Consider the following 54940-nt stretch of genomic DNA (forward strand, 5'->3'; position numbering starts at 1 on the left):
AAACGGGTCGCGGGACAACCCCCCCCCCACGGGCGGGGGGGGAGCGGTCTTCCCCCGCGATAGCTACCTCAAGGCTTACGCTTGCGCGGCCCGGTATTGAAGGTTGGCACCTTGCGCACCGGCTTGGCCGCAGGCGCTGCTGCCGGCGTATCACCACTGTCCATCCAGCGGCCCAAGGTACGCTTGCCGCTGTTCTCTTTGGGCTTCTTCGGTTTCTTCGGCTTTTTCAGCACCTGCCCGCTGGCATCGGTCATCGGTACCTTGTGATCCGGAATGAAGTCCGGCTCCTCATGGCGCGGCAGGGTCTTGCGGGTCAGAGTTTCAATCGCCGACAACAGTTGCACTTCGTCGGCACACACCAGCGAGATCGCCTCGCCACTGTTGCCTTTACGGCCGGTGCGGCCAATGCGGTGGATGTAGTCTTCAGCCACGATCGGCAGGTCGAAGTTGACCACCAGCGGCAGGTCGTCAATGTCCAGGCCGCGCGCGGCAACGTCGGTGGCCACAAGGATCTGGATTTCACGCGCCTTGAAACTGTCCAGGGCACGCTGGCGAGTCGCCTGGGGTTTGTCGCCGTGGATACCGTCAGCGTTCACACCCTGGCCACGCAGGCGCTCGACCAGTTGATCGACACCGTTACGCGTTTTGGCGAACACCAGCACTTGCTTCCAGCGCTGCTTGCGCAACAAATGGCTGAACAATTCCGGCTTGCGCTTCTTGTCCACCGGCACGATCCACTGCTTGACCGTGCTGGCGGTAACGTTGCGCGGGCTGACTTCGATGCTCAGCGGGTCATTCAGGGTCTGCCCGGCCAGCTGGCGGATCTCGTCGGAAAAGGTCGCCGAGAACAGCAAGGTCTGGCGCCGGACCGGCAAGGCGGCGTACACCGCGCGCAGCTCTTCGGCAAAACCGAGGTCGAGCATGCGGTCGGCTTCATCAAGCACCAACGCCTGCAGCTGATTGAACTTCACCGCATTCTGGCGGAACAGGTCGAGCAAGCGCCCCGGCGTTGCCACCAGCAGGTCGATGCCCTTGCGCAGCTTCATCATCTGCGGGTTGATGCTGACGCCACCGTAGACCGCGTAAGTGCTCAACGGCAGGTGTTCGGCGTACTCGCGGATGTTGTTGTGAACCTGTTCGGCCAGCTCGCGGGTGGGCACCAGCACCAGGGCGCGCACCGAGTTGCTGGCGACCTTGGCGCCTTCGAGGGTCAGGCGCTGCAGCAGCGGCAGGGCGAAACCTGCGGTCTTGCCGGTACCGGTCTGGGCCGCGGCCATCAGGTCACGCCCGGCCAGCACGGCAGGAATGGCCTGGGCCTGGACCGGCGTCGGGGTGTTGTAGTCCAGGCGCTCAAGCGCGCGCAGCAAGGGTTCAATCAGGCCGAGTTTGGCGAATGTCATGGCAGTACCGTCAGGGGAATTCAGCAATGGCGGCAGTTTACCTTGTTCCGCCCGCCCCTTCCTGACAAACCGCTGTTACTTGCACAGCTCGCCGTCGACCTGCGCTTGCGGTTTGCTGACTGCAGTCGCCGGCTTGCGCCACTGTGGCAGACCGATCAGCACCACCGCACCGATGATCACCGCCATGGCCACGCATTCTTCAAAACCGATCTGCTCACCGGCAAACAGGATGCCCAGCAACACGGCGACGGCCGGGTTGACGTAGGCGTAGCTGGTGGCTGCCGCCGGACGCACGTGCTTGAGCAGGTACATATAGGCGCTGAAGGCCAGGATCGAACCGAAGAACACCAGGTAAGCCAATGCGCCCCAACCAGCAGCCGTGGGCATCTGGGTCATGCGCTCGCCACTCAGGGCACTGGCCAGCAACAACGCAGCACCGCCGACCAGCATCTCGGCGGCACTCGCCATAGGCCCTTGGGGCAGCGGCAGGCTTTTGCTCCAGACCGAGCCAAATGCCCAGGAGGCGGCGGCAAACAGGATCAAGGCGGCGCCCATCGGGCTGGCCTGCAGGTTGGAACCCAGGTTGAGCATGGCAATACCGACCAGCCCGAGGACGATCCCGGCCCATTCCAGGCGAGTGTTGCGATGCCCCCAGAACAAGCCGAATACCAGAGTGAACAACGGCACCGTGGCCACCGCCAACGCCGCCACCCCGGAAGCTACGCCCGCGTGTTCAGCTAGCGTCACGCCACCGTTGCCGCAACTGAGCAACAACACACCAATCGCACCTGCTGCGCGCCATTGTGGCCAAGTCGGCGCCGGCACACCGCGCCAGCGCAGGAAGCCGTACAGCAACGTCCCGGCGATCACAAAGCGCACGCCTGCCATCAACAACGGCGGCCAGGATTCGACACCGATGCGGATCACCAGATAAGTCGAGCCCCACACCAGGTACAACGCGAGGAAGGCGCCGATTAAAACCAACGGAAAGCGACGAGGGGCAGGCATGGGGGGCTCGAATTCTGATTGTCGGGGGGTTAGTTTAGAAAGGCGTGCGCGCAAACATAAGTTACAAAACCTGTTTAAACGAACCGTACACTTTGGAAAAAACGGTTATTAGCGCCTTTAACCTTTGATTCAACACACGCCTCAGGAAGCCCATGGACAAGTACGATCGAATGCTCCTCAGCGCCTTGCTGGAAAACGGCCGCGCCTCGTTTGCAGAGCTCGCGCGCAAGGTCAACTTGTCTGCCCCGGCGGTCGCCGAACGGGTTGCCAAGCTTGAGGCCAGCGGCGTGATCACCGGCTATCAGGCCAAGGTCGATCTGGAGAAGATCGGGTTGCCGATCCAGTGCATGATTGAACTGCGCCTGGCCAGCCACGGTAATCAGCAAACCTATGAAGAGCTCTCGCAGATTCCGCAATTGACCGAGTGTCACCGGGTCACCGGCGACCCTTGCGTGATCATGCAGGCTGCCGTGGCCTCGATGCCGGAGCTGGAGGCGTTGATCAATCGCGTCGCCCAGTTCGGCTTCAGCAAGACCTCGATCATCCTCTCCAGCGCAGTGGAGCGGCGCTTGCCGCTGGGCCACCTGGAACACAACGGCAAGAAAGCCTAGCGGTAGGTCTTCAGTGCCTCGGCAATCTTCGCCGCCGGGACTTTCTGCAAGCTGCAGAACAACTGGTGGGACACCGCATTGACGCCCTGCTCGCGCAACTGCCCGGCCAGGTGCTGGGCCAGGTTGGCAGCCATTTCCGCATCGGCCATGGCCCGGTGAGCGGTGCCGGTGTCCGGCAGACCAGCCCAGCGCGTCAGGGTGCCCAGCTTGTGGTTGGGGGCCGCCGGCATCAGGCGCCGGGCCAACAGCATCGAACAGGCGAAGCGCTGGCTGCGGCTGCGACCGATCTGCGCCAGCTCGTAATCCCAGAATTTCTGGTCGAACGAGGCGTTGTGCGCCAGCATCGGTGTGTCGCCAACAAACTCGGCGACTTCGCTCATCACCCGGGCAACAGGTGGAGCGCTACGCAGCATGGCCGTGGTGATGCCGGTCAGCGAAGCAACGAAGGCCGGGACCGGCAAACCTGCGTTCATCAGGCTCTGGTAGCGGTCGACAATGCGCCCCCGTTCGAGCATGACCACCGCCACCTCAGTGGCGCGGCAATTGGCACCGGGCGAAATGCCGGTGGTTTCAAAGTCGATGACAGCAATACGTTCCAAAACAAAACCTCAGTAAAACCTAGTGCCTGAGCAACAGGCTGCCCTCGATGGGCACATAGCGGCTGGCAGCGCGAATCAGCGAGTTGGCGGTAAGGCCCGGGACACCATAGGCAATGGCTTCAATACCGTGGCGACTGATGACTCGCTCAAGCAGCAGATCGAAATCACCGTCACCGGACGCAAGCACCACTTCGTCGACCCGTGCGGCGGCGTCGATCACGTCGAGGGTGATACCCACATCCCAATCGCCCTTGGCCGAGCCGTCGCTGCGTTGAATGTAGGGCTTGAGTTTGACCGTGAAGCCGAGGTTGCGCAGGATCTGCTGAAACTGCTGCTGCTTGCTGTCGCCGCGGTCGATGGCATAGGCCACCGCCTCGACAATCTGCCCATGCTGGCTGATGTCGGCCCACAGCGCCGCATAATTGAAGTGACAGCCATAGGCCTGGCGCACGGTGTAGTAGAGGTTTTGCACATCGGCGAATACCGCGATCTTCTTCACCGTTCTTCCTCGTGGCGCCGTGGCGCTATTACCGGCCGCCGCACACCGGGGCCGTTTCGGCGCCCAGTATGCCAGCCTGGAGGCGATGCAGGTAAGCGCACTCAGACGAAGCTGTCATCGCCGTCGAAGAAGCCGCCATCATCGCTGCCGTAATCGCTGTCCATGAAGCCGCCCTGATCGTTGCCGTAGCCGCCGTTGTCAGCGGTCAAGCGCTGCTCGTCATTGCTCCCCCAGCCACCGCTGTCGCTGGCCGGAGCCGGCTCTTCCTTGATCACCTCAACCACCTCTTCGGGCTGTGAATGCTGATTGAACAGGCTGCTGATGCCCTGAGCCAGCATGACCCCGCCGGCCACACCGGCAGCCGTTTGCAATGCACCGCCGAGGAAACTGCTGGCACCGCTACGGGCCGGTGCCTGAGCAGGCGCGGCGTTGAAGCCCTGCTGCGGAGCAACGCCGGGTTGATTGAACCCGCGGGATGGCTCGCGCCAGCCGCCACCGCCCGATGCGGAGCCAGATGCTTGCGACTGAAGCGGCTGAGGATCACGCGTGCCGCTACCGAAGATGCTCGACAGAAAGCCCCCGCTATTGCTCGGCGTGGTGGCTGCCACTTGTGCCTTGGCCTGTTTCAAATCCGCCTGCAGTTGCTTGTTCTGCTCATCCAGACGCTTGAGCGCGGCTTCCTGAACCAGGATCGCCTGCGCCATGTAGTAAGGCGCCGCCGGTTGCTGCTGCAGATGCTCGGCAATGCGCGCCTGGGCCTGGGCGTCGCGGGGAACTGCCGGGTCTTCAGCCTGCCTGAGTCGGCCGAACAGGCCATCGATCAGGGTTTGTTCTTCACTGTTCATGGGCAACCTCACACAAGAGCCGGGGAATTCAGGTTCACTGAAAATGGGGTGCCAAGGCCGTGGATTCAACACAAGGCGTGATGAAACTTTCTTCAGCTTAGGGGCTGGCTGGGCTAAAGTTACGCCCTGCTTTTTTCACTACGATATCGACCGATGAATCCGCTCAGTGTTCTGCGTGACTCCCTGTATTTCTTCCGCCGCCACCTGCTGAGCATCGCCCAGCTGTGCCTGCCGCTGGTGGTGCTCGAAGCACTCTGCACCCAGCTGCTCTACCAGCAACTGGGCAAGGATGCCTCACAGGCCTATGGCATGCTCGCCAGCCTGTTGTTCTACCCACTGTACAGTGCCGCGCTGATTCTTTACCTCGACACCCGCAGCAACGGCTACACGCCACTCAAGCGCAACCTCCTGGCCATGGCCCTGCGCCTGTGGCCGTCGTTCGCGTTGATGGTGATGCTCAGCTCGCTGTTGATCATGGCCGGCGCCGCGCTGTTCATCATTCCGGGAATCTGGGTGATGGTCCACCTGGTGTTTGCCGAGTACCTGCTGGTGCTGCGCGGCCTGCCGCCGATTGGCGCCATGCGCGAGAGTTTCCAGATGACCACGGGTAATTTCTGGAAGATCTTCACCTGCATCCTCGGCGTCCTCGCCCCCTTGTGGTTGATCGACGGCCTGAGCCAGATGCTGATCCCGGAACCTTCGTCGCTGGCGCAACTGGCTATTGATAGCGGCAACAGCTTCCTGCAGCTGTTCAGTACGGTGGTGATGTTCCGCCTGTTCATGCTGGTCAGCGAGCAGGCTACCGAGCCGCCAGCGTCCTGAGTTGATCTGCCGGGTGACTACTTGCGCGGCTTGGCCCGCGCCGTGGCTTCAGCCACCAATGGGTCATCCGGCCAGTAGTGTTTGGGGTAGCGCCCCTTCAGATCCTTCTTCACCTCGGCATAGGTACTGCGCCAGAAGTTGGCCAGGTCCTGGGTCACCTGCACCGGACGCCGGGCGGGCGAAAGCAGATGTAGCAGGACTTGCTGGCGCCCCTGGGCAATGCGCGGGGTTTCGGCCAGGCCGAACAGCTCCTGCAAACGCACGGCGAGGATCGGTGGCGTTTCGCTGTAATCCACGCGGATGTTCGACCCCGACGGCACGCTCAGGTGCATAGGTGCCCATTCATCCAGGCGCTGCGGCAGCGGCCAGGGCAGCAGATTGCGCAGTATCGACGACAGATCGAGCTGGGCAAAATGACTGAGGCGCGTGACCTTGCCCAGATACGGCTGCAGCCACTGCGGCAAGCTAGCCAATAGTGTCTCATCACTCAGGTCGGGCCATTCACTGCTGTTGCCTGCGTCAAGATCAAGCTGGCGCAGCAGGGCCACACGCGCCTGCCACTGGCGTAGCTCAGGGGTCCATGACAGCAGCTCCAGGCCCTTGCGCCGCACCAGCTCCAGCAATGCCCGGGCGCGGGCCTCTTCATCCAGGCCGGTCAAGGGTTCGCGACTGAGCACCAGCTCGCCAACCTTGCGCTGGCGCTCGGCACGCAAGACGTTCTCGCGCTCGTCCCAATCCAGCAGGTCGACAGTGCTCACCTGCTCGGCCAGCACCCCATCGAACAAGGCCGGATCGAACTCAGTGGCGATGTAGATACGCTCTTCGCGCTGGCCCTGGCGACTGCCCAGGTCAGCGATCACCAGCCAGGGGCACTTCATCAGCGCATCGGGCTCGCCAAACAATGCTGCGCGACCATTAGCCAGGCGGTACTCGGCGCCGCCAGCACGCCGCTGCTGGGCGACGCGATCCGGATAGGCCAGGGCCAACAGCGCTCCCAGCCAGCGAGAATGCTCAGGATCAGCCACCGCAGTGCGGGCTTTGCCACGCAGATAACCACGATACTGCCGGGCCAGTTGCCGGGCACGTTGCACCCCACCCTGCCCACCTTTGTTCACGCGGGTTTCACCGCTGAGCAAGGTCAGGCGGCTGTGCAGGTCCGCTCCGCCGCCACGCAAGATATCGCGCTCACCCAGTAGCGCCGCGACGTCACAGGCCATGTCGGCCAAGCCCAGGTCCTGCCCCCGCAACAACAAATGGGCGATGCGCGGCTGCGCCGGCAACTCGGCCATGGCCTGGCCGTGTTCGCTCAAACTGTCCTGACCACCCGCCTTGAAAGCCCCCAGGCGCTGCAACAGATCCAGAGCCTGTGCATAAGCGGCGACAGGCGGCTGGTCAAGCCAGCACAGCTGATCCGCAGTGACGCCCCAGCGCGCCAGTTGCAAGGCCAACCCGGCGAGGTCGGCCTGAAGAATTTCGGCGCTGCCATAGGCGGCCAGCTGGTCATGCTGAGCCTCGGACCACAACCGGTAGCACACCCCTGGTTCAAGACGCCCGGCACGCCCCGCGCGCTGGGTGGCGCTGGCGCGCGAAATACGCTGGGTGTCGAGCCGGGTCATGCCGCTGCCCGGATCGAAGCGCGGCACTCGCGCCAATCCAGCATCGATCACCACGCGCACGCCATCAATGGTCAGGCTGGTCTCGGCGATGTTGGTTGCCAGCACGACCTTGCGTTTGCCGGGTGGCGCGGCATCAATCGCGGCACGCTGGGCATTGAGCTCAAGCTCGCCATGCAGTGGGCACAGCAGAATGTCCTGGCGCTCACCCAGCGCCTCCTGCAGCGACTGGTGCACCCGACGGATTTCGGCCTGACCGGGCAGAAACACCAGCAGGCTGCCCGACTCATCGGCGATGGCCTGCAAGACGCAATCGACCACCCGCGGCTCAATGAACTCGCCTTGCTGGAATGGTCTGCCCCAGCGCACCTCGACCGGGTACATGCGCCCTTCGCTGCTGATCACCGGCGCGTCATCGAGCAAGCTCGACAGGCGTTCACCTTCGAGGGTCGCCGACATCAGCAGAATCTTCAACGGCGGCTCATCCCGCAGCAGCTCACGACCATTGAGGCTCAGCGCGAGGGCGAGGTCCGCGTCGAGACTGCGCTCGTGAAACTCGTCGAAAATCAGCAGACCGACCCCGTCCAGGGCCGGGTCGGCCTGCAGGCGGCGAGTGAGGATGCCTTCGGTGACTACTTCAATCCGGGTATTAGGGCCAACCTTGCTGTCCAGCCGAATCCGGTAGCCGACCGTTTGCCCGACCTGCTCGCCCAACTCACTGGCCAGCCGCTCGGCTGCCGCACGCGCCGCAAGGCGGCGCGGTTCAAGCATGAGAATGGTCTGGCCGGCCAGCCACGGCTCATCCAGCAACGCCAATGGCACACGGGTGGTCTTGCCGGCGCCAGGTGGTGCCTCCAGCACGGCTTCATGGCGCAGAACCAAGGCTTCACGCAAGGCTGGCAGTACGGCATCGATCGGTAACGAAATCATGGTAGCCCTCAAACAATGCGCCGAGTATAACGGCGAACCGAGCCCGGCTTATCATGGTCTTAGCTGTAGATACCGGCTCTTTGCCTGTATCTTTGTGGCCCTCACTCCGGAGATTTCCATGCGTATTCCCTCCCGCGTCATCGGCGGCGTCCTGGTCGCCACCCTGCTGACTCAATTGACGGCCTGCGGCACCATTTTTTTCCCTGACCGGCGCGGTCAGATCGAAGGCAAGATCGACCCGGTGGTCGCTGCCCTCGACGCCATTGGCATCCTGTTCTACGTGCTCCCCGGCCTGATCGCATTCGGCGTCGACTTCGCCACTGGCGCCATCTACCTGCCAGGCGGTACCACGGCTCAGGTCTCACCAGAAAAACTCAATCAGGCCATCAGTGCTGACGGCAAGGTCGACAACAGCAAGCTGCAGGCTATCCTCGAAAGCGAACTGGGCCAGCGCCTGCCGCTCAACGATCCGCGCCTGATCCAGCACAAGGGCAGCGTCGAGCAACTGGCGATGTACGGCCTCACGCCCGCCGCCTGAACACCAATAGGACGCCCCCGGCAGCATGACTCCTTCGGCTGAACATCAACGTCTGCTGCGCCTGGCCACCCGCGCTTCGCTGGCGGTGGCCAGTATCCTGATCCTGACCAAGGCCGTGGCCTGGTGGCTCAGCGGCTCGGTGAGCCTGCTGGCCGGTCTGACCGACTCGGCGCTCGACGGCGTCGCCTCGTTCCTCAACCTGCTGGCGGTGCATTACGCCTTGCGCCCGGCCGACGACGATCACCGCTATGGGCATGGCAAAGCCGAGGCCATGGCCGGTATAGCCCAGGCGTTGTTCATCGCGGTCAGTGCCGTGCTGATCGGCGTACAGGCTGTAGAGCGCCTGCAGAATCCCCAACCGCTGGGCGACACCGCCATCGGCATCGCGGTGATGTTGCTGTCACTGGCGCTGACGGTGGCCTTGCTGATGCTGCAGGCCCGGGTGATTCGCGTCACCGGTTCCACCGCGGTGCGTGCCGACTCGCTGCATTACCGTTCCGACCTGTTGCTCAACGGCAGCATCCTGATTGCCCTGGTACTGGCGCGCCTGGGCTGGCCGCAACTGGATGCCTTCTTTGGTCTTGGCATCGCCCTGTACATCCTCTGGAGTGCGCTGCAGATCGCCCGGGAAAGCACCTCGATCCTGATGGACGAGGAACTGCCCGGTGATATCAGCGAGCAGATGCTGAGCCTGGCCTGTAGCGTGCCCGGTGTGCGTGGCGCCCATGATCTGCGCACACGGGTCTCGGGGAGTCACTGGTTCGTGCAACTGCACCTGGAGCTACCGGGCGAGTTGCCGCTGACCCAGGCCCATGCCCTCTGCGACCAGGCGTCAGCGGCGATACGTGGCAAGTATCCGAAGGCAGAAGTGCTGGTGCATGCCGACCCGGTGACCTGAACTCGGTGGGAGCGAGCTTGCCCCGCGATGGCGTCCTGTCAGTCACATTGCATCGCGGGGCAAGCCCGCTCCCACTGGATTCAGTTGACGCTGTATCCCCGGCCATTCAGGCAGGCGCCCTGCGCCCGCCGGTAGTTGTCCATCACCTGCGCAGCTGGCGCATAGCGCGCCGAGGCCGGGTCGAAGCCGGTCTGCTGTACCGCCCAGCGATGGCATTCATAGCGGTCACGGTCGAGTTGCTGCGGACTCTGCCCGGAAGCCGGGTAGATCATCAGCTCATAGGGCGGTGCAACCACCACATAACGCGGGCCTTGCGGACGGTACCAATAGCCATCGGAGTAGAAATACTCGCGTCCGTCGTACGGAACACGCCAGTACGGATCATTAATACGATCGGTGATGTGCCCGGGGCGGTAGCCATCATGGCGCCGGGGGATGTCCTGGTAATAACCGGTGCGCGGCGTCTGGGTCTGGCGCACTTCATCGGGGCGCGACTGCAGCGGCGACCCACCCTGCCCTTCGGCCAACGCCAGCAGGCTGATACTGCTGCACAATAAACCAACACCGGCCAGGCGCCAGATCCACGACTTCATGCGATTTCTCTCGGAGCGTTGAATGACCCCAGGTTATCGGCCTCACAAGAAAAAATTACAGGCAATAAAAAAGGGAGACCCTGGGGTCTCCCTTTGAGAATTTTGTCCGTGCTCGACGCTTGTGACGTCGGCTCACCTCACGCTGTCTTGTGAACAGTGTGTAGCCCGGGGGCCGAGCACAACCCTGTTGGGTTGCTGGCCGCAGCTGCCCTGATAAGGCCAGCTGCACTGGACTGATGTCCGGGCAGTGATTCTGGGTGTAAGCATAGGGCTAGAGCGGCGCAAGAGGATTGCGAAGATTGCTCAATCAAATAGCACTTGCGCAATTTTTACCTAAAGATTGATAATTCGACGCAATCGAAACAGAAAAGGCATGTTCCATGAGCAAACTGGACCGCTACGACCTGAGCATTCTTGCCGAATTGCAGCGCGACGCGCGCATCTCCAACCAGGAACTGGCCGAACGCATCGGCCTGTCGCCCTCGCCCTGCTCGCGCCGGGTCAAGCAACTAGAAGACGACGGCTACATCGCCCGCCAAGTGGCCCTGCTCGACCGCAAGAAGCTGGGCTTGAGCCTCACGGCCTACGTATTGATCGGTATGGACCGCCACACCCCGGAACGTTTCGAAGCGTTCGAAACCGCGATCCGCAACCTGCCGCAGGTGCTTGAGTGCAGCCTGGTTACCGGGATGGATGCTGACTATCAGCTCAAGGTGGTGGTCCCGGACATGGACCACTATCAGAAACTGCTGCTAGGCCACCTGACCCGCATCGACGGGGTGACCAGCGTACGCTCCAGCTTCGTGCTCAACCAGGTACTGGCCAGCACCGAACTACCGTTGACGCACCTGCGTTAGTCAGACCGGCACACGCGGCGTATAATTGCGCGCCTCAACCTGCCGGAGAGTATCGATGGATCCTGCGTTGTTCGAAGAATGGATGATGACCATCCTGGTCACCATCCTGATTGGTTTCATGGGTTTTATCGTCTGGGACCTGGCGAAGAAATCCAAAGCCGGCAAGTTCGGCACCTTCATTCTGTTTTTCGTGCTGGGCCTGGGCATTCTCGCCTTCATCATCAAAAGCGTGGTGATCGGCTATATCGAAGGCGTTTAACGCCTGGCCGGAACTTCCCGCCACTGCCCCTGATCCAGACCGTCCAAGGTCCAGTCGCCGATCCGCACCCGTACCAGGCGCAGGGTCGGCAGACCGACGGCGGCGGTCATGCGCCGCACCTGACGGTTGCGCCCTTCCTTGATCACCAGTTCCAGCCAACTGGTCGGCACGCTCTTGCGGAAGCGTACCGGCGGGTTGCGCGGCCACAACTGCGGCTCTTCAAGCTGCCTGGCCTGGGCAGGCAAGGTAGGCCCGTCATTGAGCTCGACGCCGTCGCGCAAACGCTGCAGCTGTTCTGCTGTTGGCTCACCCTCGACCTGCACCCAATAGGTTTTCGCCAGTTTGTGCTTCGGATCGGCAATCCGCGCCTGCAGCTGGCCGTCATTGGTCAGCAGCAGCAAGCCTTCGCTGTCGCGGTCCAGACGCCCGGCCGGATAGACACCGGGAACATCGATAAAATCTTTGAGGGTCGCGCGCCCTTCACCATCGCTGAACTGGGTCAGTACGTCAAAGGGCTTGTTGAACAGGATCAACCGCGGCTCGGCCGGCGGCGCCTTGGCTTGGCGACGCGGGCCTGCGGGTTTGGCCGCGCCAGGGCGCGGCTTGGAACGTGGGGGTAACGGCATGGGGCCTCAGCGGAACGGCGGCTCGTCGAAACTGCGCAGTTTACGCGAGTGCAGCGAATGCAGCTCGGTGCGCAGCAGGTCGAGTGCGGCGATACCGATTTTAAGGTGCTGGCTGACCGCCCGGTTGTAGAAGGCGTTGGCCGCACCCGGCAGCTTGATCTCGCTGTGCAGTGGCTTGTCCGAAACACAGAGCAAGGTGCCATAGGGGACGCGCAAGCGATAACCCTGGGCGGCGATAGTGCCGCTTTCCATGTCCACTGCCACCGCCCGTGAGAGGTTGATCAGCGGACGTTCCTGGGCCCAGCGCAGCTCCCAGTTACGGTCATCGTAAGTCAACACGGTGCCGGTACGCAGACGCTTTTTCAGCTCGTCGCCGCGCTCGCCGGTCACTTGCGCCGCCGCTTCCTGCAACGCCATCTGCACCTCGGCCAGGGCCGGAATCGGAATATGCGGCGGTACAACCCGATCAAGAATGCCGTCGCGGCGCATGTAAGCATGCGCCAGCACGTAATCGCCGATGGTCTGCGACTGACGCAGGCCGCCGCAGTGACCGATCATCAGCCAACAATGCGGACGCAACACCGCCAGGTGATCGGTGATGTTCTTGGCGTTGGAGGGGCCGACGCCAATGTTGACCAGGGTGATGCCATCGCCATCGGCGGCGATCAGGTGATAGGCCGGCATCTGGTAGCGGTGCCAGACCACGCTCGCCACCAGGGACTGGGCTTCGCCATTGTCCATGCTCTTTTCGATGATCACATTGCCCGGCAAGACCATACGCACAAAGCGCGGGTCATCGCGCAACTGCTCCAGGCCATGGCTGACGAACTGATCCACGTAGCGGTGGTAGTTGGTCAGCAGGATCCACGGCTGCACATGGCGCCAGTCACTGCCGGTGTAATGCACCAGACGGCGCAGGGAGAAGTCCACCCGCGCCGCATCGAACAGCGCCAGCGGCAACGGATCGACGTTGGCCCAGTCATAAAGGCCATCGGCGATACCATCGGTGGCGGCCGACAGGTCGGTGCTGGGGAATACCCGCGCCAGCGCGGCGGCGGTGATGCCGCTACCGGCCAGCTCGTCGCCCTGCTCGACCACATAGGGGTAAGGAATATTCTGCTGGCTGACACCCACCTCAACGGTGACGGTGAAGTCGCGCATCAGTGGCCGCAGTTGCTCCAGCAGATAACCGCGGAAGGCGGCGGGATGGGTAACCGTGACGCTGTAAGTGCCTGGCAGCTGGACCTTGGCATAGGCGCGGGTAATGGCCGGCACTTCACCGTGATACTGGTAGGTCAGGCGCAGTTCCGGGTAACGAAACAGTGCGCGCTCTTCGGCATTGGGCTCGGTGCGGTCCTTGAGATAACGCTTGAGCGCCTGGCTCAGGGCCGCAGTGGATTCTTCGTGCAGGGCCGCCAAACGATCGACGGCCTGCTCGGCGGTTGCTACGACAACGAAGGCTTCATCAGTACGGCTCACAATGTACTTCCTGTCTGACATGCATGTGCCCATCTTGCCTATATATTCCGGCAAAGGCACGCACGTTAGAGCGGCCAGTTCGGCGTCGACCGTGCCACCAGTTCGCCAACATCAATTCCCCGTGGCAGCACCCCGTAGACCCTGCCACTGCCGCCCAGGCGGCTGCCGATAAAGGCGTCGCTGACCGTGGCGTTACCCGCCTCGAGCAACAGCTTGGCCTGTAGGCCCAAGGCGATGTCTTCAGTCAGTTGACGGGCGCGATACTGAATGTCGCCGGTATCGGCAAATGCCGCTTTGAGGTTGCCGATGTGCGCAGCCAGACGCGGGTCGCCATGACCGTCGCCAAGCTCATCGAACAGCACATCGAGCACCCCTGGCTCTTTGGACAAGGCCCGCAACACGTCCAGGCACTGGACGTTACCCGACCCTTCCCAGGTGGAGTTGACCGGTGCCTCGCGATACAAGCGCGGCAGGATGCTGTCTTCGACATACCCGGCGCCGCCCATGCACTCGGCGGCTTCGTTGATCATGGCCGGTGCCCGCTTGCAGATCCAGTACTTGCCCACCGCCGTGATCAGGCGCGAAAAGCGCACTTGCTGCGGGTCATCCGGCTGATCCAGTGCATGCCCCATGCGCAGGCTCAGGGCCAACGCTGCTTCGCTTTCCAGCGCCAGGTCAGCCAGGACGTTCTGCATCAAAGGTTGCTCGGCCAGCAAGCGCCCGCCCACCTGGCGGTGAGCGCAATGGTGAGCCGCCTGGGTCAGGGCCTGACGCATCAGGGCGCTGGAGCCGACCATGCAGTCGAAGCGGGTCATGGCCACCATTTCAATGATGGTCGGCACGCCGCGGCCTTCCTCGCCAATCATCCAGGCCAGGGCGCCACGGAATTCCACCTCGCTGGACGCGTTGGAGCAATTGCCGAGTTTGTTCTTCAGGCGCTGAATGTAGAACTGGTTACGGCTGTCATCCGGGCGATGGCGCGGCAGCAGGAAGCAACTCAAACCCTTGTCGGTCTGAGCCAGGGTCAGGAAAGCGTCGCACATCGGCGCCGAGCAGAACCATTTGTGCCCAACCAGCTCATAGGCTTGCCCCGGTCCCGGCGCCCCCACCGGATAAGCCCGGGTGGTATTGGCACGAACATCGGTACCGCCCTGCTTTTCGGTCATGGCCATGCCCAAGGTTACCCCGGCCTTGTGCCGGTCACCGATGTTGCGCGGGTCATACTCGGTGGCCAGGACCTTGGGCAGCCAGTATTGCGCCAGTTCCGGCTGCAACTTCAGCGCCGGCACTGCGGCGAAGGTCATCGTCAGCGGGCATCCGCTGCCGGCTTCCGCTTGAGTATGCAGATAGGTCATCGAAGCCCGGGCGACATGCGCGCCCTCGCGAGGGTCGGTCCACGGCAGCGACGGCAGGCCATGCTCGATAGCTGTACGCATCAGCTCGTGGTAGGCCGGATGAAACTCCACCAGATCGATACGGTGACCGTAACGGTCATGACTGCTGAATTGCGGTTTGTTCTGGTTGGCCAGAAACCCGGCGGCCATCAACGGCCCACCCGCCAGTGCCCCATATGCATCAATCCGCGCCTCGGCCCAGCCCGCCCCGTAGCGCCGCGACCATTGCTGCAACGGCAGGTCAATGCGATAGAGGTTGACCCCATCCAGCGAGGGTGGCTGATTGGTGACTTCGTGGGTTTCAGCGTACTGGTGCAGGTTCATCAGGGGGCTCCTGGATCTGGACGTGACTGATATTTCAGTGAATCACGCCCCACCCCCCGGTCAAAGTGACAAATACGCCTAACTAGCCGCGATTTAGCCCTTGCCTGGACAGTGCCTGAGGCTGGCTCAGCGCAAGGCTCAAGCCCAGCTCGAAACGGCTCCCCAGCCCGGGGTTGGACTCGTGTTGCAGGCGTGCACCGATCAGTTCCGCGAGCTGCCGGCAGATCGCCAGACCAATGCCCAGGCCGCCGTACTGGCGACTCATCGAGCCATCGACCTGGAAGAAACGCTGATACAGCCCAGGCTCGGCCAAACGGTCGAAACCGATACCGCTGTCGTTGACGCTGATGGTCAGTCCGAGTACGTCCGGCGCTTGCAAGCGTCCGCGAACTTGCAGGGTGACGCCCCCCTGGTGAGTGAACTTGATCCCGTTGTCGAGCAGGTAACTGATGCACAGAGCCAGTTTATGCCGGTCGCCAACCAGCAATTCGGGCAAATCCGCCGGTGTGTCCAGATTCAAGTACAGCCCTTTGCACAATGCGGCGGCGGTGTACTTGGCGCGCAGTTCCTGCAACAGGCTGCGCAGACCGAACGGCGCGTTTTGCGCACTGAGGCGGCCGGCCTGCAGCTCGGTGAGGATCAAAATATTGTCGACCATGCCCATCATGTCCTGGGCAGCAGAACTGGCCGTGTGCTGATACTGGGCCAGCTCGTGGCCCATGGGCACGGTCTGCATCAACTCCAGCGAACCAATCACGCCGTTCATCGGTGTGCGCAGTTCGTGCGTCACCGTGGCGAGGAACTCGTCTTTCAAGCGGTTGCTGTTGGCCAACTGCTGGTTGATCACTTCCAGTGCCCGACCCGTTTCACGCAGGGCCTGGGCCTGTTGGTCGCGCATGCTGTTGATCCGGTCCGCCAGGGCCAGCGACAGCAAGCAGACCTCAAGAGCGGAACCGATCTGGCTGGCGTACATGGTCAGGAACACATTCGGCAGATAGCCCAGCACCATCAGTGTATTGACCAGACCGCCGAGCAGGAATGCGGTCCAGGCAATGATGAAGTAACGCGCCACACGCAAGCCGCGCCACCAGGCGTAGACCCCTGCCGCGAAAATCGTCACGGTGAACAACAATGCCAGCGCCGTGGCCAGGCGCAAGGCAATGCCATAGCTGCTCAGCAGGGCCAGCAGCATCACCAGCCCACCGCTGACCATCAGCCCCTTGAGCAGGCCATCGAAGACGCGACTGTGCTGGGCCATCTGCAGGAAGCTACGGGCGAACTGGCAGCCGAACAATCCGGAGGCGCCGATGAACAGTGGCGTGGCGGCATTCGCCCACCAGGGACTGTCCGGCCAGAAGTAAGCGACACCTGCGCCGTTGACCGACACCTGATAGAGACCGAACGAGGCGATATAGAGAATGTAATAGAGGTAACTGGTGTCGCGGACACTGAGGTAGATGAACAGGTTGTAGACCAGCATTCCCAGCAGCACGCCGTAGATCAGGCCGAGTACATACAGGCGGGTCGGCTGTGCTTCCAGGTAGGCCTGGGTAGACCACAAGGTCAGCGGCGCCTGGACCGAACCCTGGCTGTGCAGGCGCAGGTACGCGGTGGTGGCCTGCCCCGGAGTGAAGGGCAAGTCGAACAGGTAATTGTTCTGTTCGATCTGGCGACTGGCATACGGCAGTGCATCACCGGTGCGCTGGGCCAGGCGGAAACTACCGGTGCTGTCGGGCAGGTAAAGTTCCAGATGATCCAGCGGCGGGTAGGCCAGCTCCAGCAACCAGCTGCGCGGCGCGGACGAAGGCGGTGCGGTATAGCGCAGGTCGAGCCTGATCCAGAACACCGAGGTTGAATAACCGGCATTGAGCACGTCGGCGTGATGCGTTCGGAAGTGCTCACTGAACGAGGGGGCACTCACCTGCGCGATGCTGGCATTGCCATCGCGGTCCTCGAACACCTGCATCACCCGCCCCAAGGGCAGACTGCGCGTCGAGTCGTCGAAATCGACCGCTGCGGCCAGCAGTGGCAACCAGCCCAGCACAACAATCAGCAAATAGCGCATACAGCCCCAGCATGGTCTGTCCCGGTCGTGTCGCGGTGGCCTCCTGTCCGTTTGAGGCGACGCGATCCGGCAGTAACCGTTATCGGTTGTTCGAGCACTCTAGCATAGCTTTTCACGGCCATAAGACGCTACGTAAAATTTTAAACGAAAGGCTCTAGAACGGCACTTTCAGCGATACTAAAAATAATTTCCTGACCGTTCGATCAAAAAAATCATGACGCGGGGGCAGACCCGACAAAAGCGTTTGGTGGTAAGCTCGCGCACCATGAATACCTACAGCTCCCGCCCCGTTGTCCTCTGTCTCTCCGGCCACGACCCCAGTGGCGGCGCCGGCTTGCAGGCAGATATCGAAGCCCTGATCGCTCAAGGTTGCCACGCCGCTCCCGCCGTGACCGCCCTGACCGTGCAGGATACCGTCAATGTCACTGACTTCCGCGTGCTCGACCGCGAGTGGGTGCTGGCCCAGGCCAACGCCGTCCTGGCCGACTCCACGGTCGCAGCCGTCAAGCTGGGCATGCTCGGCTCGCTGGACATGGTCGACACCGTTGTCGAACTGCTCAGTGCCCACCCTCACCTGCCGCTGGTCTGCGACCCGGTGCTGCGTGCGGGCGGCGGTGGCCGTCTGGGCAAGGATGAAGTCGGCTACGCCATGCGCGAACGACTGTTGCCCCTTGCCACCATTGCCACCCCGAACCTCCCCGAAGCCCGCATCCTCGCCGAACTGCCTGAGGGCACTGCGGATGAATGCGCAGAAAAACTGCTGCCCTTCGTCAGACACCTGCTGATCACCGGCGGTCACGGTGACGAGCACGAAATCCACAACCGCCTGTACAGCCGCGATGGTCAGCGCCACACCTGGACCTGCCAGCGCCTGCCCGGCAGCTACCATGGCTCGGGCTGCACCCTGGCCAGCGCCCTGGCCGGTCGCCTGGCCCTCGGCGAAGATCTGCAAAGCGCTGTGCGCTCGGCGCTGGATTACACCTGGCGAACCCTGCGCGATGCCGAACAACTGGGCAAAGGCCAATATGTGCCGCGTCGCCTGCCCCTGGATTTCTGCTCCTGAACCGAGGCCCCGAGATGAAGCTACGCGGTCTGTATGCCATCACCGACAGCCAACTGTTGGAAGGCAAGTTCCTGCCCTACGTGGAAGCGGCCCTTGAGGGCGGCGTGACCCTGCTGCAATACCGCGACAAGAGCCAGGACCAATCCCGTCGCCTGCGCGAGGCCGAAGCCCTGGCCGAGCTTTGCGCACGCTACAAGACCCAACTGATCATCAACGACGATGCCGAGCTGGCCGCACGTCTGGGTGTCGGCGTACACCTGGGCCAGACAGATGGTCCGCTGACTCCGGCGCGCACCCTGCTGGGCCGCGAGGCGATCATCGGCTCTACCTGCCACGCCCAGCTGGAACTGGCCGAACAGGCCGCCCGTGAAGGCGCCAGCTACGTTGCCTTCGGCCGTTTCTTCAATTCCGTGACCAAGCCGGGCGCTCCAGCCGCCGATACCGCATTGCTGGACCAGGCCCGTGCCCGTCTGAAATTGCCGATCTGCGTGATCGGTGGCATCACCCTCGACAACGCCGCCCCGCTGGTCGCCCACGGCGCCGACCTGCTGGCGGTGATTCATGGCCTGTTCGGCGCCGACAGCACGCAAGAAGTCACCCGTCGTGCCCGCGCCTTCAACGCCTTGTTCGCATCTGCCTGATTGAGAGAGCCCATCATGTCTCGTTCCGAAACCCTGTTTGCCAACGCCCAAAAACACATCCCCGGGGGCGTCAACTCGCCGGTGCGGGCGTTCAAGAGCGTTGGCGGCACGCCGCTGTTCTTCAAGCATGCCGAAGGTGCCTACGTCACCGACGAAGACGACAAGCGCTACGTCGATTACGTTGGCTCCTGGGGCCCGATGATCCTCGGTCATAGCCACCCGGACGTGCTCGACTCGGTGCGCAAGCAGCTGGAACACGGCCTGTCCTACGGTGCGCCAACCGCCATGGAAACCGAGATGGCCGACCTGGTCTGCTCGATCGTGCCGTCGATGGAAATGGTGCGCATGGTCAGCTCCGGCACCGAAGCGACCATGAGCGCCATTCGCCTGGCCCGTGGTTTCACTGGCCGCGACAGCATCATCAAGTTTGAAGGCTGCTACCACGGCCACTCCGACAGCCTGCTGGTCAAGGCCGGCTCCGGCCTGCTGACCCAGGGCGTGCCAAGCTCCGCCGGGGTACCAGCGGCCTTTGCCAAACACACCCTGACCCTGCCCTTCAACGACATCGACGCCGTTGAAAAAATGCTCGCTGATGTAGGCCAGGAAGTGGCGTGCATCATCGTCGAGCCGGTGGCCGGCAACATGAACTGTGTACCACCGGCGCCAGGCTTCCTCGAAGGTCTGCGCTCGCTGTGTGACAAACACGGTGTGGTCTTGATTTTCGACGAAGTGATGACCGGCTTCCGCGTTGCCCTGGGCGGCGCACAAGCGCACTACGGCGTAACGCCGGACCTGTCGACCTTCGGCAAGATTGTCGGTGGCGGCATGCCAGTGGGCTGCTTCGGCGGCAAGCGCAAGATCATGGAACAGATTGCGCCGCTGGGCCCGGTCTACCAGGCCGGCACCCTGTCGGGCAACCCGCTGGCCATGGCCGCAGGCCTGACCACCCTGAAGCTGATCAGCCGTCCGGGCTTCCATGCCGAACTCAGCGACTACACCAGCCGCCTGCTCGACGGCCTGCAGCAGCGCGCCGATGCCGCCGGTATTCCGTTCGTCACCACCCAGGCGGGCGGTATGTTCGGCCTGTACTTCAGCGGTGCTGACGACATTGTCACCTTTGACGATGTGATGGCCAGCGATGCCGATCGCTTCAAGCGCTTCTTCCACCTGATGCTCGAAGGCGGTGTGTACCTGGCGCCAAGCGCCTTCGAGGCCGGTTTCACCTCGATCGCCCACGGCGAAGCTGAGCTGAAGATCACCCTGGATGCCGCCGAGCGGGCGTTCGCCAAGCTCAAGAACTAAGCGGTGGGAGCGGGCTTGCCCCGCGAGGCGATGTGGCTGACACAGCGCAATCGCGGGGCAAACCCGCTCCCAGCGAGGGTTCCTCAGCAGAAAATCGAGTAAAGACTTTGTAAGGTAGGCGCTGCTTATCCCATAATGTGCCACCAGACACTTTGGCCGCAGCTTTGCAGAGGTAAGTCGATCCCCATGAACCGCACCGGCCGCGCCCTCGCCCTGGGCTGCCTGTTGCTTCTTCAGCCCCTGCTGGCCTTGGCAGGCGGTAACTCGTTGCTGATTCCAGCAACGGGCCGCTGCACCCTCAATTCCCAGCCCGAAGACCTGCCCCAAGCCTTGGCGAGCTGCCAGCAGGCTGCGCAGGGTGGCGATGCACAAGCCCAATACGAGCTAGGCGAGTTCTATTACGAGGGCACCAACACCCCCCGCGACCTCAAGCAAGCCCTGAGCTATTTCGAGCAAGCCTCGCTGCAAGGCCACGCCCAGGCCCAGTACCGCCTGGGGACCATGTTCTTCAAGGGTGAAGGCGTTGCGGCCAACAATGTACAAGCGTACATCGTGCTGAAAATGGCGGCGGTCAACGGTGCCGAAGAAGCCCTGGACCTGGCCGACGAAGTCTCGGAGCAAATGCCCCGTGAGGATCTGGAAGTGGCGACCCAGGTACTGGGACAGATCTTTCGCAAGTACCTGCTGGAACTGCAGACGGCCGAGGGGCGCACGCCCTTTTCACCACTCCCCTGAAGCCTGGGCTTACTTTTCCGGCATTGGCATCGGAAACGGCATCACATTGCTGACGCCACGGGCCTCGCTGATTTTCGGCGTACCCAAACGCTCGACCTCATCGATGCGCACAATCGAGTGCATCGGCACAAAGCTGCGCACCACGCCTTCAAATTGAGCCTTGAGCTTTTCCTCACTCGGATCGACCACCACCTGGGTGCGCTCGCCGAAGACAAATTCTTCAATTTCCAGAAAGCCCCACAGATCACTCTGGTAGATCTGCTTGGCATACATCTCGAATACCTGGCCCTGGTTGAGAAAGATCACTTTGTAGATAGGCGCTTCGCGTTTGGTCATTTTGGGCGGGGACAATCACGGGTGGTAAAGAAGGCGCAAACTATAACATAGGCACCGGGCCGACAACGCTAGGATCCAAGGCCCCGCCCCCTTATAATGTGCGGTTCTTCGAATCACCAGATGATCTCTCATGGCCAAGAAGCTTTACATCGAAACCCACGGTTGCCAGATGAACGAGTACGACAGCTCGCGCATGGTCGACCTGCTGGGCGAACATCAAGCCCTTGAGGTCACGGCCCGCGCCGAAGACGCCGACGTCATCCTGCTCAACACTTGCTCGATCCGCGAGCGCGCCCAGGACCGGGTGTACTCCCAGCTGGGTCGCTGGCGCGAACTGAAAGACCAGAAGCCGGACATGGTCATCGCCGTCGGCGGTTGCGTGGCCAGCCAGGAAGGCGAATCTATCCGCAAGCGCGCACCTTATGTCGACGTGGTTTTTGGCCCGCAGACCCTGCATCGCCTACCGGAAATGATCGATGCCGCCCGCACCACGCGCCTGCCCCAGGTCGACGTGTCGTTCCCGGAAATCGAAAAATTCGACCACCTGCCCGAGCCACGCATCGACGGGCCGACGGCCTATGTCTCGGTCATGGAAGGGTGCAGCAAGTACTGCTCCTTCTGCGTAGTGCCCTACACCCGCGGTGAAGAAGTCAGCCGGCCGTTCGACGACGTACTGTCTGAAGTCATTCACCTGGCCGAAAACGGCGTGCGTGAGGTCACCCTGCTGGGGCAGAACGTCAATGGCTACCGCGGCCAGACCCACGACGGCCGCCTTGCCGACCTGGCAGAGCTGATCCGCGTGGTCGCCGCTATCGATGGCATCGACCGCATCCGCTACACCACCTCGCATCCGCTGGAGTTTTCCGACAGCCTGATCCGCGCCCATGCAGAGGTACCGGAGCTGGTCAAACACCTGCACCTGCCCGTGCAATCGGGCTCCGACCGCGTGCTGGCCGCCATGAAGCGCAACCACACGGTGCTCGAGTACAAGTCCAAGCTGCGCAAGCTCAAGGCGGCCGTGCCAGGGATCTGCATCAGTTCGGACTTCATCATCGGCTTCCCCGGTGAAACCGAGAAAGACTTCGAACAGACCATGAAGCTGGTGGCTGATGTCGGCTTCGATTTCTCCTACTCCTTCGTCTACAGCCAGCGTCCGGGCACCCCGGCCTCCGACCTGCCCGACGACACCCCGGAAGAGGTTAAAAAAGAGCGGCTCAAGCTTCTGCAGCATCGCCTCGACACCCAGGGGTTCGAGATCAGCCGACAAATGGTCGGCACGATCCAGCGCATCCTCGTCACCGACTACTCGCGCCGCGATCCCGGCCAGTTGCAGGGGCGCACCGAGAATAACCGTATCGTCAACTTCCGCTGCGACAATCCGAAGCTGATCGGCCAGTTCGTCGACATCCATATCGACGACGCCCGCCCGCATTCGCTGTTCGGTTCGCTGGCGCATTGACCTGTCCAGCCGGGCCGCAATACTGGCCCGGCGACCCTTGATCGTTTCAGCGCTTTCGCCCTGCAGCGGCTAGGGTTATCCTTGAGTCCATCTCCATTGCCGTCGGGCGGCTGAAAAACGACCTTGAACGCACCCATAGAACCTCATCGTTTCATCCTCGAACCCTTCGAGGCCCACCGCTTCGCCAATCTGTGCGGGCAGTTCGACGAGCATTTGCGCTTGATCGAGCAACGCCTGGCCATCGAAATCCGCAACCGCGGCAATCAGTTCGAACTGATCGGCGAGCCCAAGCACACCACTTCTGCCGAGCAACTGCTGCGCCGTCTCTATCGCGAGACCAAGGCCACCGAGCTGTCGCCGGAAATGGTCCACCTGTTCCTGCAGGAATCTGCGGTCCAGGAGCTGGAGAACCCGGCGGTCAACGAAGTCAGTGTTTCCCTGCGCACGCGCAAGGGCATGATTCGTCCCCGTGGCTTGAACCAGCAGCGCTACGTGAAGGAAATCCTCGCCAACGACATCAACTTCGGCATCGGTCCGGCCGGTACCGGCAAGACCTACCTGGCGGTAGCCTGTGCCGTGGATGCGCTGGAGCGTGAACAGGTGCGGCGCATCCTGCTGGTGCGCCCCGCCGTCGAAGCTGGCGAGAAGCTCGGCTTCCTGCCCGGCGACCTGGCACAGAAGATCGACCCGTACCTGCGTCCGCTGTACGACGCGCTGTACGAGATGCTCGGCTTTGAGCACGTGGCCAAACTGATCGAACGCCAGGTCATCGAGATCGCCCCGCTCGCCTACATGCGTGGCCGCACCCTGAACAACAGCTTCATCATCCTCGATGAGAGCCAGAACACCACCGTCGAACAGATGAAAATGTTCCTGACCCGTATCGGTTTCGGCTCCACCGCGGTGATCACCGGCGACATCACCCAGGTCGACCTGCCACGCGGCACCAAGTCGGGGCTCGCGCATGTGATCGAAGTACTCAAGGGTGTTCCGGGCATCAGCTTTACCCACTTCCAGCCCAAAGACGTGGTTCGCCACCCCTTGGTGCAACGTATCGTCGAAGCCTACGAGCGCTTTGAGAGTCACCAGAATGACATCAGCGAAGGCAACAAACGCGATGCTTGAGCTCGATCTACAGCTGGCAAGTGATGCGCCACACCCGACCGAAGAACAGTTCCGCCAATGGTGTGAGCTGGCCTTGCGCCAGCGCACAGCCGACTCGGAAATGACTATCCGTCTGGTGGATGAAGCCGAAGGTCGTGAACTCAATCACACCTGGCGGCACAAGGACTACGCCACCAACGTCCTGTCCTTCCCGGCCGACGTGCCTGACGAGCTGCTCGATATCCCGCTGCTCGGCGACCTGGTGATCTGCATTGCCGTGGTCGAGCGCGAAGCCGTCGAACAGGGCAAGTCCCTGGAAGCCCACTGGGCGCACCTGGTGATCCACGGCTGCCTGCACCTGCTGGGCTACGACCACATCGACGACGATGAGGCCGAGGAAATGGAAGCCCTGGAACGAGAATTGCTGGCAGAACTGGGTCATCCGGACCCGTACGCCGACGACGAACACGACGCACCCCACACTGATATCTGCAAGGATCACGAGTAACCGCCATGAGCGAAGATCGATCGAGCAACGGGCAAAAGTCCTGGCTGGGCAAACTGACCCAGGCTTTTGCCCATGAGCCGAAAAACCGTCAGGAGCTGCTTGAGCTCCTGCGCGAAGCCCATCAGAACAAACTGCTCGACAGCGAGGCATTGACCATCGTTGAAGGCGCCATCCAGGTCGCCGACCTGCAAGTGCGTGACATCATGGTCCCGCGCTCGCAGATGATCAGCATCAAGGCCACCCAGTCGCCGCGCGAGTTCCTGCCGGCGGTGATCGACGCGGCGCACTCGCGCTACCCGGTGGTCGGCGAAAGCCATGACGATGTCCTTGGCGTGTTGCTGGCCAAAGACTTGCTGCCGCTGATCCTCAAGGAGAATGGCGACAGCTTCAACATCAAGGACCTGCTGCGCCCGGCCACTTTCGTGCCCGAGTCCAAGCGCCTGAACGTGCTGCTGCGCGAGTTTCGCGCCAACCATAACCACATGGCCATCGTCATCGACGAGTACGGCGGCGTGGCGGGCCTGGTGACCATCGAAGACGTGCTCGAACAGATCGTCGGCGACATCGAAGACGAACACGACGTCGAAGAAGACAGCTACATCAAGCCGCTGCCCAGTGGTGACTTCCTGATCAAGGCCCTGACGCCGATCGAGAACTTCAACGAGTTCTTCGACAGCCAGTTCTCCGACGACGAGTTCGACACCGTGGGCGGCCTGGTCATGAGCGCTTTCGGCCACCTGCCCAAACGTAACGAGACCACCGAAATCGGCCCGTACCGCTTCCGCATTCTCAATGCCGACAGCCGCCGGATCCACTTGCTGCGACTGACACCTATCACCCGTTAAGGACAACCATGCGCTGGATCACCCGCCCCGGCTGGCCCGGTAACCTGCTGGCCGTGGCGGCCGGTGCGATCACCACCCTGGCCCTGGCGCCGTTCGACATCTGGCCGCTGGCATTGCTCGCGGCGGGGCTGTTCTACCTCGGCCTGCGTGAGCTGAGCCCACGCCAGGCCCTGGGTCGCGGCTGGTGCTTCGGCTTCGGCCTGTACGCCGCCGGTACCAGCTGGATCTACGTCAGCATCAACACCTACGGTGGCGCTACACCGCTACTGGCCACCGGCCTGCTGGTGGCCTTCTTCGCTGCCATCGCCTGGTTCTTTGCCCTGCCCGCGTGGATCTGGGCGCGCTGGCTACGGCGCAACGAGGCGCCCCTGGCCGATGCCCTGTGCTTTGCCGCCTTGTGGGTGGGTCAAGAAGCCTTCCGTGGCTGGTTCCTCACCGGCTTCCCCTGGCTCTATTCCGGTTACAGCCAGCTCGACGGCCCCTTGTCCGGCCTCGCGCCAGTCGGTGGCATGTGGCTGATTTCCTTCTGCCTGGCGTTGTGCGCGGCCCTGCTGTGCAACCTGCCTCGCCTGCGCGCACGCAAGTCCTTCTTCGCTGTGGCCATCATCCTGTTGCTCGCCCCCTGGGCCGTGGGTCTTGCCCTGAAGGACCACGCCTGGACCGAGCCTGCGGGCAAGCCCCTGACCGTTGCCGCCCTGCAAGGTAACGTCGAGCAGGAACTGAAGTGGAACCCCGAGCACGTCAATGCTCAGCTGGCCCTGTACCGGGACATGAGCTTCAGCTCCAAGCCGGTCGACCTGCTGGTCTGGCCGGAAACCGCCGTACCGATCCTCAAGGAACAGGCCGAAGGTTACCTGAACATGATGGGCAGCTTCGCCGCCGACCGTCATTCGGCGCTGATTACCGGCGTTCCCGTGCGTGAAGTGGTGCACCAGCAACGCCGTTACTACAACGGCATCACCGTCACCGGCGAAGGCGATGGCACCTACCTGAAACAGAAGCTGGTGCCTTTTGGTGAGTACGTCCCCTTGCAGGACATGCTCCGCGGCCTGATTGCCTTCTTCGACCTGCCGATGTCGGACTTTGCCCGCGGACCGGAAGACCAGCCACTACTGCAGGCCAAGGGCTATCAGATTGCCCCCTACATCTGCTACGAAGTGGTCTATCCGGAGTTCGCCGCGAGTCTGGCGGCCCGCAGCGACATCCTCCTGACCATTAGCAACGACACCTGGTTCGGTACTTCGATCGGCCCGCTGCAGCATCTGCAGATGGCCCAGATGCGCGCGCTGGAGGCCGGGCGCTGGATGATCCGCGCCACCAACAACGGCGTCACCGGCCTGATCGATCCCTTCGGGCGTATCACCGTGCAGATTCCGCAGTTCGAACGCGGCATCCTTTACGGTGAGGTGGTGCCGATGCAGCAGCTCACGCCGTACCTGCAATGGCGCTCCTGGCCATTGGTGATTCTCTGCGCGCTGCTGCTGGGCTGGGCCTTGCTGGCCAGCCGGATTGCCAAGACGGTTTAGTAGAACAGCCGGTAACCGAGCAGGCCGACTGCCTCATTGAGCAGTTGGCCGCTCTGCCAGATGGACTTGCTTTCTGGCAGCCAGCCACCGAATGGCCGGGCATGATCACGACCGAGAAAGCCGACCGGCGCTGGCACCACCTGAAAACCCGCCTGCTCAAAGCTCCAGCGCGAGCGCTGCATATGCCAGGCTTGAGTCACCACAACTACACGCTTGATGCCTTGGGGCAGGAGGATCTCGGCACTCATCCGGGCGTTTTCCCAGGTGGTCCTGCTGTGCTCTTCCTTCCAGCGCACACTCACGCCCAGGTCACGCTGCAGCGCATCGGCCATCAACTGCGCCTCGCTGGGTGGTGTGCCAAAGTGCAAACCGCCACTGGTCAACAGTGGCAGGCCCGATGCCTTGGCCAATTGTGCGGCATAACGCATACGCTCCATGGCCACGCCCGTGGGCTGATCCTGGAAATCCCAGGCCGGATCCCCGCGCTCGCGCCCAGCCCCGAGAATGACAATCGCGTCAGCCTGTTCAGCCAGGTGCGCCCATTGCTGTTGACTCAAGGCTGCTTCGGTTTCCAGCAAGCGCGCGGAGCGCTCGACCACAATCGGCAGGCTCATCACCCACAAACCACCAAGCCCCAAGACAAAACACAGCGCCGACAGCCGTGGCCAGGAGCGACGCAGCCACCAGGCGGCAATCAGCAACAGGAACAGCACGCCAGGCGGCAGGATCATTTGTTTGATTAAATAACGAAACGGCACGTGTCACCTCCTTGGAGGTGCGCAGCCTAAGAGGATCGGCACCTGGCAACAATAGTCAGATGCCGATCATCCTGTTTTTCGAAGGGGGGCGCACTCCGCATTGCGCCTGGAATCCGAACCGCTGCTTGCTACTTGAAGTGCAGCGTCCTGGATTTTGCCGTGGTGGTGGAGCGTGTCTTGTCCTTGAGCCAGACAACTCTGGCCGAGGGTGGCGGCTCCGCTGATAGCTGTGCGCCAGCGCATCCATGCCTGCCCTCTGGAAGGGAGTCCAGATAGGCTTTGATCACATCGAATTCAGCGCGGCTAAGGCCACGCAACTCCAATTCAGCAGGCATTTCATCGCGTAACCGAACGGAAGTCCTGGCGACATCGAGAGCAAGCCCCAGACGATCAATCAGCCGTTCGTAAAGCTCCGGTTTCGTTACTTGTAACTGCGACTCTCCCATCCGTTCACCTCATTGAAGATAAAATATCTCCCCCCAACAGTGAGCTTAGCGTTACTCGAAAAAGCAGCCGGACGCTGCGACCAACGGCCCGTAGCGCCTCAGCCGGTGCAATCAGGGTTTCCCTCGATGGACAGGGGTCATGTATGCTAGGCCGTTCACCATTTTGACACCGGATTGCCGATGTAGCGGTTTTCCCGCTGCCTGGATAAGGTCTCCCATCTCTAAGCGCAAAGTAGCCATGCACGAACTCTATCAGCCCCGCGAAATCGAAGCCGCCGCCCAGTCCTACTGGGACGAGCAAAAGTCTTTTGAAGTCAGTGAACAGCCAGGCAAGGAGTCGTACTACTGCCTATCGATGTTCCCGTACCCAAGCGGCAAGCTACATATGGGCCACGTGCGCAACTACACCATCGGTGACGTGATCGCCCGTTACCAGCGCATGCTCGGCAAGAATGTTCTGCAGCCCATGGGCTGGGACGCCTTCGGCATGCCGGCGGAAAACGCCGCGATGAAGAACAACGTCGCGCCGGCAAAGTGGACCTACGAAAACATCGACTACATGAAGACCCAGCTCAAGAGCCTGGGCCTGGCCTTCGACTGGTCGCGCGAAGTGACCACCTGCAAGCCGGATTACTACCGCTGGGAACAGTGGCTGTTCACCCGCCTGTTCGAAAAAGGCGTGATCTACCGCAAGAACGGTACCGTGAACTGGGACCCGGCCGACCAGACCGTACTGGCCAACGAGCAGGTCATCGACGGCCGTGGCTGGCGTTCGGGCGCGCTGATCGAGAAGCGCGAAATCCCGATGTACTACTTCAAGATCACCGATTATGCCGACGAGCTGCTGGAAAGCCTCGACGAGCTGCCGGGCTGGCCAGAACAGGTCAAGACCATGCAGCGCAACTGGATCGGCAAGTCGCGCGGCATGGAAGTGCAGTTCCCCTTCGATCAGGCCAGCATCGGCCACGCCGGGGCACTGAAGGTCTTCACCACCCGTCCTGACACCCTGATGGGCGCCACCTACGTGGCCGTTGCCGCCGAGCACCCGCTGGCCACTCAGGCAGCCCAGGGCAACCCCGAGCTGCAAGCATTCATCGACGAATGCAAAAGTGGCAGCGTCGCCGAAGCCGACATCGCCACCCAGGAGAAAAAAGGCCTGGCCACCTCGCTGTTCGTGGAGCACCCACTGACCGGTGAAAAGCTGCCGGTCTGGGTCGCCAACTACGTGCTGATGCACTACGGCGATGGCGCGGTAATGGCGGTTCCGGCCCACGACGAGCGCGATTTCGAGTTCGCGAAAAAGTACAACCTGCCATTCAAGGCCGTGGTGCGCACCAGCCTGGGCGATGAAGTCGCTGCCGAGTGGGATGCTGCCTGCGGTGAGCACGGTGTGCTGATCAACTCCGGCGAGTTTGACGGCCTGGACTTCCCGGGCGCCTTCGACGCCATGGAAGTGGCGCTGATCAAGAAAGAGCTGGGCAAATCCCGTACCCAGTTCCGCCTGCGCGACTGGGGCATCAGCCGCCAGCGCTACTGGGGTTGCCCGATCCCGATCATCCACTGCCCATCCTGTGGCGATGTGCCGGTACCGGAAGATCAGTTGCCGGTTAAGCTGCCTGAAGATGTGGTTCCAGATGGTGCCGGTTCGCCACTGGCGCGCATGCCCGAGTTCTACGAGTGCACCTGCCCGAAATGCGGCACCGCAGCCAAGCGCGAAACCGACACCATGGACACCTTCGTCGAGTCGTCGTGGTACTTCGCCCGTTACGCCTCGCCGAACTACGAGGGCGGCCTGGTCGATCCGAAAGCGGCCAACCACTGGCTGCCGGTAGACCAGTACATCGGTGGCATCGAACACGCCATCCTGCACCTGCTTTATGCGCGCTTCTTCCACAAGCTGATGCGTGACGAAGGCCTGGTTACCTCCAACGAGCCGTTCAAGAACCTGCTGACCCAGGGCATGGTCGTTGCCGAAACCTACTACCGCGTTGCCAGCAACGGCGGCAAAGACTGGTTCAACCCGGCCGATGTCGACATCGAGCGTGACGCCAAGGCCAAGATCATTGGTGCCCGCCTGCGCACTGACGGCTTGCCGGTCGAGATCGGTGGCACCGAGAAGATGTCCAAGTCCAAGAACAACGGCGTTGACCCGCAGGCGATGATTGATGCCTACGGTGCTGACACCTGCCGTCTGTTCATGATGTTCGCCTCGCCGCCAGACATGAGCCTGGAATGGTCGGACTCCGGCGTCGAAGGCGCCAGCCGCTTCCTGCGCCGCGTCTGGCGCCTGGCCCAGGCCCACGTGACCCAGGGCCTGCCGGGCAAGCTGGATGTCGCAACCCTGAACGATGAGCAGAAAGTGATTCGCCGTAGTATTCATGCGGCGATCAAACAGGCCAGCACCGATGTCGGTCAGTTCCACAAGTTCAACACCGCCATCGCCCAGGTGATGACCCTGATGAACGTGCTGGAAAAAGCCCCGCAAGCCAGCGAACAGGACCGCGCCCTGCTGCACGAAGGCCTGGAAACCGTCGCTCTGCTGCTGGCTCCGATCACCCCGCACATCAGCCACGAACTCTGGCACCGCCTGGGTCACCAGGATGCAGTGATCGATGCTGGCTGGCCTGCGCTGGACGAAAGCGCTCTGGTTCAGGACAGCATCGTCCTGGTCATCCAGGTCAACGGCAAGCTGCGCGGCCAGATCGAAATGCCCGCCGCCGCCAGCCGCGAGGAAGTCGAAGCCGCTGCCCGCAGTAACGAAAACGTGCTGCGTTTCACCGAAGGCCTGAGCATCCGCAAGGTCATCGTGGTACCGGGCAAGCTGGTCAACATCGTCGCCAACTGACAGGAATACCGGCCCGCATGAATGGCGGGCCGGTACACAGAATCGGCCCACAAGGGAGCTACAAGATGATCAAACGCAATTTGCTGGTAATCGGCCTGGCGGTGATGCTCAGCGCCTGCGGCTTTCAGCTGCGCGGTACGGGTAACAGCGAACTGGCGATCAAGGAACTGGACCTGAGCGCGCGCGATGCCTATGGCAAAACCGTGAACCAGTTGCGCCAGGCCCTGCAGAGCAGCGGTGTCAATGTTCACACCGGCGCACCATACAAGTTGGTCCTGACCAATGAACAAGAGTCCCAGCGTGCCGCCACCTACTCTGGCGGTTCCAGATCTGCCGAGTATGAGCTGACCACCGTGCTGAGCTACAGCATCAATGGCCTGAACGACACCAACCTGCTCAACGACAAGCTCGAAGTACGCAAGGTCTACGTCTATGACGGCAACAACATCACCGGTGCCAGTCAGCAAGCCTCGCAAACTCGCGAAGAAATGCGCCGCGACCTGGTGCAGAACATGCTGGTACGCCTGCAATTGCTGACCCCGGCTCAGCTCGACCAGCTGCAGCAGAAAGCCGACGAGCGCGCCAAGGCCGAAGCCGATGCCCTGGAAGCGGCCCGCCGCGCCCAAGACGAAACACCTCAGCAGTCGCCGCTGCAACTGCCGATCAACTGAGCCTGAACGGGGCACTTCGGTGCCCCGCCCGCCATCATGAAACTCGCCCCCGCCCAGCTCAACAAGCACCTGCAAGGCAGCCTCGCGCCGGTCTACGTGATCAGTGGCGATGATCCGCTGCTGTGCCAGGAAGCCGCCGATGCAGTACGCGCGGCTGCGCGCCTGCAAGGCTTCGACGAGCGCCAGGTGTTCAGTGCCGACGCCAACTTCGACTGGGGCACCCTGCTCCAGGCCGGTGCCAGCCTGTCATTGTTCGCCCAGCGCCGCCTGCTGGAACTGCGCCTGCCTTCCGGCAAACCGGGTGACAAGGGGGCAGCAGCGCTGATCGAGTACTGCTCGCGCCCGGCCGAAGACACCTTGCTGCTGATCAGCCTGCCCAAGCTCGACGGCAGTGCGCAGAAAACCAAATGGGGCAAAGCGCTGATCGAAGGCCAGCAGGTCCAGTTCATCCAGATCTGGCCGGTCGACACGGCGCAACTGCCACAGTGGATCAACCAGCGCCTATCCCAGGCCGGACTGTCCGCCCAGCGCGATGCGGTAGACCTGATTGCCGCCCGGGTCGAAGGCAACCTGCTGGCTGCGGCCCAGGAAATCGAGAAGCTCAAGCTGCTGGCTGAAGGCAATCAGATCACTGTCGAGACCGTGCAGGCTGCGGTGGCCGACAGTGCTCGATTTGATGTTTTCGGTCTGGTCGATGCGATCCTCAACGGCGAGGCTGCTCATGCCCTGCGTATGCTCGAGGGCCTGCGCGGCGAAGGGGTCGAGCCACCGGTGATTCTCTGGGCCCTGGCCCGTGAATTGCGGCTGTTGGCGAGCCTGGCCCAGCAATACAGCCAGGGTGTGCCACTGGACAAAGCCTTCAGCCAGGCTCGGCCACCGGTCTGGGACAAGCGCAAGCCACTGATGAGCAAAGCGCTGCAACGCCACTCGGCGCAACGCTGGAGCCAGTTGCTGCAGGATGCCCAGCGTATCGATGCGCAGATCAAGGGCCAGGCCCAGGGCTCCCCCTGGACCAGCCTGGCTCGCTTGTCGTTGTTGATGGCCGGGCAACGCCTGGCCTTGCCGGCAGAGTAACTGCAATCGCGGGGGGAACCCCCCCCCCCCCAGGGGGCAAACCCCAGCGGGAGGGGGCGTTTCCCACGGTAAGATCCGTCCCCGCCCTGGAGCCGAACCCCCTGGTCATGAGTCCCTCCCCCCCCCCCCGATACTTTCGCCCCCTATATTGTGTGCCCCCTCACAGGAACCCTGCCATGAGCAAAAAGCCCAGGCCCAACAAGGCCAAGTCAATTGTCGCCCAACCCCTGTTCCGCAGCCGCCAGGAACCAGCAGGCAAAGGCAAAGGCAGCTACCGCCGCGAAGCCTTCCAATCGAGAGATTGGGAGGCTTCTTACTTTTTGGCTGCATAAAAGCAAGAATTCGGCAGGCATGGTATGGTCGACACCTGACCTGAAATACCTGGACCTGTGCATGCCCTTTTGTCTTTCCCGTCGCTGGCAGCCTCGCCAGCTGATTGCTGCCTCCAGCCTCATCCTGCTTGTCGCCTGTGCGGAAAAACCCACCGCCGCCGATGCGCTGCCGCTGGCCCCCGCCCAGCCCGCCCCGGTCGTGACCGTGCCAAACCCCGCTGTCGACACCAGCACTGAAATCCAACCGCTGCAAACCTTTGCCCAGTGGCAAGCGGGCTTCCGTCAGCAAGCCCTGCAAGCCGGTATCAACAGCAGAACCTTCGACAGCGCGTTCCTCGGCGTCACACCCGATATGGACGTGATCAAGGCCGACCGCAGCCAACCAGAGTTCACCCGGCCGGTCTGGGAGTACCTGGACGGCGCACTGTCACCGTTGCGCGTACGCAACGGCAAAGCCCTGCTGGAGAAGCACGCCGAACTCCTGAGCCAGATCGAGCAACGCTACGGCGTCGACCGCAATGTGCTGGTCTCGGTGTGGGGTATGGAAAGCAACTTCGGCCAGTTCCAGGGCAGCAAATCGGTGATCCGCTCCCTGGCAACGCTGGCCTATGAAGGCCGTCGCCCGGCCTTTGCCCAGGCGCAACTGATCGCAGCCCTGCAGATCCTGCAGAACGGCGATATTCAGCCTGACGCGATGAAAGGCTCCTGGGCCGGTGCCATGGGCCAGACCCAGTTCATCCCTACCACCTACAACACTCACGCGGTGGACTTCGACGGCGACGGCCGCCGGGATATCTGGAACAGCTCCGCCGACGCCCTGGCCTCTACCGCTCATTACCTGCAAAGCTCCGGCTGGAAACGCGGCGAGCCCTGGGGCTTCGAGGTGCAACTGACACCGGGCTTCGATTACTGGCTGGCCGATGGCGCCCAGCGCAAGAGCGTATCCGAATGGATGCAGCTGGGTCTGAAGTTGCCAACCGGCGTGCGTCTGCCAGCCGGCAGCGAGCAATTGTCCGCCGCCCTGCTGCTACCTGCCGGGTATCGTGGCCCGGCGTTCCTGGTGCTGGATAATTTTCGCGCAATCCTGAAGTACAACAACTCGTCGTCTTACGCACTGGCGGTGGGCCTGCTCGGTCAGCGCTTTGATGGATCGGGCTACATTGCCGGCCCTTGGCCAAAAGACGACCTGCCACTGAGCCGCAGCGAGCGCGTCGAGTTGCAGACCCTGCTCAGCGCCAAAAACTACGACGCTGGTACCGCCGACGGCATCATTGGTGCCAACACCCGCAAAGCGATACGCAATGCGCAACAGGCACTGGGCTGGCCGGCCGATGGCTATCCGACCCATAAGCTGCTGGAAAATCTGCGCCAGCGCTAAATGAAAACGCCCCTGTTCAGGGGCGTTTTTTTATTCTGCGAACAGCGCTTGCTGCAATTGCAGGCAACGTCGATCAGCGTCCAGGTACACCTGCGCGCCCATTGGCAAGGTGATGTTGGGGTCGCAATGACCGCTGCGCCAACCGGCCAGCACGGGGACCTGCAACGGTTCAAACACTTCCCGCAGTATCGGCGTCAGTGCCTGCACGGTCAGGCCGGCAAAATCACCGACCAGTACCCCGCGCAGCCCTTCGAACTTGCCGGCCAGACGCAACTGGGTCAGTAACCGGTCGATGCGGTACAGCGGCTCGTTGACATCCTCGATGAACAGAATGCCATCCCGGCAATCGAGTTCTGCCGGTGTACACAAGGTTGCACATAGCATTGCCAGATTACCGCCCATCAACCGCCCTGAGGCAGCGCCAGCGACGATAGCGCTCAAAGGATGACTCTGTGGGTGCTGCAACGTATCACCACACTTCAAACGCCCGCTGAGCAGCTCGAACAAAGAAGACACAGAAGGCGCCTGCTTGTGCGCCAGCAACTCGGACTTGAGCATTGCCCCATGAAAGGTCACGAAACCGGCATGGCGGGCAATCGCACAGTGCAACGCGGTGATATCGCTATAGCCGACAAAGGGCTTGGGATGCTTGCGCAACAAGTCATAATCGAGCCCCTCAAGCAGGCGGATACTGCCGTATCCACCACGCAAGCAGATAATGGCATCCACATCCTGCGCAGCGAACGCCGCATGCAGATCCGCCAGCCGCGTCGCGTCGCTACCCGCCAGATATCCCTGAACCTCGGTTACCCCTGGATAGATCCGGCACTGATAACCACGCGTTTCGAACCACTGGATCGCCTTGAGCGTATCGAGCTGGGCCGGTCCGGCGGGTGCGATGATGGCGATACGGCCACTCTCTGGCAGCGCCTTTGGCAGCATTGAACCACCTGATTTCAGCGCTGGCTTCTGATCGAAAGGAAGATTCATCCAGACGGCTCCTTGTTTGGACTTGAGCATCAACCCTAGCAGCGTTGACGGTCAAATGGCGGGCGGAAAATAGCACCGGAAACAAAAATGCCGATGCCGCTGGCAAGCAGGCATCGGCATCGGGCACAGCCGCGATCAGAGCTTGATCTTGGCCTCATGTGCCTGCTGGTCAGCATGGTACGAAGAGCGCACCAACGGACCGGAAGCGACGTTCTTGAAGCCCATTTTCAGGCCTTCTTCAGCGAACCAGGCGAACACATCCGGATGCACGAAGCGCTGTACCGGCAAGTGGCTGCGCGATGGCTGCAGGTACTGGCCAAGAGTCAGCATGTCGATGTTGTGCTCGCGCATGCGATGCATCACTTCGATCACTTCTTCGTCGGTTTCGCCCAGACCCAACATCAGGCCGGACTTGGTCGGCACGTGCGGCACCAGCTCTTTGAACTTCTGCAGCAGGGTCAGCGACCACTGGTAGTCGGAGCCCGGACGTGCGGCCTTGTACAGGCGCGGGACGGTTTCCAGGTTGTGGTTGAAGACATCCGGCGGGGTCTCGGCGGTAATCGCCAGGGCCACGTCCATCCGCCCACGGTAGTCCGGCACCAGGGTTTCCAGCTGCACGCCCGGCGACAACGCGCGGATTTCACGGATGCAGTCGGCAAAGTGCTGGGCACCACCGTCACGCAGGTCGTCGCGGTCTACCGAGGTGATCACCACGTACTTCAGACGCAGGTCGGCAATGGCGACGGCGAGGTTCTTCGGCTCGTCGACATCCAGAGGCTTCGGACGACCGTGGCCGACGTCACAGAACGGGCAGCGACGGGTGCAGATGTCACCCATGATCATGAAGGTTGCAGTACCACCGGAGAAGCACTCACCCAGGTTCGGGCAGGAAGCCTCTTCACACACGCTATGCAGCTTGTGTTTGCGCAGCAGTTGCTTGATACGGTCGACTTCCGGCGAAACCGGGATGCGCACGCGGATCCAGTCGGGTTTCTTCGGCAACTCGTCGGTGGGGATGATCTTTACCGGGATACGCGCGACTTTTTCCGCGCCACGCAGTTTGACACCCGCCTCGACCTTGGGCCGTGGCGCCGGTGTCACGCTTTGCACTGGTTCTTGCACAACAGTAGTCATATTCAGAATATTCCGCCCGTAAGGGTCGTCTGCTCAGCATAGTCGAGGTGCTTGACCAGCTGCCCGCGCAGCCTTGCCCTTACCTCAGAGAGTTCGATCGAGCCTGCCTGGTCGCGCAGCTGGGTCATGGCCAGCCCCGCATACCCGCAGGGGTTAATCCGGCGGAATGGCGCAAGGTCCATGTCCACGTTCAAGGCAAGGCCATGGAAAGAACAGCCGTTGCGAATCCGCAGGCCGAGGGAGGCGATCTTCGCCCCATCGACATAAACGCCCGGGGCATCGGCCTTGGCCGCTGCCTCGACGTCGTAACTGGCCAGCAACTCGATCAGGCAGCGCTCGATCCGGGAGACCAGATCGCGCACACCAAACCCGAGCCGGCGTACATCCAGCAACAGGTAAGCCACCAACTGGCCGGGACCGTGATAGGTCACCTGGCCGCCTCGGTCGGTCTGCACCACCGGGATATCGCCGGGCACCAGCAGGTGCTCGGCCTTGCCCGCCTGGCCCTGGGTAAACACCGCAGGGTGCTCCACCAACCAGACTTCGTCACTGGCTTCAGGGCCACGCTGGTCGGTGAACCGCTGCATGGCCTTGAGCACCGGCTCGTAAGGCAATAATCCCAGGTCGCGAAAGCCGAGGCTTGTCGGCATCACAGCACCATTTTTACGATGCCGGTGGCACGCAGGGCGCTGTTGATATCGTGCAGCTGGTCTTCACCGGTAGCGATGATGTGCAACTGTACGGTGGTGTACTTGCCTTCCTTGCTCTGGCGCTCGGCCAGGGTACTCATGTCGACCGTGGCGTACTTTTTCAGGATCTCGATGACCGTATCCTTGAAATTGACCACGGTGTCACCGATTACCTTGATCGGGTAGTCGGCGCAGGGGAATTCGATTTTGTGCGATTTGTCAGCTTCGGTCATGGCAGTAACGGCCTCGTAAGCCGTGGCAACAACAACGCCCCCGCGTGAGTTGGCGGGGGCGTGGCTGGTCACGATATCAGTTGAACAGCCCGTAGAAGAATAGCCGAATGCTATCCCACACCCGGCCGAAGAAACCAGCTTCCTCAACAGCGTCCAGCGCGATCAGATCAGCGCTGTGTACAACGTTGTCATCCAGTTTGACTTCCACTTTACCGATCACGTCACCTTTGGCGATGGGCGCGGTCAGTTGCGGGTTCATGGTCATGCTTGCAGCCAGTTTCTTCAATTGGCCTTTAGGCAAAGTCATGCTCAGGTCTTGGGCCAGACCGGCTTTAACCTGATTGGTCGCGCCCTTCCAGACTTGCGCCTGGGCCAGCTCGGTGCCCTTCTGGTAGAAGGTCTGGGTTTCGAAGAAGCGGAAACCGTAAGTCAGCAGCTTCTGGGTTTCGGCAGCACGGGCCTGCTCGCTGTTGGTACCGAAGACCACGGCAATCAGACGCATACCGTCACGCACGGCCGAAGACACCATGCAGTAGCCGGCTTCGTCGGTGTGGCCGGTTTTCAGGCCATCGACAGTCTTGTCGCGCCACAGCAGCAGGTTACGGTTAGGCTGCTTGATGTTGTTCCAGAAGAACTCTTTCTGCGAGTAGATCGCATAGTGCGCAGGGTCTTCGTGGATGATTGCGCGCGCCAGCACGGCCATGTCGTGAGCCGACGAGTAATGCTCGGGGTTCGGCAGGCCGGTCGGGTTCATGAAGTGGCTGTTGGTCATGCCCAGGTCAGCGGCAGTCTTATTCATCATGTCGGCGAAAGCGTCTTCGCTGCCGGCGATGTGCTCGGCCAGGGCGACACTGGCATCGTTGCCCGACTGGATGATGATGCCGTGCAGCAGGTCGCTGACGCTGACCTGGGTGCCGACCTTGATGAACATGCGCGAACCACCGGTGCGCCAAGCGTTCTCGCTGACGGTCACTGGGTCGTTCTCGCCGATCTGCCCGCGACGGATGTCCAGGGTCGCGATGTAGGCGGTCATCAGCTTGGTCAGGCTGGCCGGTGGCAGACGCTCGTCACCATTGTTCTCGACCAGGATATTACCGCTGGACGCTTCCATGAGCACGTAGGACTTGGCTGCCAGTTGCGGCGGCGACGGCATCATCTGCTCCGCCGCGAAGGCGGCAGGGGCGATCATCAGCGGTACAAGCAGGCAAAGGCGTTTGGCAAAGGTGGTGATGTTCATCCGTCTCTCGAAATGGCTAATGGGCTCATGCCCCTCATGGGCAAAACGTGTTCAGGCACTTGGCCTTGCGAGCAAAACGGCCATTGTACATGGCTGTTCCGCCCGCTTGCATGACAAACCGACCAGTCCCCCCGATCAGTCTGCCGTGACAACTTTCGGCTGGCCAAGATTGGCCAAGCGCACACTGTCCTGCATCTGCTGGGCTTCGCCCTGGCTGTTGATCGGCCCCAGGCGCACCCGGTGCAGGGTCTGCTGGTTACGTACGACCGAACTGATAAAGACCGGTGCGCTGACCATGCCGCTCAGCTTGGAACGCAACAGCTCGGCGGCATCCGGGTTGGCAAAGGCGCCGACCTGCAAGTAAAGACCATTGCTGGCCTGGTTACTGGCGACCTGCACCGGTACGACCGCGGCGGCATGCTGTTGCGGTGGCGGCGTCCACTGCTCGACGGCGCCGGTGCTGGGCGTAAACGCCTGGGTCTGGGCAACCTGCGGCTGATCCAGGACCATCGGCGCCGGCTGGCCACGTTGGGCCCACCATTGCTTCGGATCAATGCCTTCGACACGCACGCGCGCGGTACCGGTTTCGGCATAACCGAGCTTCTTCGCTGCGGCATACGACAGGTCGATGATGCGGTCCGAATAGAACGGACCGCGATCGTTGACGCGCAGGATCACACTGCGGTGGTTGTCGAGGTTGGTAACCTTGACGTAGGCCGGCAGCGGCAGGGTTTTATGTGCCGCGCTCATACCGTAGAGGTCATAGACCTCGCCGTTGGCGGTGTTCTGCCCATGGAACTTGGTGCCGTACCACGACGCCGTCCCTTCGGCGCGGTAGTTGCGCGATTCCTGAATCGGGAAGTAGGTCTTGCCCAGCACCGTATAAGGGTTGGCCTTGTAGTTACCGGTATGCACGGTCGGCGTGGCGTCGGGGATCTTCGAGACATCGACGTCCCACCACGGTGCGCCGTCCTTGTGTGCCCGGTTGATGTCCAGGCCTGGCTTGGCGCGCACTACATTATTGGTGCTTTGCGGCGCGGGCTTGCTCGACGAGCAGCTGGCCAGCATCAAGCCCATGGCTGCGCAGCCGATCAGTTTCAGAGATGTATCAGAAAACAATACGCGCATTACTTGGCGCCCCGTGCTTGAACCAGCAGGTCCGATAGCTGATGTACCGCCATCGCGTACATCACGCTGCGGTTGTAGCGAGTGATCGCGTAGAAGTTTTTCAGGCCCAGCCAGTATTCGGGGCCGTTGTCGCCTTCAAGCCGGAAAGCGGTGACCGGCAGATCATCGCGCAGCGCATCATGACTTGACCAGCCCAATGCCCGCAACTCCCCGACCGTCTTGACCGCGTCAATACCGGGGGTCAAGCCCTCATCGATACGATCACCCGTGGCTGTGGCACGGCTGACCACCGGCTCGCCGGCGACCCAGCCATGACGCTTGAAGTAGCTGGCAACGCTGCCGATGGCATCATCCGGGTTGTTCCAGATATTGATGTGGCCATCACCGTCGAAGTCCACCGCATAAGCACGAAAGCTACTGGGCATGAATTGCGGCAAGCCCATGGCACCGGCGTAGGACCCCTTGAGGGTCAGCGGGTCGACCTGCTCTTCGCGGGTCAGCAGCAGGAACTCACGCAACTCCTTGCGGAAGAAATCTGCCCGAGGCGGGTAATCGAAGCCCAGCGTGGACAGCGCGTCGATCACCCGGTAGTTGCCGGTATTGCGGCCAAAAAAGGTTTCAACACCGATAATCGACACGATCACCTGGGCCGGGACGCCGTATTCCTGCTCGGCGCGCGCCAGGGTCGCTTCATGCTGACGCCAGAAATCCACGCCACGGGCAACCCGGGCGTCAGTGAGGAACATCGGGCGATAGTCCTTCCAGGGCTTTACCCGCTCGGCCGGACGGGAAATGGCGTCGAGGATCGACTGCTTGCGCTTGACGTCGCGAAACACGTCCATCAATTGCTCATCGGCAAAGCCGTAGTCGCGGGTCATTTGCGCGACGAATTCAGCTACCTGGGGCGAGCCGTCATAATCCCCGGCCGTCGCTTGCTGGCCACTCCCGAGCAGCCCCAACAGGCCGACCCAGGGCGCACAACGAGCTACCCAGCCACGCATTGCTTGCATGTAATTCTTCACCTTATTCAAACCTGTGCAATCCATTTGCGATGCGTATGGATCGACATTAATACGCCAAACGCTGACAGCAGCGTCACCAACGAAGTTCCGCCGTAACTGATAAAGGGCAGCGGCACACCCACTACAGGCAACAGGCCGCTGACCATGCCGATATTGACGAACACATAGACAAAAAAGGTCATGGTCAGGCTGCCCGCCAGCAGCTTGCCGTACAGGGTCTGGGCCTGAGCGGTAATCACCAGGCCACGGCCGATCAGCAACAGGTAGATCAGCAGCAGCGCGCAGATGCCAACCAGACCAAACTCCTCACCAAGCACGGCAATGATGAAGTCGGTGTGGCTTTCCGGAAGGAAGTCCAGGTGCGACTGGGTACCCAGCAGCCAGCCCTTGCCGAACACACCGCCGGAGCCGATGGCGGCCTTCGATTGAATGATGTTCCAGCCGGTGCCCAGCGGATCGCTTTCCGGGTCGAGGAAGGTCAGTACCCGTTGCTTCTGGTAGTCGTGCATGACGAAGAACCACATGGCCACGGCCACCGGCACTGCTGCCGCGAGCACACTGAGGATCCAGCGCCAGCGCAGTCCACCCATGAACAGCACGAAGGCGCCCGAGGCGAGGATCAGCAACGCCGTGCCCAGGTCCGGCTGACGGACGATGAGGATGAACGGCACACCAATCATGATCAGACTGATCATCACGTGCTTGAGGTGCGGCGGCAGCGAACGTTTGGCCAGGTACCAGGCGATGGTGGCCGGCATGATGATTTTCATGAACTCCGAGGGCTGGAAGCGAATCACCCCGGGAATGTTGATCCAACGTGTGGCGCCCATGGCGTTGTGGCCCATGACGTCCACCACCACCAGCAGGATCACCCCGCAGACGTAGGCCAACGGCACCCAGCGCGCCATGAATCGCGGCTCCAGCTGAGCGATGACAAACATCGAGACCAGGCCGATACCGAACGAGCTGGCCTGCTTGAGCAGCAGATCCCAGTTTTTGCCGCTGGCCGAATAGAGGACGAACAGGCTGCCCGCCGCCAGGGTCAGCAGCAGGATCAACAAGGGGCCGTCGATGTGGATGCGCTGCAGGAAGCTGGCGCGGCGGCGCATCACATCCTCACTGGAGAGCATGCGATCGAAATTGTTCTTCACTGGGCCGACTCCTGAACAACGGTGGCGGGAGCGAACTCGGATTTGAGTCGGCCGTTCTCGTCGAGCAACCAGGCGTCCATCACCTGACGCATCACTGGCGCTGCGACGCGACCACCGGCCTCGCCGTTTTCGATCATGACCGAGACCACGATCTTCGGGTTCTCTGCCGGGGCGAAGCCGACGAACAGGGCGTGGTCACGGTGGCGTTCCTGAACCTTGTTGCGGTCATACTTCTCGCCTTGCTTGATCGCTACCACCTGGGCGGTACCGCTCTTGCCGGCAATCCGGTACTGGGCCCCGGCGGCGGCAGCGCGGGCGGTACCGCGGGCGTTGTGCATCACCTGCTCCATGCCGTGGGTGACCCTGGCCCAGTCGGACTTGTCGCGCAGGACGATGTCTTCCATCGGGTTGTCATCCACAGGTGGCAGACCTTCGATGGTCTTGGCCAGATGTGGACGGTTCCACTTGCCCTTGCTGGCGATCAGTGCGATGGCCTGGGCCATCTGCAGTGGTGTGGTCTGCATGTAGCCCTGGCCGATACCGAGGATCAGCGTCTCACCCGGGAACCAGGCCTGGCGGCGGGTGGCGCGCTTCCATTCGCGGGTCGGCATCAGCCCGGCGGACTCCTCGAACATGTCGAGGGAGACCTTCTGCCCGAGACCGAACTTGTTCATGTAGCTGGACAGACGGTCGATGCCCATCTTGTGCGCCAGGTCGTAAAAGTAGGTGTCGTTGGAGCGCATGATCGCCAGGTCCAGGTCGACCCAGCCGTCGCCGCTGCGGTTCCAGTTGCGGTATTTGTGGTCATAGTTGGGCAACTGGTAGTAGCCCGGGTCGAACACCCGGCTGCTGGCCGTGACCACGCCACTGTCGAGGCCGGCGATGGCCACTGCCGGCTTGATGGTCGAACCCGGCGGGTACAGGCCACGCAGCACGCGGTTGAACAGCGGGCGGTCGATCGAATCGCGCAGGTCGGCGTAGGCCTTGAAGCTGATACCGGTGACGAATGGGTTAGGGTCGAAGCTCGGCTGGCTGACCATTGCCAGCACTTCGCCGGTATTCGGATCGAGCGCGACGATAGCGCCGCGTCGCCCGCCCAGTGCGGCTTCGGCGGCCTCCTGCAGCTTGATGTCGAGGCTCAGGACAATGTCCTTGCCGGGGATCGGGTCAGTGCGCTTGAGCACCCGCAATACCCGGCCACGGGCGTTGGTCTCGACTTCTTCATAGCCGACCTGGCCGTGCAGCTCAGGCTCGTAGAAGCGCTCGATACCGGTTTTGCCGATATGGTGGGTGCCGCTGTAATTGACCGGATCAAGGCTTTTGAGCTCTTTCTCGTTGATTCGCCCGACATAGCCCACCGAGTGCGCGAAATGCGCCCCCTGCGGATAATGGCGGACCAACTGGGCCACCACTTCAACACCGGGCAGGCGGAACTGATTCACCGCAATCCGGGCAATCTGCTCTTCCGTCAGCTCGAACAGGATCGGCACCGGCTCAAACGGCCGCCGCCCCTGGCGCATGCGCTTTTCGAACAGGGTACGGTCGTCCGGGGTCAGTTCCAGCACTTCGACGATCACATCAAGCACCTGCTGCCAGTCGCCGGAACGCTCCCGGGTCATGCTCAGGCTGAAGCTTGGCCGGTTGTCGGCGATGATCACCCCGTTGCGGTCGAAAATCAGCCCGCGGGTCGGCGGAATCGGCTGCACATGCACCCGGTTGTTTTCCGACAGGGTCGAGTGGTAGTCGTACTGGATCACCTGCAAGTAATACAGGCGCGCGATCAGCACGCAGATCAGCAGGACGATCGCCACGGCACCGACCACGACGCGACTGCGCACCATACGGGCGTCTTTCTCGTGATCCTTGAGGCGAATCGGCTGCGTCATTGAAAGGCTTACAGGTTCATTTATGGTAAGGATGCCCGGACAACACGGTCCAGGCGCGGTACAGCTGTTCGCCGATCAGTATCCTTACCAATGGGTGCGGCAGGGTCAGCGGCGACAGCGACCAGCGCTGCTCGGCCCGCGCGCAGACTTCCGGCGCCAGCCCTTCCGGGCCGCCGACCATGAAGTTCACGGTACGCGAGTCCAGGCGCCAGCGGTCCAGCTCGACCGCCAGTTGCTCAGTGCTCCAGGGCTTGCCATGGACCTCCAGGGTGACAATCCGTTCCCCTGGCTGGACCTTGGCGAGCATGGCCTCACCCTCCTGACGGATCAGGCGGGCGACATCGGCATTCTTGCCCCGGGTGTTGAGCGGTATTTCCACCAGCTCAAGCGACAGCTCCGAGGGCAGGCGCTTGGCATATTCATGCCAGCCATCCTCAACCCACTTGGGCATGCGCGAGCCGACCGCGATCAAACGCAGACGCACGACGCTTCCTTATTCCTGGTCTTTGTTGAGCTTGGTGAAGAACTCGTGGGTGTTTTCCGGGCTGTGGTGCTTGCCGTCGGCTGCACGGCTCTGCTCGGCACCTTTCCACAGACGTTCCAGGTCGTAGAACTGACGGGCGGCGGCGGTCATCATGTGCACGATAACGTCGTCCAGGTCCAGCAGCACCCAGTCGCTGTCGCCTTTGCCTTCTTCACCCAACGGGCGCACGCCCTGGGCTTTGACCATTTCACGGACCTTGTCCAGCATCGCGCCGATCTGACGGTTCGAGGTACCGGTGGCGATGATCATGTAGTCGGTGATGCTCTGCTTGTCGCGCACGTCGATGACCAGAACGTCCTGGGCCTTGACGTCTTCCAGGGCAGCAACGGCTACCTTGACCAGCTCTTCGCCTTTAATCATTTCTTGCTTGCTCATATAAAACTCATTCAACTCTTAGGTATGAGGCGCTGATAGCGCGCTCAGTTCGGCGCACGGTACAGGTTGTGCGCATCGATGTAGGCCAGTACTGCGTCCGGCACCAGAAACCGCACCGACTTGCCGCTGGCCAGCAGCTGTCGGATCTGCGTGGCTGACACCGCAAGCGGCGTCTGCCAGACGAATGCAATATGTCCCGCCGGCCCGACCAGGGCCTGCGGATCACTGACTGAGCGTGCGGCCAACAGGTTGCGCAGGGCATCCGGTGGCTCGACGTCGGCATCCGGGCGTTGCAGCACCAGGATGTGACAGTGTTGCAGCAATTCTTCCCACCGATGCCAGCTGGGCAGACCGCAGAATGCGTCCCAACCCAGCAGCAGAAACAGTTGGTCCGAAGCGGCCAGTTCGGCGCGCATCAGTTCAAGTGTCTCAATGGTATACGAGGGCGTGTCGCGCGCCAGTTCTCGCGCATCCACCGACAATGTCGGCACACCTTCGACCGCGCAACGGACCATCGCCAGACGGTCCTGGGCCGATACCTGCGGCGTGTTGCGGTGCGGCGGGCGAGCATTGGGCATCAGCCGCAGCTCGTCCAGCGCCAGCCCTTCGGCCACCTCAAGCGCACTGCGCAGATGACCGATGTGAACCGGGTCGAATGTCCCGCCGAGCACGCCAATGCGCCGGGCGGGCGACATCGTCATGACTGCAGCGAGCGGTTTGCGCTCGGCCAAGTCAGAGCGACTCCTGTCCACGCAGCTGACCGTCGCCGATCACCACGTATTTTTCACAGGTCAGGCCTTCAAGGCCGACCGGGCCGCGAGCGTGCAGCTTATCGGTGGAAATACCGATTTCTGCGCCCAGACCGTATTCGAATCCGTCGGCAAAGCAGGTCGGGGTATTGATCATAACCGAGGACGAATCCACTTCGGCAGTGAACTGCCGCGCCTGACCCTGGTGTTCGGTGACGATGGAATCAGTGTGGTGCGAGCCATAGTGATTGATGTGCTCAATCGCCTGCTCCAGGCCGTCGACTACGCGGATCGAGAGGATCGCAGCGAGATATTCGGTGTTCCAGTCTTCTTCAGTAGCCGGTACCGCCTCGATAATCTGCCGAGTACGCTCACAGCCGCGCAGTTCGACGCCTTTTTCTCGAAATTGACGGGCCATTGCCGGCAGGAAATCTGCTGCAACCGACTGGTCGACCAACAGGGTTTCCATTGCCCCGCAGATGCCATAACGGTAGGTCTTGGCGTTGAACGCGATGCGTCGGGCCTTGTCCAGCTCGGCGTGCTCGGCCACATAGACGTGACAGATGCCGTCCAGATGCTTGATCACCGGCACCCGCGCATCACGGCTGACCCGCTCGATCAGGCCCTTGCCGCCACGCGGCACGATCACATCGACGTACTTGGGCATGCTGATCAGCGCACCCACTGCCTCACGGTCGGTGGTCTCAACCACCTGCACCACCGCAGCCGGCAGGCCGGCTTCGGCCAGACCACGCTGAATGCATGCGGCAATCGCCCGGTTGGAATGAATGGCTTCGGAGCCGCCGCGCAGAATGGTGGCGTTACCCGACTTCAGGCACAGGCTGGCGGCATCGATGGTCACGTTCGGCCGCGATTCGTAGATGATCCCGATCACCCCGAGCGGTACGCGCATCTTGCCGACCTGAATACCCGATGGCCGGTAGCTCATGTCACGAATGGCACCGACCGGGTCTGGCAGGCTGGCCACCTGGCGCAATCCGACAATCATGCCGTCGATGCGGGCCGGGGTCAGCGCCAGGCGCTCAAGCATGGCCGCTTCCAGACCATTGGCGCGACCGGCGGCCAGGTCCAGCTCGTTGGCGGCGGACAATTCGTCGCGGGCAGCGTCCAGGGCATTGGCGGCGGCTTGCAAGGCGCGGTTCTTCTGCGCGGTGCTGGCACGGCCAATCACGCGGGAAGCCTCGCGGGCAGCGCGACCCAGGCGGGTCATGTAGTCAAGAACGGACTCAGTCATGGGCTCAGTGGTCTTGGCGAAGGGGAAAATCGGCTGATTATAACTGGCACACCGCCCCACGCCCAGCGGTGACAGGCGGATGGTCGAAAACAGTCAGCGATAGGCGGCAAAGCGGCCCCTGTTCAGCCTAGATTAAGACAGAAATTGCTATCATCGCCGCCCTGACCACCGCGAAACCACCCGCATGCCCGACTCAGCCCCCTGCCCGTCCCAGGCCTTGCCCGACAGTTTCTTCGACCGCGACGCCCAGGCGCTGGCCAAAGCCTTGCTGGGCAAGGTCATCCGTCACCGCCACGGCTCCTACTGGCTGTCGGCGCGGATCATCGAGACCGAGGCCTATTACCTGAGCGATAAGGGCAGTCATGCGTCGCTGGGCTACACGGAAAAGCGCAAGGCGCTGTTCCTCGATGGCGGGCACATCTACATGTATTACGCCCGTGGCGGCGACTCGCTGAACTTCAGCGCCCATGGCCCGGGGAATGCCGTGCTGATCAAGTCGGCCTATCCCTTTGTCGACGCCATCTGCGACGACAACGGCCTGGCACAGATGCAACTGAACAACCCCGACGCCAGCGGCCAACCCCGCCCAATCGAGCGTCTGTGTGCCGGGCAGACGCTACTCTGCAAGGCATTGGGCCTGAAGGTGCCGCACTGGGATGGCAAACGCTTCGACCCTGAACAGCTGTTCGTCGAGGATTGCGGTATTAATGTGAAACACATTATCCAGACCTCGCGCCTAGGCATTCCCACTGGCCGCGACGAACATCTGCCGTTTCGTTTCGTCGACGCCGACTTTGCCCGCCACTGCACACGGAACCCGCTGCGCCGGGGTCAAGTCGAAGGCCGGGACTACTTTTTACTGACACAAGGAAACTGACACGATGGGCCAATGGCTCGACAGCCTTACCGGTTGGCTAGGCGCCAACCCGCAATGGCTTGGCTTGGCGATTTTTCTGGTGGCCTGCGTGGAGTGCCTGGCCATCGCCGGGATCATCGTGCCGGGTACCGTGCTGCTGTTCGGCGTGGCCGTGCTGGCCGGCAGCGGCGCCCTGTCACTCGGCGAAACCCTGCTGCTAGGGTTCCTCGGCGGCCTGCTGGGTGACGCCATCTCCTACACCCTGGGGCGCAAGTTTCATCAGAACATCCGTCGTTTGCCGCTGTTACGTCACCATCCGGAATGGATCGGCGGCGCCGAGACCTATTTCCAGCGCTACGGCATCGCCAGCCTGCTGGTCGGTCGCTTCATCGGCCCGCTGCGGCCTATGTTGCCGATGGTCGCGGGCATGTTCGACATGCCCCTGCCACGCTTTATCGCCGTCAGTCTGCTGGCCGGTGCCGGCTGGTCGGTCGCCTACCTGCTGCCCGGCTGGGCTACGGGTGCGGCGATGCGTTTGCCGCTTCCCGAAGGTTTCTGGCTGGATGCCGGGCTGATTTCCGCAGGCCTGGCACTGCTGCTCGGTGTCAGCATCAACTGCAGCTTGCGCAGCCTGCGTGGCGGCACCCGGATAATCGCCCTGCTCAGTCTGGTGGCGTTGGCCGCGCTATTTCTCGGCTGGCCGTATCTGCATGAGTTCGACCAGGGCTTGATGACGCTGATCCAGGAACATCGCAGCAATGTCATCGATGGCACCGTGGTACTGATCACGCGCATGGGTGATTTTCGTACCCAGCTCTTCCTCGGCGGCTTGCTGACCGGCCTGTTGCTGCTGGCACGTCAATGGCGCCCGGCGATCTTTGCCGGCGCCACACTGATCGGTACCGCCCTGGCCAATGGCAGCCTGAAATGGCTGTTCGCCCGCGCCCGCCCGGAAGTCCTCACCGACCCCTTGACCACCTACAGCATGCCCAGCGGGCATAGCTCGGCAGCCTTCGCGTTTTTCCTGGTGCTGGCGGTACTGGCTGGTCGTGGCCAGCCGGCGCGCATGCGCCTGACCTGGATCTTGCTGGGCTGTTTGCCGGCACTGGCGATTGCGCTATCGCGGGTCTACCTGGGTGCCCATTGGCCAACCGACATCCTGGCTGGTGCCATGCTCGCCTGCTGTATCTGTGCCACCAGCCTGACCGTGATCCAGCGCCGCGAACCACTGACCGCCCTGCCGTTGAAGGTCTGGTGGTTGATTCTGCCGGCCTGCGTGGCCTTGCTAACCTTCTTCAGCCTGCATTCGCTGCCCCACGCACTGCTGCGCTACCAGTACTGAGGCGTTAGGCGAACAGCTCGCCCTGCAACCGATCGAGCAGCGCCTGGATTGCATCCAGGCGTTGTTTGGGTGAATCGATGGCCAGCAGGTCGAGCTTGTCCTCCTCGACAAAAGGCAACAAGTAGGCCAACTGATTGGCCAACCCCTGTTGGCCACTGACTATCACCGGCATGCCCAAAGCTTCAACCATCGGATGCTCGCCCAGGGCTTGCAGCAGCGCCAGCAAGTCGTGGTGGTCATCCTCCAGCGGCACATCCTCCTGCTCAGCCAGCCAGGACACATCAGCCACGAGCAACTGGTCCTTTTGCACTTCAAAAGGACCGACGCGAAAACGCCGGGTACCCTCGACCCGAATACCGAGCAGCCCGTTGTCCTGCTGCTGAAAGTCACGAATCACGGCTTCGCAACCGATTTGCGCAAACCCGGTTGGCGCGCTGCCAACTTGCTGGCCTTCAAGAATGCACACCACACCGAAGCCGCCGCCCTGCTTCATGATCCGGCCGATCATGTCCAGATAGCGCGCCTCGAATATCTGCAAATCGAGGAAGCAGCCTGGGAACAACACGGTATTGAGCGGGAACAGGGGTAACGTCATTGCAACTCCTCAAGCAACCAGGCTGACCGCCAGCGGCAGGAACACCGCCGTGGCGACCCCCATCAGGCTCATCGCCAGGGCCGCGAAGGCCCCGCATTCATCACTTTCCTGCAGGGCCACCGACGTACCTACGGCGTGAGCGGTTACGCCCAGGGCCATGCCGCGCGCTTCCGGGCTGTGTACGCCACAACGGGACAATAGCCCCGGGCCGAAGATCGCCCCAATCACTCCAGTGATCAGCACGAAGACTGCCGCCAGGGCCGCCACGCCGCCGATCTGTTCAGCCACCAGCATGGCAATCGGCGAAGTCACCGACTTGGGCGCCATGGTCATCAGGATCATATGCTCGGCGCCAAACCACCAGCCCAGCAACAGACAAGCGCCCGTCGCCACGACCCCTCCGATTACCAGCGTAGTAAAGGTCGGCCAGAACAGCTGGCGAATGCGCCGCAGATTGAGATAAAGCGGCACCGCCAGCGCCACGGTTGCCGGCCCCAGGAGGATGCTCATGATCTCGGTACTTTTACGGTACTCGCTGTAAGTCAGGCCACAAGCGAGCAGTACGCCAATGACCACGAGCATCGACACCAGCACCGGCTGGAGGAAAATCCAGCGGGTTTTCTCATAGGCCGCCAGCACCAGCTGGTACGCCCCCAGGGTAATGCCGATACCGAACAGCGGGTGATGAATGACCGCGTCCAGCGCGCCACTCCAGTCCAGACTCATGGCTGCTCCTCGCGCTTGATCTGACGGGCGATGAGCTTTTGCATCAAGACCCCGACAAAGGCCAGGGTGATCAACGCCGAGATCACCAGGGCACCGACAATGGCCCAGAAGTCCGCGGCGATATCCGCGGCATAGACCATCACGCCCACCGCCGGCGGCACCAGCAGCAAGGGCAGGTAGCGCAACAGGCTATTGGCCGCCTCGCTCAACGGCGCGCCGACTTCGCCGCGCACCATGAGGAACACCAGCAGCAGCAACAGACCGATGATCGGCCCGGGCAAGATGGGCACAAACAGATGATTGATCGCCGTCCCAAGCAATTGAAACAACACCAGCCAGGTCAAACCACGCAACAGCATAACTATCTCCTTCAGGCCTGGCGGCCATTATAAGCACGCTAACGACTTGCCTATAACCTGATATTCGCCGAAAAGATGGCGACTTGACCGCTTTGTGCAGGCGTGCTGATCTTAGTCTTTCGAATCTGCCGAAATCATAAGAAAACCAAAAATCACCTGGAGAGTCACAATGCCCTTTGTACCTGTTGCCGAGCTTTCGCAGTACGTTGGAAAGGAACTGGGACGTTCCGAATGGCTGACCATCGATCAAGCACGCATCAACCTGTTTGCCGAAGCCACAGGCGACTTTCAGTTCATCCATGTCGACCCAGTGAAGGCGGCGAAAACGCCATTTGGCAGCACCATCGCTCATGGCTTTCTGACCCTGTCACTGATCCCCAAGCTGATGGAAGACATCCTGGTCCTGCCTGAAGGCCTGAAGATGGTCGTCAACTATGGCCTGGACAGTGTGCGTTTCATCCAGCCGGTAAAAGTCGACAGCAAAGTCCGCCTCAAAGTCGACCTGAGCGAAGCCTTCGAGAAAAAGCCCGGCCAATGGCTGCTCAAATTCACCGCCACCCTGGAAATCGAAGGCCAGGAAAAGCCCGCCTACATTGCCGAGCCGCTGACACTCTGCTTCGTCTGAAACAGCCCACGACTGAAACAGCCGCTGCGGCTGTTTCAGCCAGTGCATTGTGCGGCATACTCGGGGCCTCAACCGCCCGGACCCCGTCATGCGCCCACTCGTTCCGCTTGCCCTGACCCTGCTGCTCACCGCCTGTGGTGATGGCGAACCCCTGTCGCCACCCGACGCTCGCCTGCCCGACGGCGGTCGCTATCGGGGCCAGGTGGTCGATGGCCTGCTGCAAGGCGAAGGCCGCATCGACTACCCCAACGGCAGCTGGTATGCCGGCAACTTCCAGGGTGGCCAATGGCACGGCCAAGGTGAATGGCATGGCAGCAACGGCGAGGTCTACCGTGGTCAGTTCCAGCAGGGACTGTTCCACGGTCAAGGCACCCTGAAGACGCCGGGCAGCAGCTATACCGGAAGCTTCAAACTGGGCCGCCGCGATGGCGAGGGCACCCTGAAAGAAAGCGGCCTGCTGTACCGCGGCCAGTTCAAAGATGACCAATACAGTGGCGCAGGACACCTGGAGCTTGCCGACGGCAGTCAGTACCAAGGCCTGTTCGCCCGTGGCAAACCCAATGGCGAAGGCATTCGCAGCGACGCCAGCGGCAACCAGTTCAGCGGTCGCTTCGTCAACGGCCAGCTGGAAGGCAGCGGCACCTTCAACAGTGCCGAAGGCGACCAGTACATCGGTGCCTTTCGCGACAACCGCCTCGAAGGCCGTGGCCGTTATGAAAGCACCGACGGCGATGTGTGGATCGGCCAGTTCAAGGACGGCACGCTCAATGGCAAAGGTGAACTGATCGGCGCCGACGGCAGCCACTACCAGGGCAACTTCCACGACTGGCGCTTCTCCGGCAAGGGCCGCCTGCAGTTGGCTGACGGCAGCCTCTACGTCGGCGGCTTCGACAACGATACCTATCACGGCCAAGGCCGCTTGACCTTGAGCGATGGCAGCAGCCAGAGCGGCTACTGGGTCAACGGCCAGCGCGTACGCGACGAACAGGGCCGCCTGCTACCCGACCCGTTGGAACTGGCCTTGCTCAATCAAGGACACCTGCTGGAGCAGGCGCTGGCCAAGGTGCCGGCATCGACACCAGATATCGAACTGTACAGCCTGGCCCTGGCCGGCGACGGCAAGCAAAGCGTGTTTCTGCGTGAGGCCGACTATGTCAGCAACCTGCTCAAGAGCCGCTTTGGAGCCGTGGGCCAGGTCAATCTGGTCAACCATCGCGACCACCTGGATGACCGCCCGCTGGCGACCCGCGAAAACCTCGCCAGAGCCGCACGCAGGTTGGCCGAACGCAGCGGTCCCGAAGACCTGGTATTCATCTACCTGACCAGTCATGGCAGTGCTGAACACGAACTGGTGCTCGACGTGCCGCGCATGCAACTGGCCGACCTGCCCGCCGATGCCCTTGCCAATTCCCTGGCGCCATTGAAAGACCGCGACAAGGTCATTGTCATCTCGGCCTGTTACTCGGGGGGATACATCGACGCGCTCAAGGACAACAAAACGCTGATCATGACCGCCGCGCGCGCCGACCGCGTATCGTTTGGCTGTTCTGAAGAGGCCGACTTCACCTATTTCGGCGACGCGCTGTTCGCCCAGGCCCTGAACCAGACCGACGATCTGCGTCAGGCGTTTGAGCTGGCCAAAGCCAGTGTTGCCGAGCGAGAGGCGGCGGAAGGTTTTGATCCCTCCGAGCCGCAGATCTGGGCGCCCAGCGAGGTCTTGGCACACTGGCAGCGACTGCGCCAACAACAGGCACGCAAAGCGTTGCAGAGCAATGCGAGCAACTCGACAGTGCATGCAAAAAATGCTGGCAACCACTAAGCTGAGTGTAACAAGGGAGAGACATCATGTACTTGACGCCTCAGCACATCCTGCTTGCCGGAGCCACCGGTCTCACCGGTGAACATCTACTCGATCGGCTGCTCAGCGAGCCGACCGTCAGCCGAGTATTGGCCCCCACCCGCCGCCCCTTGGCTAAACACCCACATCTGGAAAACCCGATCGCTGACGACCCGGCAGTGTTCCTGCCGCAACTGGCGGGTCGTGTCGATATCGCTTTCTGCTGCCTGGGCACCACCATCAAACAGGCCGGCTCCGAACCTGCCTTTCGCGCCGTCGACCTGGATATGGTCGTGGCGTTCGGCAAGCGTGCGCGGGAAATGGGCGCACGCCATCTGCTGGTGGTCAGCGCGCTGGGCGCCGACCGCAGATCGCCGATTTTCTACAACCGGGTCAAGGGTGAGATGGAATACGCGCTGAAGGCCCAGGATTGGCCGCAACTGACTATTGTCCGGCCCTCCCTGCTATTGGGTGATCGGGCGGAGCCACGCCTGGCCGAACGCCTGGCCGGACCTTTGTCGAAGCTGATTCCTGGCAAATACCGCGGGATTGAAGCATGCCAGCTGGCGCGGGCGCTGTGGCGTCTGGCGCTGGAAGAGCAGGACGGGGTTCGTATTGTCGAGTCCGACGAACTGCGCAAGCTTGGGAAATAATCGCGGGGCAAGTCGGGTCGCCGCACCGCCGCTCCCACAGGGACAACTGTGGGAGCGGGCTTGCCCCGCGATAAATTCACCCGTTACAACCCACCAGTAGCCTGGAACCCCACGCCCAAAGCGGTCAACACCGACAAGGGCAACAACAAGGTATCCAGCAAGGCACTCCCCGGTAGATCCAGCCCCGGGTAGTGCGGCGCCTCGACACCGAAACGGTCCATGGCGCAACAACCACCCTGCAAGGCATACAAATCCAGACGCGTCCCGCTATACACCAGCGGCGCCCCCGGCTTGGCCGCATCCAGCGTGCGCACGGTGGCGCAGCCGCTAACCAGCAACACCAGCAGGACTACGCCAAGCAGTCGCTTCATTCATCTGCGCCGAAGTGATGCTCGCCCCAACGTGGCAGCATGTCCTGGGGGATATCCAACTGATTGAGAATCCGCGCCACGACGAAATCGATCAGATCATCAATGGTCTGCGGCTGATGATAGAACCCAGGTGCCGCCGGCAGGATCACCGCGCCCATGTTCGACAGCTTGAGCATGTTCTCGAGGTGAATGCTCGAAAATGGCGCTTCACGCGGCACCAGGATCAATTGCCGGCGCTCTTTGAGGGTGACATCGGCAGCGCGCTCGATCAGGTTGTTGCAGGCACCGGTGGCAATCGCCGAGAGCGTACCGGTGGAACACGGCACCACCACCATTGCCGCCGGCGCGCCGGAGCCAGAGGCTACCGGCGACATCCAGTCTTCCTTGCCATACACACGAATCTGCCCGGCGGCAGCGCCGGTGTACTCGGTCAAAAACGCCTGCATCGCCTGAGGCTTGGCCGGAAGCACCACATCGGTCTCGGTCGACATCACCAATTGCGCCGCCTTGGAGATCAGAAAATGCACCTCGCGGTCCTCGCGTACCAGGCAATCGAGCAGGCGCAGACCATACTGCGCCCCCGACGCCCCGGTCATCGCCAGGGTGATGCGCTCCGGCCCGCTCATTTCAGCGCCTCGGCCAGCTTGCCGTGCAGCCCGCCAAAGCCGCCGTTGCTCATGATCACCACCTGGGTGCCGGGCTTGGCCTGGCTTTTCACCCGCTCAATAATCGCTTCAAGGCTGTCGGCGACCACGGCCGGTACCTTGCATTCGGCAGCGGTGGCCGCCAGGTCCCAGCCG

58 protein-coding genes (1 of these 58 cut by a window edge) are annotated in these 54940 nt (G+C 62.1%); 25 read left to right on the forward strand and 33 right to left on the reverse strand.

Going from position 1 to position 54940, the window contains the following annotated elements:
• Positions 1-68: 68 nt before the first annotated feature.
• Together ACO6VD_RS18685 and yedA are read right to left on the reverse strand one after the other, a co-directional pair.
• On the reverse strand, positions 69-1400 hold the full coding sequence (locus tag ACO6VD_RS18685; protein ID WP_422421180.1) for a DEAD/DEAH box helicase: 1332 nt from the start codon (positions 1398-1400) through the stop codon (positions 69-71).
• A 75-nt stretch (positions 1401-1475) separates the two neighbouring features.
• Positions 1476-2408, reverse strand: coding sequence for a drug/metabolite exporter YedA (gene yedA, locus ACO6VD_RS18690; RefSeq protein WP_422421181.1), 933 nt, complete (start codon positions 2406-2408; stop codon positions 1476-1478).
• Between the two features lie 152 nt (positions 2409-2560).
• Here yedA and ACO6VD_RS18695 point away from each other — a divergent pair, with 152 nt between their 5' ends.
• On the forward strand, positions 2561-3019 hold the full coding sequence (locus tag ACO6VD_RS18695; protein ID WP_400171416.1) for an Lrp/AsnC family transcriptional regulator: 459 nt from the start codon (positions 2561-2563) through the stop codon (positions 3017-3019).
• On the opposite strand, the gene ACO6VD_RS18700 is transcribed toward ACO6VD_RS18695, so the two are convergent.
• From ACO6VD_RS18700 to ACO6VD_RS18710, 3 genes are all read right to left on the reverse strand, one after another.
• On the reverse strand, positions 3016-3618 hold the full coding sequence (locus tag ACO6VD_RS18700; protein ID WP_422421183.1) for a PolC-type DNA polymerase III: 603 nt from the start codon (positions 3616-3618) through the stop codon (positions 3016-3018). The genes ACO6VD_RS18695 and ACO6VD_RS18700 overlap by 4 nt on opposite strands.
• Positions 3619-3637: 19 nt before the next feature.
• A complete protein-coding gene (locus ACO6VD_RS18705; RefSeq protein WP_400171414.1) occupies positions 3638-4117 on the reverse strand; it encodes an NYN domain-containing protein in 480 nt (159 codons plus the stop codon).
• A 101-nt stretch (positions 4118-4218) separates the two neighbouring features.
• Complete coding sequence (locus tag ACO6VD_RS18710) at positions 4219-4962, reverse strand: DUF2076 domain-containing protein (RefSeq protein WP_422421185.1); 744 nt, start codon at positions 4960-4962, stop codon at positions 4219-4221.
• 153 nt (positions 4963-5115) lie between these two features.
• Here ACO6VD_RS18710 and ACO6VD_RS18715 point away from each other — a divergent pair, with 153 nt between their 5' ends.
• On the forward strand, positions 5116-5784 hold the full coding sequence (locus tag ACO6VD_RS18715) for a hypothetical protein (protein ID WP_422421187.1): 669 nt from the start codon (positions 5116-5118) through the stop codon (positions 5782-5784).
• A 17-nt stretch (positions 5785-5801) separates the two neighbouring features.
• On the opposite strand, the gene hrpB is transcribed toward ACO6VD_RS18715, so the two are convergent.
• Positions 5802-8327 (reverse strand): ATP-dependent helicase HrpB, encoded by a 2526-nt coding sequence (gene hrpB / locus ACO6VD_RS18720; RefSeq protein WP_422421189.1) that lies wholly within the window; start codon positions 8325-8327, stop codon positions 5802-5804.
• A gap of 118 nt (positions 8328-8445) precedes the next feature.
• On the opposite strand from hrpB, the gene ACO6VD_RS18725 reads away from it, so the two are divergent.
• Positions 8446-8865 carry a polyribonucleotide nucleotidyltransferase gene (locus tag ACO6VD_RS18725; RefSeq protein WP_400171395.1) on the forward strand — a complete coding sequence of 140 codons (420 nt, stop codon included), beginning with the start codon at positions 8446-8448 and terminating at the stop codon, positions 8863-8865.
• 25 nt (positions 8866-8890) lie between these two features.
• Positions 8891-9763: a cation diffusion facilitator family transporter gene (locus ACO6VD_RS18730; protein WP_422421191.1), complete on the forward strand. Its 873-nt coding sequence runs from the start codon at positions 8891-8893 to the stop codon at positions 9761-9763.
• Positions 9764-9843: 80 nt separating this feature from the next.
• Here the strand turns inward: ACO6VD_RS18730 and ACO6VD_RS18735 are convergent, their stop codons facing one another.
• Positions 9844-10356, reverse strand: a complete 513-nt coding sequence (locus tag ACO6VD_RS18735; RefSeq protein ID WP_422421193.1) for a hypothetical protein — start codon at positions 10354-10356, stop codon at positions 9844-9846.
• 380 nt (positions 10357-10736) lie between these two features.
• Between ACO6VD_RS18735 and ACO6VD_RS18740 the strand changes: the two genes are divergently transcribed.
• Together ACO6VD_RS18740 and ACO6VD_RS18745 are read left to right on the forward strand one after the other, a co-directional pair.
• A complete protein-coding gene (locus ACO6VD_RS18740; protein WP_400171392.1) occupies positions 10737-11213 on the forward strand; it encodes an Lrp/AsnC family transcriptional regulator in 477 nt (158 codons plus the stop codon).
• 55 nt (positions 11214-11268) lie between these two features.
• Entirely contained in the window at positions 11269-11472 is a 204-nt protein-coding gene (locus ACO6VD_RS18745) for a DUF2788 domain-containing protein (protein ID WP_045182665.1), read from the forward strand.
• Here ACO6VD_RS18745 and ACO6VD_RS18750 read toward each other — a convergent pair.
• The 4 genes from ACO6VD_RS18750 to ACO6VD_RS18765 all read right to left on the reverse strand — a co-directional run bounded on the left by ACO6VD_RS18750 (position 11469) and on the right by ACO6VD_RS18765 (position 17360).
• Positions 11469-12098 carry a pseudouridine synthase gene (locus tag ACO6VD_RS18750; RefSeq protein WP_422421195.1) on the reverse strand — a complete coding sequence of 210 codons (630 nt, stop codon included), beginning with the start codon at positions 12096-12098 and terminating at the stop codon, positions 11469-11471. The two genes, ACO6VD_RS18745 and ACO6VD_RS18750, sit on opposite strands and share 4 nt — an antisense overlap.
• 6 nt (positions 12099-12104) lie before the next feature.
• On the reverse strand, positions 12105-13610 hold the full coding sequence (amn, locus tag ACO6VD_RS18755; RefSeq protein WP_422421197.1) for an AMP nucleosidase: 1506 nt from the start codon (positions 13608-13610) through the stop codon (positions 12105-12107).
• Between the two features lie 32 nt (positions 13611-13642).
• On the reverse strand, positions 13643-15295 hold the full coding sequence (locus ACO6VD_RS18760) for an acyl-CoA dehydrogenase family protein (protein WP_422421199.1): 1653 nt from the start codon (positions 15293-15295) through the stop codon (positions 13643-13645).
• 82 nt (positions 15296-15377) lie between these two features.
• The gene (locus tag ACO6VD_RS18765; protein WP_422421201.1) at positions 15378-17360 is read right to left on the reverse strand and encodes a sensor histidine kinase; all 1983 of its coding nucleotides are present in this window, start codon (positions 17358-17360) and stop codon (positions 15378-15380) included.
• A 265-nt stretch (positions 17361-17625) separates the two neighbouring features.
• Here ACO6VD_RS18765 and ACO6VD_RS18770 point away from each other — a divergent pair, with 265 nt between their 5' ends.
• The 4 genes from ACO6VD_RS18770 (at position 17626) to ACO6VD_RS18785 (ending at position 21101) form a co-directional block, all read left to right on the forward strand.
• The gene (locus tag ACO6VD_RS18770) at positions 17626-18423 is read left to right on the forward strand and encodes a hydroxymethylpyrimidine/phosphomethylpyrimidine kinase (protein WP_422421203.1); all 798 of its coding nucleotides are present in this window, start codon (positions 17626-17628) and stop codon (positions 18421-18423) included.
• Between the two features lie 14 nt (positions 18424-18437).
• Entirely contained in the window at positions 18438-19064 is a 627-nt protein-coding gene (gene thiE / locus ACO6VD_RS18775; protein WP_422421204.1) for a thiamine phosphate synthase, read from the forward strand.
• A gap of 15 nt (positions 19065-19079) precedes the next feature.
• Positions 19080-20366 (forward strand): glutamate-1-semialdehyde 2,1-aminomutase, encoded by a 1287-nt coding sequence (gene hemL / locus ACO6VD_RS18780; protein WP_422421206.1) that lies wholly within the window; start codon positions 19080-19082, stop codon positions 20364-20366.
• A 186-nt stretch (positions 20367-20552) separates the two neighbouring features.
• On the forward strand, positions 20553-21101 hold the full coding sequence (locus tag ACO6VD_RS18785) for a tetratricopeptide repeat protein (RefSeq protein WP_400171384.1): 549 nt from the start codon (positions 20553-20555) through the stop codon (positions 21099-21101).
• Positions 21102-21110: 9 nt separating this feature from the next.
• Here the strand turns inward: ACO6VD_RS18785 and ACO6VD_RS18790 are convergent, their stop codons facing one another.
• A complete protein-coding gene (locus ACO6VD_RS18790) occupies positions 21111-21437 on the reverse strand; it encodes a DUF1820 family protein (protein ID WP_038606593.1) in 327 nt (108 codons plus the stop codon).
• Positions 21438-21567: 130 nt separating this feature from the next.
• Here ACO6VD_RS18790 and miaB point away from each other — a divergent pair, with 130 nt between their 5' ends.
• The 5 genes from miaB (at position 21568) to lnt (ending at position 26879) form a co-directional block, all read left to right on the forward strand.
• Positions 21568-22896 carry a tRNA (N6-isopentenyl adenosine(37)-C2)-methylthiotransferase MiaB gene (gene miaB, locus ACO6VD_RS18795; protein WP_422421209.1) on the forward strand — a complete coding sequence of 443 codons (1329 nt, stop codon included), beginning with the start codon at positions 21568-21570 and terminating at the stop codon, positions 22894-22896.
• 123 nt (positions 22897-23019) lie between these two features.
• Positions 23020-24021, forward strand: a complete 1002-nt coding sequence (locus ACO6VD_RS18800) for a PhoH family protein (protein ID WP_400171382.1) — start codon at positions 23020-23022, stop codon at positions 24019-24021.
• Positions 24014-24508 (forward strand): rRNA maturation RNase YbeY, encoded by a 495-nt coding sequence (gene ybeY / locus ACO6VD_RS18805; RefSeq protein WP_422421210.1) that lies wholly within the window; start codon positions 24014-24016, stop codon positions 24506-24508. The genes ACO6VD_RS18800 and ybeY overlap by 8 nt, the downstream gene beginning before the upstream one ends.
• A gap of 5 nt (positions 24509-24513) precedes the next feature.
• A complete protein-coding gene (locus ACO6VD_RS18810) occupies positions 24514-25353 on the forward strand; it encodes an HlyC/CorC family transporter (RefSeq protein ID WP_028944390.1) in 840 nt (279 codons plus the stop codon).
• A gap of 8 nt (positions 25354-25361) precedes the next feature.
• Positions 25362-26879, forward strand: a complete 1518-nt coding sequence (gene lnt, locus ACO6VD_RS18815) for an apolipoprotein N-acyltransferase (RefSeq protein WP_422421212.1) — start codon at positions 25362-25364, stop codon at positions 26877-26879.
• On the opposite strand, the gene ACO6VD_RS18820 is transcribed toward lnt, so the two are convergent.
• Both ACO6VD_RS18820 and ACO6VD_RS18825 read right to left on the reverse strand, forming a co-directional pair.
• The gene (locus ACO6VD_RS18820; RefSeq protein WP_422421214.1) at positions 26876-27637 is read right to left on the reverse strand and encodes a YdcF family protein; all 762 of its coding nucleotides are present in this window, start codon (positions 27635-27637) and stop codon (positions 26876-26878) included. The two genes, lnt and ACO6VD_RS18820, sit on opposite strands and share 4 nt — an antisense overlap.
• A gap of 128 nt (positions 27638-27765) precedes the next feature.
• Positions 27766-28083 (reverse strand): hypothetical protein, encoded by a 318-nt coding sequence (locus tag ACO6VD_RS18825; RefSeq protein ID WP_400171378.1) that lies wholly within the window; start codon positions 28081-28083, stop codon positions 27766-27768.
• Between the two features lie 238 nt (positions 28084-28321).
• Between ACO6VD_RS18825 and leuS the strand changes: the two genes are divergently transcribed.
• The 5 genes from leuS to ACO6VD_RS18850 all read left to right on the forward strand — a co-directional run bounded on the left by leuS (position 28322) and on the right by ACO6VD_RS18850 (position 34383).
• Positions 28322-30928 (forward strand): leucine--tRNA ligase, encoded by a 2607-nt coding sequence (leuS, locus tag ACO6VD_RS18830; RefSeq protein ID WP_422421216.1) that lies wholly within the window; start codon positions 28322-28324, stop codon positions 30926-30928.
• Positions 30929-30993: 65 nt separating this feature from the next.
• The gene (gene lptE / locus ACO6VD_RS18835) at positions 30994-31599 is read left to right on the forward strand and encodes an LPS assembly lipoprotein LptE (protein WP_422421218.1); all 606 of its coding nucleotides are present in this window, start codon (positions 30994-30996) and stop codon (positions 31597-31599) included.
• A 36-nt stretch (positions 31600-31635) separates the two neighbouring features.
• The gene (holA, locus tag ACO6VD_RS18840; protein WP_422421220.1) at positions 31636-32673 is read left to right on the forward strand and encodes a DNA polymerase III subunit delta; all 1038 of its coding nucleotides are present in this window, start codon (positions 31636-31638) and stop codon (positions 32671-32673) included.
• A gap of 176 nt (positions 32674-32849) precedes the next feature.
• A complete protein-coding gene (gene arfA / locus ACO6VD_RS18845; protein WP_422421221.1) occupies positions 32850-33005 on the forward strand; it encodes an alternative ribosome rescue factor ArfA in 156 nt (51 codons plus the stop codon).
• 61 nt (positions 33006-33066) lie between these two features.
• Entirely contained in the window at positions 33067-34383 is a 1317-nt protein-coding gene (locus ACO6VD_RS18850; RefSeq protein WP_422421223.1) for a lytic murein transglycosylase, read from the forward strand.
• Between the two features lie 30 nt (positions 34384-34413).
• Here the strand turns inward: ACO6VD_RS18850 and ACO6VD_RS18855 are convergent, their stop codons facing one another.
• From ACO6VD_RS18855 to ACO6VD_RS18915, 13 genes are all read right to left on the reverse strand, one after another.
• Positions 34414-35373 carry a S66 peptidase family protein gene (locus ACO6VD_RS18855; RefSeq protein ID WP_422421225.1) on the reverse strand — a complete coding sequence of 320 codons (960 nt, stop codon included), beginning with the start codon at positions 35371-35373 and terminating at the stop codon, positions 34414-34416.
• A gap of 135 nt (positions 35374-35508) precedes the next feature.
• Entirely contained in the window at positions 35509-36507 is a 999-nt protein-coding gene (lipA, locus tag ACO6VD_RS18860; protein WP_400171372.1) for a lipoyl synthase, read from the reverse strand.
• A 2-nt stretch (positions 36508-36509) separates the two neighbouring features.
• The gene (lipB, locus tag ACO6VD_RS18865; protein WP_422421227.1) at positions 36510-37157 is read right to left on the reverse strand and encodes a lipoyl(octanoyl) transferase LipB; all 648 of its coding nucleotides are present in this window, start codon (positions 37155-37157) and stop codon (positions 36510-36512) included.
• Positions 37157-37429, reverse strand: a complete 273-nt coding sequence (locus ACO6VD_RS18870; RefSeq protein WP_045199865.1) for a DUF493 domain-containing protein — start codon at positions 37427-37429, stop codon at positions 37157-37159. Before ACO6VD_RS18870 ends, lipB begins: the two co-directional genes overlap by 1 nt.
• Positions 37430-37505: 76 nt before the next feature.
• Positions 37506-38666 (reverse strand): D-alanyl-D-alanine carboxypeptidase family protein, encoded by a 1161-nt coding sequence (locus ACO6VD_RS18875; protein ID WP_400171370.1) that lies wholly within the window; start codon positions 38664-38666, stop codon positions 37506-37508.
• Between the two features lie 135 nt (positions 38667-38801).
• A complete protein-coding gene (locus tag ACO6VD_RS18880) occupies positions 38802-39794 on the reverse strand; it encodes a septal ring lytic transglycosylase RlpA family protein (protein ID WP_422421230.1) in 993 nt (330 codons plus the stop codon).
• A complete protein-coding gene (gene mltB, locus ACO6VD_RS18885) occupies positions 39794-40804 on the reverse strand; it encodes a lytic murein transglycosylase B (protein WP_422421232.1) in 1011 nt (336 codons plus the stop codon). Before mltB ends, ACO6VD_RS18880 begins: the two co-directional genes overlap by 1 nt.
• Positions 40805-40821: 17 nt before the next feature.
• A complete protein-coding gene (gene rodA, locus ACO6VD_RS18890; RefSeq protein WP_051939583.1) occupies positions 40822-41925 on the reverse strand; it encodes a rod shape-determining protein RodA in 1104 nt (367 codons plus the stop codon).
• Positions 41926-41963: 38 nt separating this feature from the next.
• Positions 41964-43853: a penicillin-binding protein 2 gene (gene mrdA / locus ACO6VD_RS18895; protein ID WP_422421234.1), complete on the reverse strand. Its 1890-nt coding sequence runs from the start codon at positions 43851-43853 to the stop codon at positions 41964-41966.
• Between the two features lie 16 nt (positions 43854-43869).
• On the reverse strand, positions 43870-44337 hold the full coding sequence (gene rlmH / locus ACO6VD_RS18900; protein WP_010222895.1) for a 23S rRNA (pseudouridine(1915)-N(3))-methyltransferase RlmH: 468 nt from the start codon (positions 44335-44337) through the stop codon (positions 43870-43872).
• Positions 44338-44346: 9 nt separating this feature from the next.
• A complete protein-coding gene (rsfS, locus tag ACO6VD_RS18905) occupies positions 44347-44772 on the reverse strand; it encodes a ribosome silencing factor (protein WP_422421236.1) in 426 nt (141 codons plus the stop codon).
• 44 nt (positions 44773-44816) lie between these two features.
• Positions 44817-45473: a nicotinate-nucleotide adenylyltransferase gene (gene nadD / locus ACO6VD_RS18910; protein WP_422421260.1), complete on the reverse strand. Its 657-nt coding sequence runs from the start codon at positions 45471-45473 to the stop codon at positions 44817-44819.
• Positions 45474-45504: 31 nt separating this feature from the next.
• On the reverse strand, positions 45505-46776 hold the full coding sequence (locus ACO6VD_RS18915) for a glutamate-5-semialdehyde dehydrogenase (protein ID WP_422421238.1): 1272 nt from the start codon (positions 46774-46776) through the stop codon (positions 45505-45507).
• Positions 46777-46960: 184 nt separating this feature from the next.
• Here ACO6VD_RS18915 and ACO6VD_RS18920 point away from each other — a divergent pair, with 184 nt between their 5' ends.
• A complete protein-coding gene (locus ACO6VD_RS18920) occupies positions 46961-47653 on the forward strand; it encodes a DNA-3-methyladenine glycosylase (RefSeq protein WP_422421239.1) in 693 nt (230 codons plus the stop codon).
• Between the two features lie 4 nt (positions 47654-47657).
• Positions 47658-48974: a bifunctional DedA family/phosphatase PAP2 family protein gene (locus tag ACO6VD_RS18925; RefSeq protein WP_422421240.1), complete on the forward strand. Its 1317-nt coding sequence runs from the start codon at positions 47658-47660 to the stop codon at positions 48972-48974.
• Between the two features lie 4 nt (positions 48975-48978).
• Here ACO6VD_RS18925 and ACO6VD_RS18930 read toward each other — a convergent pair whose 3' ends face one another.
• From ACO6VD_RS18930 to ACO6VD_RS18940, 3 genes are read right to left on the reverse strand one after another with little or no spacing between them, the layout of a single operon-like run.
• A complete protein-coding gene (locus tag ACO6VD_RS18930; protein WP_422421242.1) occupies positions 48979-49569 on the reverse strand; it encodes an LON peptidase substrate-binding domain-containing protein in 591 nt (196 codons plus the stop codon).
• A gap of 9 nt (positions 49570-49578) precedes the next feature.
• A complete protein-coding gene (locus ACO6VD_RS18935) occupies positions 49579-50289 on the reverse strand; it encodes an LrgB family protein (RefSeq protein WP_422421262.1) in 711 nt (236 codons plus the stop codon).
• A gap of 2 nt (positions 50290-50291) precedes the next feature.
• Positions 50292-50654, reverse strand: coding sequence for a CidA/LrgA family protein (locus ACO6VD_RS18940; protein ID WP_422421244.1), 363 nt, complete (start codon positions 50652-50654; stop codon positions 50292-50294).
• A 169-nt stretch (positions 50655-50823) separates the two neighbouring features.
• Between ACO6VD_RS18940 and ACO6VD_RS18945 the strand changes: the two genes are divergently transcribed.
• From ACO6VD_RS18945 to ACO6VD_RS18955, 3 genes are all read left to right on the forward strand, one after another.
• Positions 50824-51279, forward strand: a complete 456-nt coding sequence (locus tag ACO6VD_RS18945) for a MaoC family dehydratase (RefSeq protein ID WP_422421246.1) — start codon at positions 50824-50826, stop codon at positions 51277-51279.
• A gap of 88 nt (positions 51280-51367) precedes the next feature.
• Positions 51368-53098, forward strand: a complete 1731-nt coding sequence (locus ACO6VD_RS18950) for a C13 family peptidase (RefSeq protein ID WP_422421248.1) — start codon at positions 51368-51370, stop codon at positions 53096-53098.
• A 26-nt stretch (positions 53099-53124) separates the two neighbouring features.
• The gene (locus tag ACO6VD_RS18955) at positions 53125-53769 is read left to right on the forward strand and encodes an oxidoreductase (protein ID WP_422421250.1); all 645 of its coding nucleotides are present in this window, start codon (positions 53125-53127) and stop codon (positions 53767-53769) included.
• Positions 53770-53852: 83 nt separating this feature from the next.
• Here the strand turns inward: ACO6VD_RS18955 and ACO6VD_RS18960 are convergent, their stop codons facing one another.
• The 3 genes in view from ACO6VD_RS18960 to mpl are tightly spaced (each overlapping or abutting the next) and all read right to left on the reverse strand, a layout consistent with a single transcriptional unit that may run on beyond the window.
• Entirely contained in the window at positions 53853-54140 is a 288-nt protein-coding gene (locus tag ACO6VD_RS18960; protein WP_422421252.1) for a YceK/YidQ family lipoprotein, read from the reverse strand.
• Positions 54137-54766, reverse strand: a complete 630-nt coding sequence (ubiX, locus tag ACO6VD_RS18965) for a flavin prenyltransferase UbiX (protein WP_422421254.1) — start codon at positions 54764-54766, stop codon at positions 54137-54139. The genes ACO6VD_RS18960 and ubiX overlap by 4 nt, the downstream gene beginning before the upstream one ends.
• A protein-coding gene (gene mpl, locus ACO6VD_RS18970; RefSeq protein WP_422421256.1) for a UDP-N-acetylmuramate:L-alanyl-gamma-D-glutamyl-meso-diaminopimelate ligase crosses the window boundary here: on the reverse strand, positions 54763-54940 show its 3' portion. Its footprint extends 1172 nt past the window's final position; 178 of the gene's 1350 nt are visible here — the last part of the coding sequence; its start codon lies off the right edge, out of view; it ends in the stop codon at positions 54763-54765. The genes ubiX and mpl overlap by 4 nt, the downstream gene beginning before the upstream one ends.

This window comes from Pseudomonas sp. GZD-222 (assembly GCF_049310525.1).
Taxonomy (GTDB): Bacteria; Pseudomonadota; Gammaproteobacteria; order Pseudomonadales; family Pseudomonadaceae; genus Aquipseudomonas.

Excerpts from the sequence above, each read along its gene's own strand:
- ACO6VD_RS18685 (WP_422421180.1), bottom strand. The coding sequence starts at position 1,400 with ATGACATTCGCCAAACTCGGCCTGATTGAACCCTTGCTGCGCGCGCTT.
- yedA (WP_422421181.1), bottom strand. The coding sequence starts at position 2,408 with ATGCCTGCCCCTCGTCGCTTTCCGTTGGTTTTAATCGGCGCCTTCCTC.
- ACO6VD_RS18695 (WP_400171416.1), top strand. The coding sequence starts at position 2,561 with ATGGACAAGTACGATCGAATGCTCCTCAGCGCCTTGCTGGAAAACGGC.
- ACO6VD_RS18710 (WP_422421185.1), bottom strand. The coding sequence starts at position 4,962 with ATGAACAGTGAAGAACAAACCCTGATCGATGGCCTGTTCGGCCGACTC.
- ACO6VD_RS18715 (WP_422421187.1), top strand. The coding sequence starts at position 5,116 with ATGAATCCGCTCAGTGTTCTGCGTGACTCCCTGTATTTCTTCCGCCGC.
- hrpB (WP_422421189.1), bottom strand. The coding sequence starts at position 8,327 with ATGATTTCGTTACCGATCGATGCCGTACTGCCAGCCTTGCGTGAAGCC.
- ACO6VD_RS18725 (WP_400171395.1), top strand. The coding sequence starts at position 8,446 with ATGCGTATTCCCTCCCGCGTCATCGGCGGCGTCCTGGTCGCCACCCTG.
- ACO6VD_RS18730 (WP_422421191.1), top strand. The coding sequence starts at position 8,891 with ATGACTCCTTCGGCTGAACATCAACGTCTGCTGCGCCTGGCCACCCGC.
- ACO6VD_RS18735 (WP_422421193.1), bottom strand. The coding sequence starts at position 10,356 with ATGAAGTCGTGGATCTGGCGCCTGGCCGGTGTTGGTTTATTGTGCAGC.
- ACO6VD_RS18740 (WP_400171392.1), top strand. The coding sequence starts at position 10,737 with ATGAGCAAACTGGACCGCTACGACCTGAGCATTCTTGCCGAATTGCAG.
- ACO6VD_RS18745 (WP_045182665.1), top strand. The coding sequence starts at position 11,269 with ATGGATCCTGCGTTGTTCGAAGAATGGATGATGACCATCCTGGTCACC.
- ACO6VD_RS18750 (WP_422421195.1), bottom strand. The coding sequence starts at position 12,098 with ATGCCGTTACCCCCACGTTCCAAGCCGCGCCCTGGCGCGGCCAAACCC.
- amn (WP_422421197.1), bottom strand. The coding sequence starts at position 13,610 with ATGGGCACATGCATGTCAGACAGGAAGTACATTGTGAGCCGTACTGAT.
- ACO6VD_RS18760 (WP_422421199.1), bottom strand. The coding sequence starts at position 15,295 with ATGAACCTGCACCAGTACGCTGAAACCCACGAAGTCACCAATCAGCCA.
- ACO6VD_RS18765 (WP_422421201.1), bottom strand. The coding sequence starts at position 17,360 with ATGCGCTATTTGCTGATTGTTGTGCTGGGCTGGTTGCCACTGCTGGCC.
- ACO6VD_RS18770 (WP_422421203.1), top strand. The coding sequence starts at position 17,626 with ATGAATACCTACAGCTCCCGCCCCGTTGTCCTCTGTCTCTCCGGCCAC.
- thiE (WP_422421204.1), top strand. The coding sequence starts at position 18,438 with ATGAAGCTACGCGGTCTGTATGCCATCACCGACAGCCAACTGTTGGAA.
- hemL (WP_422421206.1), top strand. The coding sequence starts at position 19,080 with ATGTCTCGTTCCGAAACCCTGTTTGCCAACGCCCAAAAACACATCCCC.
- ACO6VD_RS18785 (WP_400171384.1), top strand. The coding sequence starts at position 20,553 with ATGAACCGCACCGGCCGCGCCCTCGCCCTGGGCTGCCTGTTGCTTCTT.
- ACO6VD_RS18790 (WP_038606593.1), bottom strand. The coding sequence starts at position 21,437 with ATGACCAAACGCGAAGCGCCTATCTACAAAGTGATCTTTCTCAACCAG.
- miaB (WP_422421209.1), top strand. The coding sequence starts at position 21,568 with ATGGCCAAGAAGCTTTACATCGAAACCCACGGTTGCCAGATGAACGAG.
- ybeY (WP_422421210.1), top strand. The coding sequence starts at position 24,014 with ATGCTTGAGCTCGATCTACAGCTGGCAAGTGATGCGCCACACCCGACC.
- ACO6VD_RS18810 (WP_028944390.1), top strand. The coding sequence starts at position 24,514 with ATGAGCGAAGATCGATCGAGCAACGGGCAAAAGTCCTGGCTGGGCAAA.
- lnt (WP_422421212.1), top strand. The coding sequence starts at position 25,362 with ATGCGCTGGATCACCCGCCCCGGCTGGCCCGGTAACCTGCTGGCCGTG.
- ACO6VD_RS18825 (WP_400171378.1), bottom strand. The coding sequence starts at position 28,083 with ATGGGAGAGTCGCAGTTACAAGTAACGAAACCGGAGCTTTACGAACGG.
- leuS (WP_422421216.1), top strand. The coding sequence starts at position 28,322 with ATGCACGAACTCTATCAGCCCCGCGAAATCGAAGCCGCCGCCCAGTCC.
- lptE (WP_422421218.1), top strand. The coding sequence starts at position 30,994 with ATGATCAAACGCAATTTGCTGGTAATCGGCCTGGCGGTGATGCTCAGC.
- holA (WP_422421220.1), top strand. The coding sequence starts at position 31,636 with ATGAAACTCGCCCCCGCCCAGCTCAACAAGCACCTGCAAGGCAGCCTC.
- arfA (WP_422421221.1), top strand. The coding sequence starts at position 32,850 with ATGAGCAAAAAGCCCAGGCCCAACAAGGCCAAGTCAATTGTCGCCCAA.
- ACO6VD_RS18850 (WP_422421223.1), top strand. The coding sequence starts at position 33,067 with ATGCCCTTTTGTCTTTCCCGTCGCTGGCAGCCTCGCCAGCTGATTGCT.
- ACO6VD_RS18855 (WP_422421225.1), bottom strand. The coding sequence starts at position 35,373 with ATGAATCTTCCTTTCGATCAGAAGCCAGCGCTGAAATCAGGTGGTTCA.
- lipA (WP_400171372.1), bottom strand. The coding sequence starts at position 36,507 with ATGACTACTGTTGTGCAAGAACCAGTGCAAAGCGTGACACCGGCGCCA.
- lipB (WP_422421227.1), bottom strand. The coding sequence starts at position 37,157 with ATGCCGACAAGCCTCGGCTTTCGCGACCTGGGATTATTGCCTTACGAG.
- ACO6VD_RS18870 (WP_045199865.1), bottom strand. The coding sequence starts at position 37,429 with ATGACCGAAGCTGACAAATCGCACAAAATCGAATTCCCCTGCGCCGAC.
- ACO6VD_RS18875 (WP_400171370.1), bottom strand. The coding sequence starts at position 38,666 with ATGAACATCACCACCTTTGCCAAACGCCTTTGCCTGCTTGTACCGCTG.
- ACO6VD_RS18880 (WP_422421230.1), bottom strand. The coding sequence starts at position 39,794 with ATGCGCGTATTGTTTTCTGATACATCTCTGAAACTGATCGGCTGCGCA.
- mltB (WP_422421232.1), bottom strand. The coding sequence starts at position 40,804 with ATGCAAGCAATGCGTGGCTGGGTAGCTCGTTGTGCGCCCTGGGTCGGC.
- rodA (WP_051939583.1), bottom strand. The coding sequence starts at position 41,925 with ATGCGCCGCCGCGCCAGCTTCCTGCAGCGCATCCACATCGACGGCCCC.
- mrdA (WP_422421234.1), bottom strand. The coding sequence starts at position 43,853 with ATGACGCAGCCGATTCGCCTCAAGGATCACGAGAAAGACGCCCGTATG.
- rsfS (WP_422421236.1), bottom strand. The coding sequence starts at position 44,772 with ATGAGCAAGCAAGAAATGATTAAAGGCGAAGAGCTGGTCAAGGTAGCC.
- nadD (WP_422421260.1), bottom strand. The coding sequence starts at position 45,473 with ATGACGATGTCGCCCGCCCGGCGCATTGGCGTGCTCGGCGGGACATTC.
- ACO6VD_RS18915 (WP_422421238.1), bottom strand. The coding sequence starts at position 46,776 with ATGACTGAGTCCGTTCTTGACTACATGACCCGCCTGGGTCGCGCTGCC.
- ACO6VD_RS18920 (WP_422421239.1), top strand. The coding sequence starts at position 46,961 with ATGCCCGACTCAGCCCCCTGCCCGTCCCAGGCCTTGCCCGACAGTTTC.
- ACO6VD_RS18925 (WP_422421240.1), top strand. The coding sequence starts at position 47,658 with ATGGGCCAATGGCTCGACAGCCTTACCGGTTGGCTAGGCGCCAACCCG.
- ACO6VD_RS18930 (WP_422421242.1), bottom strand. The coding sequence starts at position 49,569 with ATGACGTTACCCCTGTTCCCGCTCAATACCGTGTTGTTCCCAGGCTGC.
- ACO6VD_RS18940 (WP_422421244.1), bottom strand. The coding sequence starts at position 50,654 with ATGCTGTTGCGTGGTTTGACCTGGCTGGTGTTGTTTCAATTGCTTGGG.
- ACO6VD_RS18945 (WP_422421246.1), top strand. The coding sequence starts at position 50,824 with ATGCCCTTTGTACCTGTTGCCGAGCTTTCGCAGTACGTTGGAAAGGAA.
- ACO6VD_RS18950 (WP_422421248.1), top strand. The coding sequence starts at position 51,368 with ATGCGCCCACTCGTTCCGCTTGCCCTGACCCTGCTGCTCACCGCCTGT.
- ACO6VD_RS18955 (WP_422421250.1), top strand. The coding sequence starts at position 53,125 with ATGTACTTGACGCCTCAGCACATCCTGCTTGCCGGAGCCACCGGTCTC.
- ACO6VD_RS18960 (WP_422421252.1), bottom strand. The coding sequence starts at position 54,140 with ATGAAGCGACTGCTTGGCGTAGTCCTGCTGGTGTTGCTGGTTAGCGGC.
- ubiX (WP_422421254.1), bottom strand. The coding sequence starts at position 54,766 with ATGAGCGGGCCGGAGCGCATCACCCTGGCGATGACCGGGGCGTCGGGG.